Genomic DNA, 55,994 nt, shown 5'->3' on the forward strand with positions numbered 1-55,994 from the left:
CTGCAGCCAGGACGCTCTCAACAAGGCCGCCAGCAGCGCGCAGTTCAGTGACCCGTGCTTCCTGCAGGCCGGCAAGGACCTCGGCACCTTCATGGCCAAGAACCCGTTCGAGAAGGACGCGTTCAACACTGCCGCTCAGGGCAGCGCGGCCTCCACGGCCGGCCTCCTGGCGAACCACAAGGTCGCCGGTGAGCTGATGGGCGCCTGGGAGCCGGGTGTGGTCGGCGACCTGACTCCTGACAAGAAGCCGCTTGCGGACCTTGGCTACTTCCCGTTCCCGGCGACCGCCGACGGCAAGGGCGACCCCTCGGCGATGATGGAGGGTGCTGACGGCTACTCCTGCTCGGCCTGGGCTCCGAAGGAGTGCGGCGACTTCCTGAACTTCCTCGCCACCGCCGACCAGGAGACGAAGTACGCGACCGCGTTCAGCGCCATCCCGGCGAACAAGGCCGCGCAGGGCAGCGTCACCGACGCGGCCTCCAAGGCAGCGCTCGACGCGGCGAACAACGCGAAGTACTCGGTGCTGTTCCTGGACACGCTGTTCGGCTCGAACATCGGCAACGCGCTCAACACCGCGGTGGTCAACTCATGTCGGGTCAGTCCAGCGACCCGCAGAGCATCGTCGACGCCGTCAACAACGCGTCCTCGAAGGGGTAATAGCAACCCATGAGTGAAACTCCCCGGGCCACCTCGGCCTTGGAGAGCTCGCTCGACAGCACCACGGTTGGGGGCGGCGCGGACTCCGTGTCGCCCTCGACCGCGGTCGTCGCCGGGCGTCCTCCGCGTGCGCGCGCCAGCTGGCGCGAACGTCTCGAGATCACCCTGCTCTCGGGTCCAGCGATCGTCGTCTTCGTCGCATTCGTGATCCTGCCGGTGTTCGCGGCCGTCTACTACGGCTTCTACCGGTGGAAGGGTTACGGCCCGCCGACCGACTTCATCGGTCTGCACAACTACAAGGTGATCCTCGGCGATCCGGAGTTCCACCGGGCGGTGCTGCACACCTTCGAGATCGCGGGTCTGTCCCTGCTGATCCAGGGCCCGATCGCGATCCTGCTGGCGCTGCTGCTGAACCGCGAGATGCGCGGCCGCTCGATCATCCGCATCCTGGTCTTCGTGCCGTGGGTGGTCTCCGAGGTCATCGCCGGCACCGGCCTGAGCCTGATGCTGCCGGTCAACGGCGCGATCAATGCGCTGCTCACTAACATGCACGTCTTCGGTCACGTCCAGGTCCAGTGGCTCGGCCCGCACCTCGCCCTGTGGACGCTGATGGCGATCCTGACCTGGAAGTACCTCGGCTTCGCCGTGATCCTGCTGATGGCCGGTCTGCAGAACATCCCCGAGGAGCTCTACGAGGCCGCCTCGATCGATGGCGCCTCCTACTGGCAGATGCAGCGCAACATCACCCTGCCGCTGCTCGGTCCGACCATCCGGATCTGGGCGTTCCTCTCCATCATCGGTGCCCTGCAGCTGTTCGACCTGCCCTGGATCGTCTGGGGCGAGTTCAACCTCGACCGCGACGGCGTCTCGACCATGGCGACCTACATGGCGCACTACGGTCCGCGCACCGGTCTGTACGGCTACGGCAACGCGGTCGCCGTCGTCCTGTTCGTCATCTCGCTGATCGTCGCGCTCTTCTACCAGCGCTTCGTGCTCCGGCGTGACATCTCCGGCTCGGTCACTGATGGAGGAAAGCGCTGATGACCACCACAACCCTGGACTCGGCCCCCAAGCCGTCGCGATCACGGCGCGCCAGCGGGCGGCCGCCGAAGAAGCAGCTTCCGTGGGGCAGCCCCGCGGTGTACTTCGTCGCCCTCGTGGTGATCGCGTTGACGCTGGCACCGGTGGCCTACATCGTGCTCGGCGGCTTCCGCGACAACTCGCAGCTGACGGTGGACCCGGCCGGCCTGCCCAACCCGTGGCGGTTCTCGAACTACAGCAACGTCCTGACGTCCGCGACGTTCTGGCGCGAGTTCGTCAACTCGGTGATCGTCGGCGGTGCGACGACCCTGCTGGTCACCGCGCTCGGCGTCTCGGCCGCCTTCGTGGTCGCGCGCTACCGGTTCCGCGGCCGCGGTCTCATGTTCGGCCTCTTCGCGGCTGGTCTGATGTTCCCGATCACCGTCGCGATCACGCCGCTGTTCATCATCCTCAACAAGCTGCACCTGACCGACTCGCTGCTCGGCGTGATCCTGCCGCAGGTCGCGTTCGGCCTGCCGACGACGATCATCATCCTGGTGCCGTTCCTGCAGGCGATCCCGGACGAGATCGAGGAGGCTGCCTCGGTCGACGGCTGCAGCCGGCTCGGGTTCTTCTTCCGGATGGTGCTTCCGCTGTCGCTGCCCGGCGTGCTGACCACCGGCATCCTCACGTTCGTCGCGAGCTGGAACAGCTACCTGCTGCCGCTGTTCGTGCTCAGCAAGACCAGCAGCTTCACGCTTCCCCTGGGCATCCAGCAGTTCCACTCGCAGTACGCCTCGGACACGGCCGCGGTGCTGGCGTTCACGTCGCTGTCGATGATCCCGGCGCTCGTGTTCTTCACCGCGTTCGAGCGCCGCATCGTCGGCGGTCTCCAGGGTGCCGTCAAGGGCTGAGACCCAGCCCGCTTCCCCTTCACGCTCTCAACCTGAAAGAGCCATCTCGTGACCTCTCAGCTCGCGGCGACCCCGCGCGTCTCCGAACGCGTCGCCGAACTCCATGCCCGCATGACCCTCGAGGAGAAGCTGGCGCAGCTCGTCGGCTTCTGGATCGACCACGGCGGCGAGGTCGTCGCGCCGATGGCGAACGAGATGTCCAGCGGCGCGCCGGCCAAGCTCGCCGAGGTCACCCAGGACGGCATCGGCCACTTCACGCGTGTCTACGGCACTCGACCGGTCGAACCGGCCGAGCGGGCCGCCTGGCTCTGGGAGGAACAGCGCAGGCTGGTCCGCGAGACCCGGCTCGGCATCCCGGCTCTGGTGCACGAGGAGTGCCTCACCGGCCTGGCCGCATGGAAGGCGGCGACGTTCCCGACGCCGCTGGCGTGGGGAGCCTCGTTCGACCCGGAGCTGGTCGCCGAGATGGCGGCTCTGATCGGAGCCGACATGCGTGCCCTCGGCATCCACCAGGGCCTGGCCCCGGTGCTCGACGTCATCCGGGACCCCCGCTGGGGCCGCACCGAGGAGGCGATCAGCGAGGACCCGTACGTCGTGGGCACCATCGCCACCGCCTACGTCAAGGGCCTGCAGTCGGCGGGCGTGCACGCGACGCTCAAGCACTTCGTCGGCTACTCCGGCTCGCGCGCCGGTCGCAACCACGCCCCGGTCTCGGCCGGCCCGCGCGAGATGAACGATGTCTTCCTGCCACCGTTCGAGATGGCGGTGCTGGACGGCGGCGTGCGCTCGGTGATGGCCGCCTACAACGACGTCGACGGCGTGCCACTGCACGCCTCCCACGAGTACCTCACCGAACTGCTGCGTGAGCGCTGGGGCTTCGACGGCGTGGTCGTTGCCGACTACTTCGGGGTGGCGTTCCTGGCGGTCATGCACCAGGTCGCCGAGGATCGCGGCCGGGCGGCAGCGCTCGCGCTCGAGGCGGGTGTGGACGTGGAGCTGCCGACCGGTGACGCCTACCTCGCGCCACTGGCCGAGCTCGTCCGGACCGGAGAGGTGGATCGGGAGCTGGTGGATCGCGCCGTGCTCCGCGTGCTGCGGCAGAAGGAGCAGCTCGGCCTGCTCGACGACGACTTCTCCGGCGATCCGCCCGCCGCGATCGACATCGACAGCCCCGCGCACCGTGACGTCGCCCGCCGGCTCGCGGAGGAGTCGCTGGTGCTGCTCAGCAACGACGGCACCCTGCCGCTGGCCGCCGCGACGCGGACCGGCACCATCGCGGTGATCGGCCCCAACGCCGACCGCTCGGCGGCGATGATGGGCTGCTACTCCTTCGTCAACCACGTGCTGGCGCACCACCCCGACGTGCCGGCCGGGATCGCCGTCCCCGGCGTGCTCGAGGCGCTGCGCGCCGAGCTCCCCGACGCCACCGTCGGGGTCGTGGCCGGCTGCGATGTCGAGGGTCTCGACCGGTCCGGCATCCCCGCCGCCGTCGAGAGCGCACGGTCCGCGGACGTGGCGGTCGTCGTCGTCGGCGACCAGGCCGGCCTCTTCGGCCGCGGCACCGTCGGTGAGGGCAACGACACCGACACCCTGGACCTGCCGGGCGTGCAGCGCGACCTCGTCGAGGCGGTCGTCGCCACCGGTACGCCGGTCGTGCTGCTGGTCATCAGCGGCCGCCCGTACGCCATCGGCTGGGCGCTGGACGGGCCGCAGGCTCCTGCCGCCGTACTGCAGGCATTCTTCCCCGGCGAGGAGGGTGGCCATGCGATCGCCCGCGTCCTCTCCGGTACGGCGAGCCCTTCGGGCCGGCTGCCCGTCAGCCTCCCGCGTTCGGCCGGTGCCCAGCCGTACTCCTACCTGCGTCCCGTGCTCGGCGGCCCCTCCGAGGTGACCAGCGCGGACCCGACGCCGGCCCGCCCGTTCGGCTTCGGGTTGACCTACACGAGCTTCCTGGCCAGTGCGCTGACCGCCGAGGCGACGGTGCCGACCGACGGCGAGATCGCGGTGCAGGTGACTGTCACCAACACCGGTGAGCGTGCAGGCACCGACGTGGTGCAGCTCTACGGCCGCGACCTGATCGCCTCGGTCGCCCGTCCGGTCGCCCAGCTGCTTGCCTACCACCGGATCACGCTGGAGCCCGGCGAGTCGAGGCGGGTGAGCTTCCGCGTGCCGACCACACGACTTGCCTTCACCGACCGATCGCTGCGCCGGATCGTCGAGCCCGGTGAGATCGAGCTGTGGGTGGCCGAGGACGCCGGTGCCAAGAGCGATGCTGTGGTCGCCGAGGGGATCGCCTCCACGGCCGTCACCGACGGTGCCGCGGCGGCGGGACAGCACGTGGAGCGGGTCCGGCTGCGTCTGACCGGCGACGTACACCTCGTCGGGACGCAGGACGCGCGGATCGCCGTCGCGACCAGCGCGGCCGTCGCCGACGACGCTGTCAGGGGCGGCGCCGACGGCGCCGCTGCAGGCGCAGTCAACGGCGCTACCGCGGGGGAGGTCACACCGGAGGTGCTCGGCTCGATCCCGAGTTCCTCGGGTCGTTGACTCGCGTGAAAGACTCTGCCGCATGGCGATGACGGGACAGGTGAAGGCCGAGCTCTCGAGCACCCAGATCACGAAGACCTGCTGTCGCAAGGCTGAGGTAGCGACCACCCTTCGCTTCGCCGGTGGCCTGCACATCGTGAACAGCAAGATCGTGGTCGAGGCGGAGCTCGACACGGGGGCCGCCGCGCGCCGGTTGCGCAAGGACATCGCCGAGGTCTACGGGCACCATGCCGAGGTCGCGATCGTGCAGGGCAACGGCATCCGCAAGGGATCGCGCTACATCGTCCGGGTGGTCAAGGACGGCGAGGCGCTGGCGCGTCAGACCGGCCTGCTCGACCAGCGGGGTCGACCGGTGCGCGGCCTGCCGCCGGCGGTCGTGTCCGGTGCGGCCTGCGACGCGGTTGCCGCCTGGCGGGGCGCGTTCCTGGCCCACGGGTCGCTGACCGAGCCGGGCCGCTCCAGCTCGCTGGAGGTGACCTGCCCCGGTGCCGAGGCCGCACTGGCGCTGGTCGGCGTCGCGCGCCGGCTCGGGATCCAGGCCAAGGCACGCGAGGTCCGCGGCGTCGACCGGGTCGTGATCCGCGACGGTGACGCGATCGGCCAGCTGCTCACGCGGTTGGGCGCGCACGAGTCGCTGATGGCGTGGGAGGAGCGACGGATGCGCCGCGAGGTCCGAGCCACCGCCAACCGCCTGGCCAACTTCGACGATGCGAACCTGCGTCGCTCGGCGCGGGCAGCGGTCGCCGCCGGCGCCCGGGTGGACCGGGCGATGGAGATCCTCGGCGACGAGGTGCCCGACCACCTCAAGCTGGCCGGTGAGCTCCGCCTCGAGCACAAGCAGGCGTCGCTCGAGGAGCTGGGCCAGCTGCACGTACCGCCGCTGACCAAGGACGCCATCGCGGGTCGGATCCGTCGGCTGTTGGCGATGGCGGACAAGCGCGCCGAGGAGCTCGGCGTACCGGACACGGAGGCGTCGCTGACGCCGGACATGCTCGTCGAGGACTGAGCGGCGGGCTGCAGCCGTCGCCACACCCCGAACACAGATCGCCCGGCCGCGCACTGCGCGGCCGGGCGATCGTGTGCTCGGAGGCTACTTCCGCCGTGGGGGAGTGCTCACCACGACCGGCGCGTTCTGCGCGGCGGAGGGGATCGCCGGGTAGAGGCCGCCGTGGGCGCCACGGACGTAGGTGACGTAGGTCTGTGCCGATGCCGGGATCTGGATGCCGGTGGTCCTGCCCCGTGAGAGGAACATCGTGGTGAAGCCCGCGGCGTGGGCGTGCTTGAGCACCTTGAGGGCGTACTTCTGTCCGCCGGAGAGGTTGGAGAGCACCTTGATCTCGACGCGGCTGTGCCATGCGGAGCCGTAGTACTGCTTGGCGAGAGCGGCGAGGTTGGCGAACGCCGCGTCCAGCGTCGCGGCCTTGGTGAACGGACGGACGTCCTTGACCTCCCACTCGACCGAGAGGCCGTACTGGGCGTTCTGCCGCAGCGTGGCAGCGGCGTCCCGGAGCCCGGGGCGGTGCTGGATCGCGGACCAGGTCTTTGTCTCGAAGCGGCCCTTCTTCAGCCACTTGGGGTTGAACGGAGAGCCGTGCGCATTCACCCACACCAGCTCGGTGGCCTGTGAGATGCGGGCGGCGCCGGCGAGCTTCTGGTTGCGGGACTGGAAGACGAGCTGGCCGTCCTGGTCGATCCAGGTGTAGCCCTTGGCATGCGCAGCGCGGGTGCCGCGCGCCGCGTCGGCGTACACGCCGCCGGCCTTCTTGATCCGCTTGTCGTTGTGGTAGAACGCCCGGCCAGGAGCGGCGTAGGACACGGTGCCGACGATGACCTCGTAGGTCGGCTCCTTGCTGCCGCGGCTGTCGCTGACGTTGAGGTCGGCGTAGACCTGGTAGGAACCGGTCGCGTAGCCGGTGGGAGCGATCGGTCCGGTGCCCGCACCGGGACCGGTGAAGGTGAGCGTTCCGAGCGCGTTGGTCACGCCGAGCTGGTCGACGCGACCGGTGGTGCCGGCCGCCTGGCCGACGATGCGCAGCGGGGCGCCGACGACGGGAAGTCCGTACTGGTCGGTGACGGTCGCCGTGATGGTCACGTTGGCGGTGCCGGGGATGGCGGTGCGCACGGCCCGGATGTTCGTCACGACCTGCTGGTAGAGCGCCGCGTCGATCGTGGTCGACGAGGTCCCGTCACTGACCCGGATCGTCGCGGTGGGATCCGCGAGGCCGTTGTACGCCGTCAGGTCCACGGGCTCGGCGAAGCTTCCCACGGCTCCGACGGGGAAGACCCCGGCCGGAGTCGCGAGGGTGAGCGGGGCGACGATGGTCGTCGACGGCGTGCTGCCGGGCCGCGTCGTCGGCACCGCTGAAGCCGTCGGTGATGTGCTCGGGGTGGGCGTCGGGGTTGGCGTGGTGGTGCTGCTGTTCGCGTCGACAGCCGTGGGCTCGGTGGTGCCCGTGGTCGTGCCGAGGACGCCGGCGAAGGAGTGCCCGTCCTTGCGCTGGTAGAAGCCGAGCGGGTCACCGCTGCGTGCGGGACGGGTGAACGTGAAGCGACTCGCGGTGGTCAGAGTGATGCTGCCGTCGCCAGCACCCGAGTCACTGCCGTGCCGCGCGATCGCGGGGATCCCGGCCAGCAGGATCGCTGCGGCGGCAACGCCGACTATCCGTCGAGCGGGCTTGTTCCGTTGTCCGGTCGTGCGCACCGTCGTTCCTCCACCATCGTGACGCGTGTTGCGCGTGTTGCGCGTGTGAAAGAAGACAGTAGGCCAGTGCACGGCGTTTCGCCCAGTGTTCGGCCGAAAAACGTGCTAGGAGCGCTCGGCTGCTCAGGCGAGGGTGGAGCGGAGCCAGGCGACCTGGCGGGCGGTGTGGAACGCGCCGCCGCCCTCGTGATCGTTGAACTCGTAGACCTCGATCTCCTTCGGCCCCGCATACGCGTGGTAGGCCGTGAAGACGGTCGACGGCAGGCAGATGCTGTCCATCATGGCCACCGAGAACAGCGCTGGCGCGCTCGCCCGGCGCCCGAGCAGGGCTGCGTCGAAGTGGGCCAGCGTCGCGAACGCCTGCTCCGTGCGATCCCGGTGCGCGCCGAGGTAGCGGGCGACCTCGGCGTACGGATCGCCGAAGGTCAGGTCCACGGCTCGCCGAAAGTGCGCGAGGAACGGTACGTCGGGCATCGCCGCGGCGACGTTCGTCGACAGCGAGGCGACAGCGGTCGCGATGCCGCCGCCCTGGCTGTGCCCGGTGACGACCACTCGGGCGGTGTCCACCTCGGGATGCGCGCGCAGCACCTCGACGGCGCGGACGGCGTCGACGAAGACGCGCCGATAGAAGTGGTCCTCCGGACGCTCGAGGCCGCGGGTGAGGAATCCGCCCTGGGCAGGCCCGCTGGCACCCGGATCAGGGGTGTCGCCGGTGGTCCAGCCGCTGCCCTGGCCGCGGGTGTCCATCACCAGGTGGGCGAAGCCCGCCTGTGCCCAGAACGTGTGCTCGTGGGCCAGGCCGCGTCCTCCGTTGTAGCCCTGGAACTGCACCACGCCGGCAAGCGGTGAGGCGTCCCGCAGCGCGACGGCGGGCAGGTGCAGCCAGGCCCTGATCGGCGCGCCATCGAATCCTGCGTAGGTCACGTCGAAGGTGAGGACGCTCGGGAGGATCGAGCTCACGGGCTCGATCCGCACATCGAGCGGTACGCCGGCGGCCCCGGCCAGCGTGCGCTGCCAGAAGGAGTCGAGCCCGGGCGGCTCGGGCAGTTCCTCGCGGAACTCCCAGAGCTCGGCGAGCGGCAGGTCGTTGCGCGGCATCAGGCGTCGCCCTGCTCAGCCGTCGCCTGGTCGGTGCCGGCCTCGGTGCCGGAGCTGGGCGCGGAAACCCGCACCGCCGGGGCGGCGGTCGAGGCACGCGCGACCAGCCGGGTGTCGAGCCGGACGTGGACGCCGGAGGGCGGGGGAGTGCCCTCGTTCGCGTTCAGCCGCTCGACCAGCAGCATCGCGGCACGTCGGCCCATCTCGCGGATGGGCTGTTCGATGGTGGTCAGGCCGGGGTCGCTCATCGCGGCGTCGGGGACGTTGTCGAAGCCGATCACGGAGAGGTCGTCCGGCACGTGGAGGCCGAGCTCGTGCGCGACCGCGATGGTGGCCAGTGCGGTGGCGTCGTTGGCGGCGAAGACGGCTGTCGGCCGGGCGTCGGCGGGACGGTCGAGCAGCGCTCGCGCAGCCGCCGCCGCGACCTCGGGGTCGTAGCCGCCGGCCACGAACTCGACGGCGTCGCAGGCGGTCTGGGCGTCGCTCAAGGCGGCCCGGAAACCCTCCTCGCGAAGCTGGGCCGAGACCAGGTCGGCGCGGCCGGTGACCATCGCTATCCGGCGGTGGCCCAGCGCGAGGAGATGCTGACCGGCGAGATAGCCGCCGCGGGCGTTGTCAGCGTCCACGGTGGGGATGTCCGAGCGGCCGGCGTGGGGGTCGACCGCGACGATCGGCACGCTGGCCACGATGTCGGTCACCGTCGGGGTCACCAGCACGGCGCCGTCGATCAGGGTTCCGCTGAGCCGGTTGAGGTGACGCCGCTCCCACCCGATGTGCTCACCGACCCGGGCGGCTGCGGCGTAGGCGACCAGCTCGTACTCGGTGCCGCGGAGCACGTCGGCCACGCCCTTGAGCACCTCGGCGCTGTAGGGCTCGAGGTCGGCGACCAGGACGCCGATGACGTTGGTGCGCTGATTGCGCAGGCTGCGGGCCACCAGGCTGGACTCGTACCCGAGGTCTGCGATCACGGCGCGAACCCGTGCGGCGGTGGCCTCGGAGACGCCGTAGCGATCGTTGAGCACCTTGGAGACGGTGGCGACCGAGACGCCCGCGGCCCGGGCGACCTCGCGGATCGTTACTCGGGGCGGAACCATGGGCTTGACCCTACTGAGCGAAAACGTTATCGACAACGATTCCACGCGGCACGCCGCGGCGTACTTGCGGGTAGGGATGCGCCACGGGGGCACAGTCGAGCGTCGAGCGCCTTGACCGCGCGTCCAGCCATTGGAACGTGCCATTGGGCACCCGCCGCAGGACCCGGGCAGACTCGGTAGGGTCGACTGTGGGTCACCGAAGGCCCGATCGAACCGAGGGTCACTGAAGGCCCCCGAAACAGGAGAGAACCATGACCGTTCGTGTAGGTATCAACGGGTTCGGCCGCATCGGCCGCAACTTCTTCCGCGCCGTGCGCGCCTCCGGTCTCGACATCGAGATCGTCGGCGTCAACGACCTGTCCGACAACGCCGTCCTGGCCCACCTGCTGAAGTACGACACGATCCTCGGCGTCCTGGACGCCGACGTGACCGCTGCCGACGGCGAGATCAAGGTCGGCGACCAGGTCATCAAGGCCTTCGCCGAGCGGGACCCCGCCAACCTGAAGTGGGCGGACCTCGGGGTGGACGTCGTGGTCGAGTCCACGGGCTTCTTCACCGACGCCACCAAGGCGCGCGCGCACGTCGACAACGGCGGCGCCAAGAAGGTCATCATCTCGGCCCCGGCCTCGAACGAGGACGCCACCATCGTGATGGGCGTGAACGAGGGCATCTACGACGCCGCGAAGCACACCGTCGTCTCCAACGCGTCCTGCACCACCAACTGCCTGGCCCCGCTGGCCAAGGCGCTGCACGAGGGCATCGGCATCAACAAGGGCCTGATGACGACGGTGCACGCCTACACCGCGGACCAGAACCTGCAGGACAACATCCACAAGGACCTGCGTCGTGCCCGCGCCGCGGCCCTCAACATCGTGCCGACCTCGACCGGCGCCGCCAAGGCGATCGGTCTGGTGCTGCCCGAGCTGAAGGGCAAGCTCGACGGCTACGCCCTGCGCGTCCCGGTCCCGACCGGCTCGCTGACCGACCTGTCGTTCGAGGCATCTCGCGAGACCTCGGTCGAGGAGATCAACGAGATCGTGCGCAAGGCCGCCGACGGTCGTTACCTGGTCTACTCGACCGACCCGATCGTCTCCTCGGACATCGTGACGAACCCGGCCTCCTCGATCTTCGACGCGCCGCTGACCAAGGTCATCGGCAACCAGGTCAAGGTCGCCTCCTGGTACGACAACGAGTGGGGCTACTCCAACCGCCTCGCCGACCTGATCGACTACATGGGCAAGAGCCTCTGATCCATGGGCTCCTACACCGGTCTCGGCGAGATCGCCGGGAAGCGTGTCCTCGTCCGCTCCGACCTCAACGTCCCGCTCAAGGATGGTGCGGCCGGCGTTCGGGAGATCGGCGACGACGGCCGTATCCGTGCCTCCGTGCCGACGATCCGGGCGCTCGCCGAGGCCGGTGCCCGCGTCGTCGTGACGGCACACCTGGGCCGCCCCGACGGCGCTCCGGACGCGAAGTACAGCCTCGCTCCGGTCGCCCAGCGGCTCGGTGAGCTGCTGGGCCAGCCGGTGGCGTTCGCCACCGACACCGTCGGCCCCTCCGCGCAGGAGACGGTCGCCGGCCTGGCCGACGGTCAGATCGCGCTGCTGGAGAATGTCCGCTTCAACCCGGGCGAGACCGCGAAGGACGACGCCGTGCGCGCCGCCTTCGCGGCCGAGCTGGCGGCGCTTGCGGATGCCTTCGTGTCCGACGGCTTCGGCGTGGTGCATCGCAAGCAGGCCAGCGTCTACGACGTTGCCCAGCTCCTGCCCCACGCCATGGGTGGCCTCGTGCGGGCTGAGATCGACGTACTGCGTCGTCTGACCGACACCCCCGAGCGGCCGTACGCCGTGGTCCTCGGCGGTTCCAAGGTCTCCGACAAGCTCGGCGTCATCGACAACCTGCTCGGCAAGGCTGACACGCTGCTGATCGGCGGCGGCATGGTCTTCACGTTCCTCAAGGCCCAGGGCCACGAGGTCGGGAAGAGCCTGCTGGAGGAGGACCAGATCCCGACCGTGCTGGAATACCTGGCCCGGGCCAAGGCCAACGGGGTCGAGATCGTCCTGCCGACCGACATCGTGGTCGCCGACTCCTTCGGTGACGAGGCGTCGGCACGCGTGGTTGCCGCCACCGAGATCCCGGCGGACTCCGTGGGCCTGGACATCGGCCCCGAGTCGGGCGCGGCGTTCGGCAAGGTGGTCGAGGCGTCCCGGACCGTCTTCTGGAACGGTCCGATGGGAGTCTTCGAGCAGCCGGCCTTCGCCGAGGGCACGCGCGCCGTTGCGGCCGCGCTGACCAAGGTCGAGGGCCTCTCGGTCGTGGGCGGAGGCGACTCCGCCGCGGCTGTCCGCGCGCTCGGCTTCGCCGATGACCAGTTCGGGCACATCTCCACCGGTGGCGGTGCATCACTGGAATACCTGGAGGGCAAAGAGCTCCCCGGTATCACCGTGCTGGAGAGCTGAGCATGTCGACGAGGCGCACCCCGCTGATGGCGGGGAACTGGAAGATGAACCTCAACCACCAAGAAGCGGTGGTGCTGGTGCAGAAGCTGGCGTGGACGCTCGCCGACAAGCGACACGACTACGGCAAGGCCGAGGTCATCGTGCTGCCGCCGTTCACCGACATCCGGTCGGTGCAGACCCTGGTCGACGGCGACAAGCTCTCGATCGGGTACGGCGCCCAGGACGTCTCGGTGCATCAGAGCGGCGCCTACACCGGCGAGATCTCGGCCGCGATGCTGGCCAAGCTCGGCTGCGGCTACGTCGTCGTCGGCCACTCCGAGCGCCGCCAGTACCACGCCGAGACCGACGCGGTGGTGGCGCAGAAGGCCGCGGCTGCGCTGACGGCCGGCATCACGCCCATCGTCTGCGTCGGAGAGGGCCTCGAGGTGCGTCAGGACGGCGCGCACGTCCCGTTCTGTGCCGCGCAGGTGGTCGGCTCGCTCAACGGCCTCTCCGCCGAGCAGGTGGCCGGCCTCGTCATCGCCTACGAGCCCGTCTGGGCGATCGGCACCGGCGAGGTCGCGACCCCCGAGGACGCGCAGGAGGTCTGCTCCGCGATCAGGGCTCAGGTGAAGGAGACCTACGGCGCGGCGGCGGCCGACGGCGTACGCATCCTCTACGGCGGTTCGGTGAAGGCCAACAACATCGTGGGCATCATGGCGAAGCCGGATGTCGACGGTGCGTTGGTCGGTGGCGCGAGCCTGGTGGCGGAGGAGTTTGCCGCGATCTGTCGTTTCTATGACCTGCCTGCGTTGTGACGCGGCGGGTGTGACGTAGGATTCCCGATCGTGCTGGAACTTCTCTTCACCATCGTGCTGATGATCGCGAGCGCCCTGATGATTCTGCTGGTGCTTCTGCACAAGGGTCGAGGCGGTGGCCTGTCCGACATGTTCGGCGGCGGCGTCTCGAGTTCGCTCGGCGGATCGTCCGTCGCGGAGCGCAATCTCGACCGGCTGACCATCGGCATCGGCGTGATCTGGTTCGCGTGCGTGATCGCACTCGGCCTGATCCTCGCCTACTGACTTAAGAGAAGGACGACAACATGGCTGGTGGAGCGAACGCCATCCGGGGTAGCCGGGTAGGCGCTGGACCGATGGGCGAGGCGGAGCGCGGTGATGCCGCTCCTCGCAAGGCTGTCACCTACTTCTGTGCCAACGAGCACCGGTCGGTGATCACCTTCGCCGTGGAGGCCACGCCGCCGGACGCCTGGGACTGCCCCAAGTGCGGACTGCCGGGCGGCCTCGACGCCGAGAACGCCCCTGCGGCGCCGAAGATCGAGCCGTACAAGACGCATCTCGCCTACGTGAAGGAGCGCCGCTCCGACAAGGAGGCCGAGGACATCCTCGAGGAGGCCATCAGCCTCCTGCGGTCGCGTAGGAAGTCCGGCGAGATCATCTTCTGATGTTGATTCCGGGATTCTGTAGGTCCGAATCCGGAATGTGAAACGCAGCGGGCTCCACACCCATGGGTGTGGGGCCCGCTGCGTTTCTGCAGAACTACTGACGGGGCCTGCGAGATCCCGGAATCGACGGTTAGAGCTGCGAGGCTGCGGCGCGGTCCAGGAACCAGATGGTCTCGTCCTTGCCGTGTACGCCGGCCGCAGGCGTCTGGTGCACATCGGCGCCGCTGAGCGCGCTGGCCACGGCGCTGGCCTTGGCCTCTCCGCTGACCAGGAACCAGACCGCTCCGGCGCTGCGCAGCGCCCGGAAGGTCAGGCTGATCCGCAACGGCGGCGGCTTGGGGGAGCCGGTGACGCCGACCGCCAGGACATCGAAGGCGTCCAGCTGTGGGAAGCCGGGGAAGAGCGAGGCGATGTGGCCGTCGGGGCCGACGCCCAGCATCATCACGTCGAAATGACCGCTGCTCGCGAGCAGCTCCTGGGCGTAGGCCGCCGCGCCGGTCTCGACGTCGGGCACCTCGGCGGGGGAGGGCATGTGGTGGATGCGGTGGGCGGGCACACCGACCTCGTCGAGGAACGCGGCCTTCGCCTGCCTCACGTTGCGGTCCGGCGAGTCAGGGTCGACGAAGCGCTCGTCGCCGAACCAAAACTCGACGGCGCCCCAGTCGACGCCGGACTCCGGTGCGAGCCGGGCGACCTCGCGGTGGATCGACTCGGCGATCGTGCCGCCGGTCAGACAGATGTTCGGTACGCCGCCGGCGGCCTGAGCATCGGCGATCCGGTTCAGCAGCTCGCCCGCGACAGCGGTGGAGAGCTCCGCCGCGTCCTCGTGGACCTCGACGCGAGGCTGCGTGGGCGGCTCGGGTGTAGTGGTCACTTCTTGGATCCCTTTCTGATGGGACTGCGTCTGCTGCCGGGCCGGCTGGCGAGGCTGCGCGTGAGGTAGCGGGCGGTGGCGGCGTAGACGTTGTCCTCGTCGAGCCGGCGCAGCTCCTCGGCCAGCAGCTCGGGCACGTCACGGCGCTTGAGCGCTACCGGCCGGTCCGGGTTGCCCGGCGAGCTGAAGATCGCGTGCCGCCCGTCGTCGCGCTGGATCCGGATCGGCCCTTCGGCGGTCTCCAGCACCACCTCGGTCACGCCGGGGCCATCGGAGACCGACCGCACGATGTCGACCCGGAGTCTGCTCGCGAGCCAGGCGACCAGGAGGTCGGCACTGGGGTTGACGCGCTCGGCACTGACCGAGCCCGCACTCACCTTCAGGGGATGCTGGTCCAGGGAGACCGCCAGCAGAGCGCGCCACGGCGTCAGCCGGGTCCAGGCCAGGTCGGTATTTCCCGCCGAGTAGGCGGCGCACTGGACGTGCAGCGCACGGGTGCTGGGATTCGTCGACGTCTGGGTGTCGGTGATCCGGCGCTGGGCCAGTTGGCCGAGTGGGTCGCTCGCCGGGTCCACCGGTGCCGCACCCGGCCACCAGGCGACGACGGGGGAGTCCGGCAGGAGCAGGGGCAGCACCACCGACTCGGGGTGCCTGACGACCTCACCGGAGAGGCGGATCAGGGCCATCTCGCCACCCCAGCCCGCTCCTACCGTCACCTCGGCGTCGACGTCCGCAGAGCCCCGGGAAGAGCCGAGGACGACCGCCAGGACCCGCGCGGGATGCTCGTGCGAGGCGAGCCGAGCGGCCTCCAGGGCGGAGTCGACGGCATCCTCGTCGATGACCACGATGAGCGTCATCACCATCCCCATCGCGGGGCTGCCCGCATGGGTCCGGGCACGGACGAACTCGGCCGCGATCGCGGCACTGTTGGTGCCGGTGAGCCTGCGGGTCATGGCCGCCTCCAGACCCGGCCGTCGCGGGCCAGCATCGCGTCAGCGGAAGCAGGCCCCCACGTACCGGAGTCGTAAGCCTCGGGCCGCTTGCCCTTCTTGTCCTGCGCCACCCAGAAGTCGAGGATCGGATCGAGGATCTGCCAGGACAACTCGACCTCCTCGTGGCGGGGGAACAGCGGCGGGTCGCCCAGGAGCACGTCGAGGATCAATCGTTCGTAAGCCTCCGGCGACGCCTCGGTGAAGGTGCTGCCGTAGGCGAAGTCCATGGTGACGTCGCGGATCTCCATCGTCGTCCCCGGGACCTTGGAACCGAACCGCACGGTCATGCCCTCATCGGGCTGGATCCGGATGACCAACGCGTTCTGGGTCAGCTCCTCGGTCGCGGCCGGGTTGAAGAGCTGGTGCGGCGCTCGCTTGAAGGCGATCGCGACCTCGGTCACCCGGCGGCCGAGCCGTTTGCCGGTGCGCAGGTAGAACGGCACCCCGGCCCACCGGCGGTTGTCCACGTGCAGGGTCACCGCAGCGAACGTCTCGGTGCTGGACTTGGGCGAGATGCCCTGCTCCTGCAAGAACCCGGGGACCTTCTCCCCACCCGCCCAGCCGGCGGCGTACTGGCCTCGGGAGGTGGTCGCCGCCAGGTCATCGGGGAGACGGACCGAGGAGAGCACCTTCTGCTTCTCGATGCGCAGCGCGAGCGCGTCGAAGCCGGCCGGCTCCTCCATCGCCACCAGCGACATCAGTTGGAGCAGATGGTTCTGGATGACGTCGCGCGCCGCTCCGATGCCGTCGTAGTAGCCGGCACGGCCGCCGATGCCGACATCCTCGGCCATGGTGATCTGGACGTGGTCGACGTAGTTGGCGTTCCAGATCGGCTCGAACATCGTGTTGGCGAAGCGCAGCGCCAAGATGTTCTGCACGGTCTCCTTGCCGAGGTAGTGATCGATCCGGAAGATCGAGCCTTCGGGGAAGACCTCGTCGAGAACGCCGTTGAGCTTACGAGCGGACTGCAGGTCGTGCCCGAACGGCTTCTCCACCACCACCCGGCGCCATGCGTCATCGGCCTCGGTGAGGCCGTGCTTGCGCAGCTGGCCGACGACGTTGCCGAAGAAGGCGGGCGGGATGGCGAGGTAGAAGGCGTGGTTGCCGCCGGTGCCGCGGACCTGGTCGAGCTCCTGGATGGTGGTACGCAGCTTCTCGAAGGCGACGTCGTCGTCGAAGTCGCCCGGCACGAAGCGGAAGCCCTCTGCGAGCTGGTCCCAGACCTCCTCGCGGAACGGCGTACGGGCGTGTTCCTTGACCGAGTCGTGCACGACCTGGGCGAAGTCCTCGTCGGCCCAGTCGCGACGCGCGAACCCGGTCAGTGAGAAGCCCGGCGGCAGCAGTCCCCGGTTGGCGAGGTCGTAGATCGCGGGCATGACCTTCTTGCGTGACAGGTCCCCGGTGACACCGAAGAGCACCAGCCCGCACGGGCCGGCGATCCGCGGCAGCCGTCGGTCCTGCGGATCGCGCAGCGGGTTGCGCGGCGTGGTCGACCGCGCGGAGCGCGGGCTCACTTCCGGTTGCTTCGGTAGTAGTCGATCAGCGCCCTGGTCGAGGGGTCCTGAGCGGCAGCCGCCTGCTCGTCTCCCGAGACCGCCGGACTGATCTGGAGCGCGAGCTGCTTGCCCAGCTCGACGCCCCACTGGTCGAAGCTGTCGATGCCCCACACCACACCCTGGGTGAAGGTGATGTGCTCGTAGAGTGCGATCAGCTGGCCGAGCACGGCCGGGGTGAGGTCGGGCGCCATGATCGAGGTCGTCGGCCGGTTGCCCGGGAAGACGCGCGCCGCGACGATGTCCTCGCGCGCAGCGTTGGACCCCCCTTCTGCGCGCACCTCGTCCGCTGTCTTGCCGAAGGCGAGCGCGCGGGTCTGGGCGAAGAAGTTCGACAGGAACAGCTCGTGCACGTCGACACTGCGCCCGTCGTCGGTGGTGTCCTTGAGCGGGTAGGCCGGGTTGGCGAACGCGATGAAGTCCGCCGGTACGAGGTGGGTGCCCTGGTGGATGAGCTGGTAGAAGGCGTGCTGCCCGTTGGTGCCGGGCTCGCCCCAGAACACCTCGCCGGTGTGCGTGGTGACAGGGCTGCCGTCCCAGCGGACCGACTTGCCGTTCGATTCCATCGTCAGCTGCTGCAGGTAGGCCGGGAAGCGGTGAAGCAGCTGCGAGTAGGGGAGCACGGCATGGGTGCCGGCATCGAGGAAGTTGCCGTACCAGATGTTCAGCAGCCCCATCAGGGCCGGCACGTTGTGGGTGAGCTCGGTGTTGCGGAAGTGCTCGTCCATGGCGTGCATGCCGCCGAGGAACTCGGTGAACCGCTCCGGCCCGATCGCGATCGCGAGGGAGGTGCCGATGGTGGAGTCGACGGAGTAGCGACCGCCCACCCAGTCCCAGAAGCCGAATGCGTTGGCCGGGTCGATGCCGAACGCCGCCACCTTGTCGAGGGCGGTGGAGACAGCGACGAAGTGCTTGGCGACGGCCTCCTCGTCCTTGCCGTCGAAGACCCGCTGAGCGCGCAGGTTGTCCAGCAGCCAGGAGCGACACAGCCGCGCGTTGGTGAGCGTCTCGAGGGTGGAGAACGTCTTGCTCGAGACGATGAACAGCGTCGTCGTCGGGTCGAGGTCGGCCAGCTTGCGGGCCGCGTCGGTGGGATCGATGTTGCTGATGAAGCGGCACTCGATCTCGGGCGTGCGGTAGGCGGCGAGTGCCTCGTAGGCCATCACCGGACCGAGGTCGGAGCCGCCGATGCCGATGTTGACCACCGTCTTGATCCGACGGCCGGTCACACCCGTCCACGCACCCGAGCGGACCCGCTCGGCGAACGCGAACATGTGGCGCAGCGCCTCGTGCACCTCGGTGACGACGTTGACCCCGTCCACCATGAGGGTCGCATCCTCGGGCAGGCGCAGTGCGGTGTGCAGAACAGCGCGGTTCTCGGTGACGTTGATCCGTTCGCCACGGAACATGGCTTCCCGACGCTCTTCCAGGCCGACCTCGCGGGCCAACTCGATGAGCGCGTCCAGGATCTCCGGCGTGACCAGACCCTTGGACAGGTCGGTGTGCAGGTCTGCGGCGTCGTAGGTGAGCCGCTCGGCCCGCCCCGGATCGGCGGCGAACCAGCCGCGCAGATCCGGGGCGAAGCCGTCGGCGTACTGGGCCAGGCGGCCCCAGGCGGCCGTACCCGTGGGATCGACCGGCTTGGCGTTCACAGGTGCGGCTACCACGTTCAGGCTCCTGCCTTCTCCATCTGGCCCTTGACGGTGTCGAGCAGCTCGGTCCACGAGGCCTTGAACTTGTCCACGCCCTCGGTCTCGAGGGTGAGGAACACGTCGTCGACGTCGATGCCGGCCGCGACCAGCTGGTCGAAGACCTGCTGCGCCTCGGCGCCCTTGCCGGAGACCTGGTCGCCGTGGACCTCACCGTGGTCGGCGAAGGCCTGCAGCGTCTTCTCCGGCATGGTGTTGACGGTGTCGGCGACCACCAGGTCGGTGACGTAGAGCGTGTCCGAGTACGCCGGGTTCTTGACCCCGGTCGAGGCCCAGAGCGGACGTTGCGCGTTCGCCCCGGCTGCGGCCAGCGGCTGCCAACGCTCACTGGCGATGACCTCCTCGAAGGCGGCGTAGGCCAGACGGGCGTTGGCCACAGCGGCCTTGCCGCGCAGTGCGAGCGCCTCGTCGGAGCCGATCTTCTCCAGGCGCGCGTCGATCTCGGTGTCGACACGGCTGACGAAGAAGCTGGCCACCGACCGGATGGTGGACAGGTCGATACCTGCCTCCTTGGCCTGCTCGAGGCCGGTGAGGTAGGCGTCCATGACCGCGCGGTAACGCTCGACGGAGAAGATCAGCGTGACGTTGACACTGATGCCAGTCGCGATCGCCGCCGTGATCGCCGGCAGACCCTCAAGGGTCGCCGGGATCTTGATCAGGGCGTTCGGTCGGTCGACCGCGGCCCACAGCGCCTTGGCACTGGCGATGGTCGCGTCGGTGTCGTTGGCGAGGGTCGGCTCGACCTCGATCGAGACCCTGCCGTCGTCCTTGGTCGCCTCGGCGACCGGGGCGAGGATGTCGCAGGCGTTGCGAACGTCCTCGGTGGTGAGCTCGAAGATCACCTTGTCGACGTCGGCACCGCCGGCGACGAGCTGGGCGACCTGGTCGTCGTAGCGCTCGCCGTTGGCGATCGCGGCGGCGAAGATGGTCGGGTTCGTGGTCACGCCCACGACCGACGACTCCTTCACGAGATCGGCGAGGTTGCCGGTCTCGATGCGCTCGCGCGACAGGTCGTCGAGCCAGATGGACACGCCGGCGTCGGCCAGCGCCTTGAGACGGTCACTCATGATGGAACTCCCGTTCGTTTTGATCGATCCAATTCGACTCTATCGCGCGAGCGCATCGCCTCAGTGGCGGGTCGCCTCCAGGCTGTCCCGAGCGGCCTGGGCGACCGCCTCCGCGGTGAAGCCGAACTCCTTGAAGATGCGCGCCCCATCGGCGCTGGCGCCGTAGTGCTCGAGGCTGACCATGCGCCCGTTATCCCCGACGTACTCGCGCCAACCCTGGCGGATGCCGGCCTCGACGCTGACCCGCGCCTTGACGCCCGGCAGCAGGACCTGGTCGCGGTAGGCCTGGGTCTGCTCCTCGAACCACTCCACCGACGGCATCGAGACGACGCGGGCACGGATGCCCTCGGCAAGGAGCTGCTCGCGGGCGGCGACCGCCAGCTGCACCTCGGAGCCGGTGCCGATCAGGATGACGTCCGGCTCGCCGCCCTCGGCGTCGATCAGGACGTAGGCGCCCTTGCCCACGTGCTCGGTGCTGGCGAAGCCCTGCTCGCCACGCGGGAAGGTGGGAAGGTTCTGCCGGCTGAGGATCAGGCCGGCCGGCCGGTCGGTGTTCTTGAGGACCTGCAGCCATGCGGCGGCGGTCTCGTTGGCGTCGGCCGGACGGACGATGTCGAGCCCCGGGATCGCTCGCAGCGCCCAGAGGTGCTCGACCGGCTGGTGCGTCGGGCCGTCCTCGCCGAGGCCGACCGAGTCGTGCGTCCAGACCCAGATCGACGGCGCCTTCATCAGCGCACCGACGCGGACAGCCCCGCGCATGTAGTCCGAGAACTGCAGGAAGGTGCCGCCGAACGCGCGCGTGCCACCGTGAACGGCGATGCCGTTGATGATGGCGCCCATGCCGTGCTCACGGATACCGAAGTGCAGCACGCGGCCCTGGTAGGGATCGCCGTCCCAGTCGTGGGTGGAGCGGTTGGCCGGGATGAACGACTTCGCGCCCGAGATGGTGGTGTTGTTCGAGCCGGCGAGGTCGGCCGAGCCACCCCAGAGCTCGGGCATGATGTCGGCGATGGCGTTGATCACCTTGCCGGAGGCGGCGCGGGTGGCAACGCCCTTCGCGTCGGCCGGGAAGACCGGCAGGGCGGCCTCGAGGCCCTCGGGAAGCGAACGTGTCTTGAGCCGGTCGAGGATCGCGACCTGCTCCGGGTTGGCATCTGCCCAGGCGGCGTACTTCTCCGACCAGGCTGCCTCCAGCTCCTTGCCGCGGGCGTGCAGGGCTCGGGTGTGCTCCAGCACGTCGGCGGGCACGACGAAGCTCTCCTCGGGGTCGAAGCCGAGCACCTTCTTGGTGGCGGCGACCTCGTCGGCGCCGAGCGCGCTGCCGTGCGCGGCCTCCGTGTTCTGCGCGTGGGGCGCAGGCCAGGCGAGGATCGTGCGGAGCACGATCAGGCTCGGCTGGTCGGTGACGGCCTCGGCGGCCTGGATGGCCGCGTAGAGCCCGGGCACGTCCTCGTGGTACTTCGCCCCGTCGGCGTGGTCGCCGCCGTGCAGCCAGTCGACGATCTGGACGTGCCAGCCGTAGGCCTCGTAACGCTTGGCGACGTCCTCGGTGAACGCGACGTCGGTGTTGCCCTCGATCGAGATCTTGTTGGCGTCGTAGATCAGGGTGAGGTTGCCCAGCTCCTGGGTGCCGGCGAGGGACGAGGCTTCGCCGCTGACGCCCTCCTCCAGGTCGCCGTCGGAGGCGATGGCGTAGATGTGGTGGTCGAACAGCGACTCACCCGGAGCAGCCTTGGGGTCCAGCAGGCCGCGCTCACGACGGGCGGCCATCGCCATGCCGACGGCGTTGCCGACACCCTGGCCCAGCGGGCCCGTGGTGACCTCGACGCCGGCGGTGTGGCCGAACTCGGGGTGACCCGGGGTCTTGCTGCCCCAGGTCCGCAGGCTTTCGATGTCCTCGATCTCGAGGCCGAAGCCACCGAGGAAGAGCTGGAGGTAGAGCGTGATGGAGCTGTGCCCACAGGAAAGGACGAAGCGGTCGCGACCCAGCCAGGACGGATCGGCCGGGTTGTGCTTCATCACCTTCTGGAAGAGCAAGTACGCCGCGGGCGCCAAGCTCATGGCGGTTCCGGGATGGCCGTTACCCACCTTCTGCACGGCGTCCATCGCCAAGACCCGGATGGTGTCCACGGCCTTCTTGTCGAGGTCGGTCCACTCAAGTTCAGGTGTTGCAGTCACGGGAGTCCTCTCTGAGACGTACGGCGAATCCGAGCCTACTCATCCCGAGGGTTAGACTCACACCCGCTGTCTTGCGACGGCACCAGTCAGACGACTGATGTTCCACCAAGAGTTGAGGAAGTCCGTGACGTACGTCGGTGAGCGAACCCCGGGACTGAGCACTCAGGAGATCGACTCCCGGCGAGCGACCCTCAAGGATGTGGTGGCCGCCTACGTCGGCCTGACCAAGCCCCGCGTCATCGAGCTGCTCCTGCTGACGACGGTGCCGGTGATGTTCTTCGCCGCCCGTGGCGTGCCGGGCCTGGGCCTGGTGGTCGCCACCGTCATCGGCGGCACGCTCTCGGCGGGTTCGGCATCGGTGTTCAACTGCGTCTACGACCGCGACATCGACGAGCAGATGCGGCGCACCCGGCGCCGGGCGCTGCCACGCCACATCGTCTCCCCGGGCGCTGCGCTGGTCTTCGGTGTGGCGCTGGCGGTGCTCTCCACCGCGATCCTCGCGATCTGGGTCAACACGCTGTCGGCGGCGCTCTCGTTGGGAGCCAACGCGTTCTACGTGTTCGTCTACACGATGCTGCTCAAGCGGCGCACCACCCAGAACATCGTCTGGGGCGGCATCGCAGGCTGCTTCCCCGCGATGATCGGCTGGACGGCGGTGACGAATCAGCTGTCCTGGGCGCCGGTGATCCTCTTCCTGGTGGTCTTCTTCTGGACCCCACCGCACACCTGGGCGCTCGCGTTGCGCTACCGCGAGGACTACGCCAACGTCGACGTGCCGATGCTGCCGGTGGTCAAGCCCGCCCGCGAGGTAGGGCGACAGATCGTGCTCTACAGCTGGGTGATGGTGGCGGTGTCGCTGTCGCTGTGGCCGATCGCCTCGACGGGCTGGTTCTACCCTGTCGCCGCGGCGGTGCTGGGTGCGATCTTCCTGATCCAGGCGCACCGCATGCACGCTCGCACCCGCGGCACCGAGGATCTCTCCGTGATTCAGCCGATGCACCTGTTCCACAGCAGCAACCTCTACCTCTCGCTTTTGTTCGTCGCCGTCGCCGTGGACCCGCTGATCTCGCGTTGATTCGGGCCCGCGTCCCCGTTGATTGATGGTCCGGTCCGGTCCGGACGAGACGGGGATGCGTCACCACCGCCGGGGCGAGTACGACGCCGCGAGGGCATCCCTGAGCTCCCTGATCCAGCGGTCCCTGTTGGCGCCCGCGAAGTCACCGTTGCGGATCACGATCACGATCCAGCCGTTGGCCCGCAGCCAGGCGCGGCGCTCCGCGTCGTGACGACGCTGCTCGTCGGTCGTAGCGTGGAAGTCGATGCCGTCGTACTCGATGCAGATCCGCCGACGGCGGTACGCGAAGTCGAGGCGGTAGGTCGGCACCCCGTCGATCTCGATCCACACCTGTGGTTCGGGCATCGGGAGATGGGCGTCGTGGATCTCCAGCCACGTCCATGACTCGCGTGGCGACTCCATCCGCGCGTCCACCAGCTCGAGCAGCTCCCTGAGCTGCACCACGCCCCGACGGCGCCTGAAGCGCGGAAGCATCGCCCGTAGATCCTCTGCCGTGATGCCGTGGAGGCGAGCGAACCCGTTGAGCGCCGCCATGGCCTCGCGCCTGCGTAGGTTGCAGCCGAGATCCAGCGCGGTCCTGCCGGGCGTGGTCACCCGCAGGCCGTCGATCGTCATCACGTCCTCGTCGCGCAGATCGCGCGTCCGGCCACGTACGTCGTGGCGCTGTGTCGGGCAGTGCCCCCGCAACACGCAGGTCTCGGTCGGCGGGAGTTCTTCGAGCTCGACGAAGGTCAGTGTCTCGACGCCATGGATCGCGGCAGCAGTGCGATCCACCGCGACATGTCCGTCGGAGACCACCAGGGCCACAGCGGCGGCGCGCAGGGCCACGGTGTCCTCGACGTCGGCACGCACGAACGCCTCGCGCACGACGGCGCGGATGAGGCCGTCGCGCACGAGCGCGTAGAACTCTCGGCGTGTGACGCCCTGCGCGAGCACCTGGTCGCGGCGGAAAGGAGTGTCGGGCAGAGCGAGGGCGGAGGTCTCTGTCATGCCCGACAGCGTGCGTCGGGTGGCCGGCGGCGTACAGGCGGCTCGTCAGGCCTGTGGAAGAGGCTTCATCCAAGGCATCCTGTGGACGGATCCAGCGCTTGTTCGGCTCAGGCGGAACCGACGAACGGACCCATCACTCAACCGGGACGGACCCATCACTCAACCGGGACGGACCCATCAGTCGACGGGTGGGCGACGGCGAGCAGCACCCAGGTCACGGCAGCCGAGATCAGTGCAGCGCCGAACATGTGGAACATCACCAGCACGATGGGGAGATCGGTGAAGTACTGCACCCATCCGATCGCACCCTGTGCGAGCTCGATGGCGAACAGCACCCACACCGCCCGCCGTACGGCGTAGGGCGCCTTGAAGGCGTGCACAGCGAAGAGCAGGCCGATCGTGAGTCCGATCAGCAGGCAGACCAGGTCCGCGTGCAGCTGGGAGAACTGCAGCGCCGAGAGACCGTTGCGAGGAGCGTTCGGATCGCCGGCGTGGGGGCCGGCACCGGTCACGACCGTGCCGGCGTACAGGACCAGCCAGGCGACCGCGAAGGTCGCCCAGGCGAGCCAGGACGTCGGTCCGGAGACAGCAGCCGTCGCTCCCACGTAGATCCGCCACAGCAGCAGCACGGCGAGGCCGATGATCGCCATCGAGGAGACCAGGTGCACCGAGACCACCCAGGGGTTGAGGTCGGTGAGCACGGAGATGCCGCCGATCACCGCCTGGGCGGGGATGCCACCCAGGATCAGCAGGGCGATCCAGCGCAGGTCACGCCGGCGCGTCTGCCAGGCCGCGACCATCGTCGCGACCGCGACCACCACCAGCACGAAGGTCAGCATCCGGTTCGAGAACTCGATCGCCGAGTGGATGTTCAGCTCGTCGCGCGGCGTGAAGTCTCCGGGATGGCACTCCGGCCACGTCGAGCAGCCGAGGCCGGATCCGGTCAGCCGCACCGCTCCGCCGGTCACCACCAGCAGGATGTTGACCGCGAGGGTCGTCCAGGCGAGCCCGCGCATCCAGGGCGCGAGCGAGAGCCGCTCGCGCAGGCTCGGCGCAGCGGTCGGGGTGGCGGCAGGTGGCACGTCGGTCATTCCCACTTGAAGGTCCTTGCGGTCAGTACGGTGCCGACCACGGCCCACACCGCGAGTACTCCGAGATCGCGCCAGGCGATGTCGGCATCGAGGAAGGCGCTGCGCATGGCTTCGCCGAGGGCTCCCGAAGGCAGCCAGCGCGCGACGTCGCCGAACGAACCGTAGGCGCTGATCGGCAGCACCACCGCACCGCCCGCCATCAGCAACAGGTAGATCAGGTTCGCGGCGGCCAGGGTGGCCTCGGCACGCAGTGTGCCCGCCACGAGCAGCCCGAGGGCCGCGAAGGCCGCGGTCCCGAGCCCGACGGCCAGGAAGGCGCCGATCGCGCCGGCGCGCGGTGTCCAGCCGAGGGCCTGCCCGACGGCACCGATCACGATGATCTGCACCAGCTGCACGGCCAGCAGCGCCAGGATCTTGCCCAGCAGCAGTCCCGAGCGAGGCAGCGGGGAGGCACCGAGGCGCTTGATCACGCCGTAGCGGCGCTCGAATCCGGTAGCGATCGCCAGCGAGGTGAACGACGTCGACATCACGGCGAGTGCGATCACACCGGGGGTGAAGATGTCGACCAGCGGCCGGGGATCGGTGAGCTTGAGGTCGAGGTGCTCGCCGGCGGTGACGCCGCCCACCAGGATCAGCACCGGGATCACGACGGCAAGCAGCAGCTGCTCGCCGTTGCGCAGCATCAGCCGAGCCTCCATCGAGGCCTGGGCCAGCACCTGGCGGAAGAACGGCGCGCCGCCGGGGTGCGGGGTCAGGTCGAGCGCGGTGGCGTCGCGCAGGCTGGTGTCGAGCCGGGTCGAGGCGTCACTCATGGCCGATGCCCTTTCCGGTGAGCTCGAGGAAGACGTCCTCGAGGGTGCGGGAGCCGAAGCTCATCGAGCGAACGCCGACGCCGTACTCCTTGCTCCAATGGTCCACCGAGGTGCGCAGGGCCGCCTCGGCCTCGGCGGGCAGCTCCTGGTCGACCACCAGCCGCACGGTGGCCGATGAGCCACGTGTGAGCTCTTCGGGCGAGCCGGAGGTGATGAGCTGGCCGTGGTCGATGATGTGCACCTGGTCGGCCAGCTGCTCGGCCTCTTCGAGGTAGTGCGTGGTGAGTACGACGGTGACGCCAGACTCGCGCAGCTCGCCCAGCAGCTCCCAGGTGGTGCGCCGGGCAGCCGGGTCCATGCCGGCGGTCGGCTCGTCGACGAAGACGATCTCCGGCCGCCCGACGATCGCCATCGCCAGTCCGAGGCGCTGCTGCTGACCGCCGGAGAGTCGCCGGTACGGCGTTCGCCCGCACTCGTGCAGGCCCAGCCGCTCGGCGAGCGGCTCGACCGGGAGCGGGTCGGCATGGAGCCGCGCGATGTGCCGCAGCATCTCCATGGCGCGTGCGCCGCTCCAGGCGCCCTGGCCCTGCAGCATCACGCCGATGCGGGGGAGCAGCTCGCGCCGCTGGGCGACCGGGTCGAGGCCGAGGACGCGCACGGTGCCCGACTGCGGCTTGCGGTAGCCCTCGCAGGTCTCCAGCGTGGTGGTCTTGCCGGCACCGTTGGGGCCGAGCACAGCGGTGATGGAGCCTGCCTCGACGCTCAGCGAGAGTCCGTCGACGGCGGTCTTGGTGCCGTAGGTCATGCGCAGGTGGGAGACCTCGACAGCGGGTTGTGGCACCGCGCCAGTGTAAGGATCGGGGTGGTGAGGGACCGCTTTCGCGCGGCGCGCACATAGCCTGCGGTGTGGCGATCGTCTCATTGCATGACCCCCGCGAGGGCCGTCACGGCGAGGTTAGGGTCGCCTTCGTTGAAAGCACCCCCTCAATATCGTCACAATAGTGTTGTGAAATTCGACGAGGGTGCTGTGCGGGCCGATGCCGGCCGCGCCGAGGACCAGAACACGCGCCAGCGCGTGTCTCGGTCCATCCTCGTCGACGGGCCCTCCACCGCAGCCGCTCTCGCGGAGCGACTCGACCTGACGCCCGCCGCCGTACGCCGCCATCTCGACCAGCTGGTCGAGGACGGTGCCGTGGAGGCGCGGGAGCCGCGGTCGAGCGGCCACAAGGGCCGCGGCCGGCCGGCGAAGGTCTTCGCGCTCACCGAGCGCGGTCGTGAGGGTTTCGACCAGCAGTACGACGACCTGGCGGCCGAAGCGCTGCGCTTCCTGGCGGAGAGTGCGGGTGAGGAGGGGCTGCGAGCGTTCGCACGCAAGCGGGCCGACTTCATCCGTGAGGGCTTCGCTCGTTTGAGCACCACGCAGCCCGAGCTGAGTCCGGCGCAGGTGCTGGCCCAGGTCTTCACCGAGGCCGGCTACGTCGCAACGGTGCGTGGCCTGCCGGTCCAGGGTGGCCCGGTGGTGGGGGAGCAGCTGTGCCAGCAGCACTGCCCCGTCTCCCACGTCGCCCACGAGTTCCCGCAGCTGTGCGAGGCGGAGACCGCCGCGATCAGCGAGGTCCTCGGCACCCACGTCCAGCGCTTGGCGACGATCGCCCATGGCGACGGCGTCTGCACCACATGCATCCCGAGCACCAGCAACACCGGTAGTAACACTGAGAGGAAGCAGGTCACGGTATGACCTCGATCGAGGAGCTCAACCCCGAGCTGAAGGGCATCGGCAAGTACGAGTTCGGCTGGGCCGACCCGGACGTCGCCGGTTCCGGTGCGCAGCGCGGCCTCAACGACACCGTCGTGCGCGACATCAGTGCGAAGAAGAGCGAGCCGGAGTGGATGCTGGACCTGCGCCTGAAGGGCCTCAAGCTCTTCGGTCGCAAGCCGATGCCCACGTGGGGCTCGGACCTGTCGGGCATCGACTTCGACAACATCAAGTACTTCGTCCGATCCTCGGAGAAGCAGGCGGCGAGCTGGGACGACCTGCCCGAGGACATCAAGAACACCTACGACAAGCTCGGCATCCCGGAGGCGGAGAAGCAGCGCCTCGTCGCGGGCGTCGCGGCGCAGTACGAGTCCGAGGTCGTCTACCACTCGATCCGTGAGGACCTCGAGCAGCAGGGCGTCATCTTCGTCGACACCGACACCGCGCTCAAGCAGCACGAGGAGCTCTTCAAGGAGTACTTCGGCACGGTCATCCCGGTGGGCGACAACAAGTTCGCCGCGCTCAACACCTCGGTCTGGTCGGGCGGCTCGTTCATCTACGTTCCGAAGGGCGTGCGCGTCGACATCCCGCTGCAGGCCTACTTCCGGATCAACACCGAGAACATGGGCCAGTTCGAGCGGACGCTGATCATCGTCGACGAGGACGCCTACGTGCACTACGTCGAGGGTTGCACGGCGCCGATCTACTCCTCGGACTCGCTGCACTCGGCGGTCGTCGAGATCATCGTGAAGAAGGGCGGCCGCTGCCGCTACACGACCATCCAGAACTGGTCGAACAACGTCTACAACCTCGTCACCAAGCGGGCCGTCTGCGAGGCCGGCGCCACGATGGAGTGGGTCGACGGCAACATCGGCTCCAAGGTGACGATGAAGTACCCCGCCGTCTACCTCATGGGTGAGCACGCCAAGGGCGAGACGCTCTCGATCGCCTTCGCGGGCGAGGGCCAGCACCAGGACGCCGGCGCCAAGATGGTGCACGCGGCTCCGCACACCTCGAGCTCGATCCTGAGCAAGTCGGTGGCGCGCGGCGGTGGCCGTACGTCGTACCGCGGCCTGATCCAGGTCAACGAGGGCGCCTACGGCTCGAAGTCCAACGTCCTCTGCGACGCGCTGCTGGTCGACCAGATCAGCCGCTCGGACACCTACCCCTACGTCGACATCCGCGAGGACGACGTCTCCATGGGTCACGAGGCCAGCGTCTCGAAGGTCTCCGACGACCAGCTCTTCTACCTGATGAGCCGCGGCATGGGCCAGGACGAGGCGATGGCGATGATCGTGCGCGGCTTCGTCGAGCCGATCGCCAAGGAGCTCCCGATGGAGTACGCCCTCGAGCTCAACCGCCTTATCGAACTGCAGATGGAAGGAGCCGTCGGGTGACCTCCACCCTCGACTCGATCACCGATTCCCTGGAGCTGCGCCGAGCAGACGAGCGCGTCGACTCCCACCTCCACCCGGAGGGCAGCTTCAACCTCGAGGACCACCCGGTCCCGACTGGGCGCGAGGAGATCTGGCGGTTCACCCCGCTCAAGCGGCTCCGCGGTCTGTACGACGCTGCACCCTTCGGCGGCAAGCTCGACGTGGACGCACGGCTCCAGGACGGGGTGACCCTCACCGACGAGGTCGCCGACCTGATCGGGACCAGCGGCTTCGTGCCCACCGACCGGATCGCCGCCCGGGCGGCGGAGGCGACGCCGACCAGCACGCTGATCGAGATCGCCGCCGAGGCTGTCGTCGACGAGGCCGTGGTGATCGACGTGAGCGGCACCGGCATCGAGCCCGCCGTCGCCCAGCACGTGGTGGTCCGGGCGGGTGCCTTCTCCAAGGCGACGGTCGTCTTCCACTTCGAGGGCTCGGCCACGCTGGCCGACAACGTCGAGATCGTCGTCGGCGACGGCGCCCAGCTCACCGTCGTCAGCATCGACGACTGGGCCGACGACGCCGTGCGTGCCGGCCACCGGCACGTGCAGGTGGGCCGCGACGCCCAGTTCAAGCACGTCGACGTCACCTTCGGCGGCAACGTGGTCCGCAACGACACCGTCGCCGAGTACGCCGGCCCCGGCGGCACGGTGGAGATGCTCGGTCTCTACTTCGCCGACGCCGGCCAGCACATGGAGCACCGGCTCTTCGTCGACCACACCGCCCCCAAGACCAAGTCGCACGTCGTCTACAAGGGCGCGCTGCAGGGCGTGGGCGCGCACACCGTGTGGATCGGCAACGTCCTGATCCGCAAGGTCGCCGAGGGCATCGAGACCTACGAGGAGAACCGCAACCTGGTGCTCACCGATGGTGCCCAGGCCGACTCGGTCCCCAACCTGGAGATCGAGACGGGCGAGATCGAGGGCGCGGGCCACGCTTCCGCGACCGGCCGCTTCGACGACGAGCAGCTGTTCTACCTGCGCAGTCGCGGTGTCTCCGAGGCCGAGGCGCGCCGGTTGGTCGTGCACGGCTTCTTCAACGACCTCATCCGCCAGATCGGTGTGCCGGCGCTGGAGGAGAAGCTCACCGCCACCGTGGAGGCAGAGCTCGCCAAGAACGTACTGAACGAGAAGAAGGACACCATCTGATGAGCACCCTGGCGATCAAGGACCTGCAGGTCACGGTCGAGACCGAGGATGGCCCGAAGGAGATCCTCAAGGGCGTCACGCTCACCATCAACGACGGTGAGACGCACGCGATCATGGGTCCGAACGGCTCGGGCAAGTCGACCACCGCCTACTCCATCGCCGGCCACCCGAAGTACACCGTCACCGGTGGCTCGGTGACCCTCGACGGCAAGGACGTCCTGGCGATGTCGGTCGACGAGCGTGCCCAGGCGGGGCTCTTCCTGGCGATGCAGTACCCGGTCGAGGTCCCCGGCGTCTCGATGGCGAACTTCCTGCGTACGGCGAAGACCGCCCTCGACGGCGAGGCTCCCAAGCTGCGCACCTGGGTCAAGGACGTCAACGGCGCCCTGGACCGGATGAACCTGGACCCCGCCTTCTCGCAGCGCTCGGTCAACGAGGGCTTCTCCGGTGGCGAGAAGAAGCGCGCCGAGATCGCCCAGCTCGACCTGCTCGACCCGAAGGTCGCGATCCTCGACGAGATCGACTCCGGTCTGGACATCGACGCGCTGAAGGTCGTCTCGGACGGCATCAACAACTTCCGTGAGCGCCCGACCAAGGGTGTCCTGCTGATCACGCACTACACCCGCATCCTGCGCTACGTGCAGCCTGACTTCGTGCACGTCTTCGTCGACGGCCGGATCGCCGAGTCCGGTGGCCCGGAGCTCGCCGAGGAGCTCGAGGCCAACGGCTACGAGCGCTTCACCATGGCGGCGCGATAAGCGGCACTGCGCTGCGTTGTCGTCACTCGACGGCCCGCTTCGCTCAAAGGCCGCCTTCGCTCCTCCGCCTTGCTCAGCACCACTTCTCGCACCGCCAGAAAGGAAGTTCCCATGACCCAGTTGACCGGGCTTCTGCCTGAGCTGGAGATCGTCCGCAAGGACTTCCCGATCCTCGAGCGGACGTTCGACGGCGACCTGCCGCTGGTCTACCTCGATAGCGCCAACACCTCGCAGAAGCCGCAGATCGTGATCGACGCGATGGTCGACCACCTCGAGCGGCACAACGCCAACATCGCCCGGGCGATGCACCACCTGGGCGCCGAGGCGACCGAGGCGTTCGAGAACGGTCGCGACACGACGGCACGCTTCATCGGTGCGCCTGACCGTGACGAGGTGATCTTCACCAAGAACGCGTCGGAGGCGCTGAACCTGGTCGCCAACACGCTGGCGTGGGCGCGCCCCTCGACCGGCTCGGGGACCGATCTGAGCATCGGTGAGGGCGACGAGGTCGTCATCACCGAGCTCGAGCACCACTCCAACATCGTGCCGTGGCAGCTGCTCACCGAGCGCAAGGGCGCGAAGCTGCGCTGGTTCGGGCTGACCGACGACGGCCAGCTCGATCTGAGCAACATCGACGAGCTGATCAACGAGCGCACCAAGGTCGTGTCCTTGGCCTGGGTCTCCAACATGCTCGGGACGATCCTCCCGATCGCCGCGATCGCCCGCCGCGCGCACCAGGTGGGCGCGGTCGTGGTGGTGGACGCCTCGCAGGCGGCACCGCAGCTGCCGATCGACCTGGCAGCGATGCCGGTCGAGGAGCGGCCCGACTTCCTGGCCTTCACCGGCCACAAGACGGTCGGACCGACGGGTATCGGCGTGCTCTGGGGTCGCCGGGAGTTGCTCGAGCAGCTCCCGCCCTTCCTCGGTGGTGGGGAGATGATCGCCACCGTGCGGATGGAGGCCTCGACGTACGCGGGGATTCCCCACAAGTTCGAGGCCGGTACGCCGCCGATCGCCGAGGCGGTCGGACTCGGCGCCGCCCTGGAGTACCTCGCGCACATCGGCCTGGACGCGATCCACGCCCACGAGCAGGCGATCACCGGCTACGCGCTGCGCGGGCTGCAGACGGTCAAGGGGCTCAAGGTGCTCGGACCGCTCGACCCGGCGCTGCGCGGCGGCGCGATCTCCTTCGAGCTCGACGGCGTGCACCCGCACGATGTCGCGCAGGTGCTGGACTCGCGCGGCATCGCCGTGCGGGCCGGTCACCACTGCGCCAAGCCGGCGCACGCCAGGTTCGGTGTGCAGGCCTCGACCAGGATGTCGTCATACCTTTACACGACGCCGGGCGAGATCGACGCGCTGATCGAGGGCCTGGAATACACCCGCTCCTACTTCAAGTTGGACTGACCGTATGAGCCAAGACCTTGATGCGCTGTACCAGGAGATCATCCTGGACCACTACAAGAACCCCCACGGCAAGGGGCTGCGCGATGCCTTCGAAGCCGAGGTGCACCACGTCAACCCGACCTGTGGCGACGAGATCACGCTACGCGTGCACGTCGACGGCGGGACTGTCGCCGACGTGTCGTACGACGCGCTCGGCTGCTCGATCTCGCAGGCCTCGGCCTCGGTGCTCTACGACCTGGTCGTGGGCAAGCCCGTTGACGAGGCGATGGTCATCCAGGAGGAGTTCCTGCAGCTGATGCAGGGCAAGGGCACCGTCGAACCCGACGAGGAGGTGCTGGAGGACGGCATCGCCTTCGCCGGCGTCGCCAAGTTCCCTGCCCGCGTCAAGTGCGCACTGCTCTCGTGGATGGCCTGGAAGGACGCAACCGCCCGCGCCCTCAAGGAGGAGGACTGATGTCCGAGGAAACCCAGTTGGACCACATGACCAGCACCGTCGCCGAGGGTGCCACCCTGACGCTCGAAGACGTGTCCGAGGCGATGAAGGACGTCGTCGACCCCGAGCTCGGGATCAACGTCGTCGACCTGGGCCTGGTCTACGGCATCCACATCGAGGATCAGTCCCGCGTCGTGCTCGACATGACGCTGACCTCGGCCGCCTGCCCGTTGACCGACGTGATCACCGACCAGACGAACACCGCCCTCGAGGGCATGGTGAACGACGTCCACATCAACTGGGTGTGGATGCCGCCGTGGGGTCCGGACAAGATCACCGACGACGGTCGCGAGATGCTGCGGGCGCTCGGCTTCAACGTCTGAGGGACGCTGGCGTTCCGATCGTCGGTGACCCTGCGTCGCGAGGTCCCCGGTAAGACCGAATGACTATTCATTCGGTTTTGGGGTCACGGTGCTCGATGAGGAGCTCGCGCCGAAGGCGCCGATGAGCCGGTCGACGGCAGCCAACGCTGCAGCAACCGATACCGGGGCGACAGGCGCCGCCATTGCGGCGCGAAGTCCCTGCAGAGTCATCTGCAGGATGACCAGCTCCTCGGAGGTCGGTCGACGGCCGAGGCGCGCTCCGAGCGCGAGATGGAGATAGGTCTGCTCGCGCTGGTTGACCGCGGCGATCGTCCGGGCCGGTTCGAGCCGACCGGCGCAGGCCTCGCCGTGCGCGAGCTCCACGATGGCGTGCCAGCAGCGAGCTCCGTGGCGACGGCCGGGCGAGTCGGGGAGCCACGCAATCCGGGCGGGGTCGCGAGGAGGTACGGCGATGCGCCGCTCCTATCGGTCGACTTGCCGCCGATGGAGATGTCGAGGGGCAACAGAAAGTCATCATCCGGCCACAGATCGTCGTTCATACCTCCACACTGACGCAGATCCGCCGGCGACGACGCCCGCTATCCACAGGGCCTAGGCTGGCGCGGTGCCTGAGGTGCTCGTCGCGGTCTCGCGGATAGGTCGATGGATCGACAACTTCGCGACCCGTCACGGTGGGGCTTCCCTGGCCGTCGCGGACGGCGCGTTGACCGGATCTGCGCCGGACGGATCGACCTTCGTCGCGCGGTTGCCCTTCGATCGGGCGTACGCCGGAGCCGCCGACGCCGGCGCCTTCGCCGAGGCGGCCGTGCCGCCGGGGGACTGGGGCGTGCTGCTGGTGCGCAAGGGTGGCTTCGCGGTCGCGCGCCTCAACGGTGCGAGCGTGAGCGCGAGCAAGGTCGGCAAGCGCCATGTCCAGGGCCGGACGAAGGCGGGTGGCTGGAGCCAGCAGCGGTTCGCCCGCAGACGGGACAACCAGGCCCGGGTCGCGCTGGAGGCCGCCGACGAGCATGCGGCCCGGATCCTGGACGGCCTGGTCGGGCCCTTGGTCTACGGCGGCATCGACGAGGCCTGCCCCGAGGGCTCGATCCGGTTGCACGGCCACATCGCGGACCCGCGCCGCGACGTACTCGAGAAGGCGATCGCGGATGCTCAGGCGGCTCTCTTCACCGTCGAGAACGCGCCGAGCGACGCCTCCTGACGGTTGGCCGCTGCGGTCGTTGCCGCGTGGTGGCGCTTCCATCTGCGTGACATCGGTTAGCGTCCCGACCATGTGGCAGCCCGAGCCGGGGTGGCATCCGATGCCTGGCGGGATCAGCACGTCGACGGTAGGCGTCTGGCGCGCCTCCATCGGCGACCGCGCCGTGGTGATCAAGCGGCTCGCCTCGCCGGCCCACTACGATCCGCCCGAGCTCAGCGATCCGAGACACTTCGCCTACTGGCGGCGTGAGGCCGACGTGGCGAGCTATCGACTGCTGGACGGCGTGCCCGGCGTCGCTCTGACGCCGACCGAGGTGCACGAGGACGGCGAGGGCATCACCCTGATCTCGGACTGGGTGGAGGACGCGGCCAACGCCGGTCTGTTCGCCGTACATGCGCTCGGGCGGTTCGCCGGCGCGGACCTTGCCCATGTTCGCTGGCTCGCCCGCAACCAGCTCCGCGACCGGCTCGCGCGCGTCGACCGGCGGGGTGGCTGGCCGACGCTGGAGCGGACCACGGTGGCCGACGTGGCCCATGAGCTGTGGCGCCGCCGCGCGACCCACCTCGACGAGCTCGACGCACTGCCCCAGGTCGCTCAGCACGGCGACCCGACGCCGGCCAACCTGCCCGGGCGTGATGGCGATCTGCTGGTCGCGCTGGACTGGGCCTGTCTCGGATACGGCGCTGCGGGGGCCGACCTCGGCCTGTACCTCCTGCCCGCCCGGGAGGAGTTCGAGCCGCTGCTCGACGCGTACCTACTCGGTCTTCCCGAGGGGGTAGCTACTCGGGCGCAGGTCACGCGTGCCGCTCAGATCACGGCCGTGTACACCGCGCTGACCCGGGCCGAGTGGGCCTTGGCGAGGGTGGCGGGCGGCGAGGGCGCGCTGCTGGCGAAGTTCCGCCATCCGGCCGTGGCACCGCACCTGCGGGCGCTGCAGCGGCAGTTCTCCGCGATCGAGGCGCTGCTGGAAGGTTGAGAGGTCACCTTCGGCGCACCGAGTGTCCGCGTCGTCGGACACTCAACCCGCAGGACGTGACCTCTCAGTCCAGGCTGCGGGCGGAGAACGTGTCGCAGGCGGAGATGTCGTCGTTCGCCTGCATGCCGGTGGCGAACCAGTGCTGTCGCTCGGCCGAGGAGCCATGGGTCCACTGGTCCGGGTTGACAGCGCCGCCGGAGCGCTGCTGGATGTAGTCGTCGCCGACCTCCTTGGCGGCGGTGATGCCCTGCGCGATGTCGTCGGCGGTGACGTCCTCGATCAAGGCGTTCCCCTCGGCATCGGGCGTGGTCTCGGCATCGTGTGCCCACATCCCGGCGTAGCAGTCGGCCTGCAGCTCCAGCCGCACCGAGTCGCTCTTCTTGCCCTGCTGGGTCTTGACCTTGCTCATCGTGCCGAGCAGGTCCTGGATGTGGTGGCCGTACTCGTGCGCGATCACGTAGGCGCGCACGAACGGGGTGGCGGTCCCGCCCAGCTGCTTGAAGATCGTGTCGTAGAAGGCGGTGTCCAGGTAGATGGTCTGGTCAGCCGAGCAGTAGAACGGTCCGACGTCGGTGGTGGCGTTGCCGCAGCCGCCCGTAGAGACCGAGCCGTGGAAGACGCGGATCGCGCGCTCGGGCTGGAACACGTCGGCGACCTGCGCCTGGTTCTTCCAGTAGTCGGTCAGGGAGTTCTCGACGGCCACCAGCGCACACTCGTCGGAGTTGTTCGCGTCCTCACCGGTCTTGCAGGTGGCGTAGTCGAAGGCCTGACCCGACAGCCCGACCGAGCTGTCGGCGAACGCGGAGTCGGAGAGGGCGCCGCCGGCGTCACCGCCGCCCAGATTGCTCACCACGAGGTAGATGATCACCGCGACGATCAGGCCGCCGATCCCACCGCCCGCCTTGCCGATCGGGATCGGGAAGCCGCCCCCGCCCGTACCGCCTCCGCTCCCGCCGACATCCTGGGTACGGCTCGCATCGAGACGTGCCTTGGCGTTGAAGCGCATCTGTCCCCCCATGAGACTCGCCGAATACGAGGGCAGGTGCCCAGCGCCTTAGACTAGTGAACCTCATGATCACCGCCCAGAACCTCGAGGTACGCGTGGGCGCGCGCCTCCTCATGGAGAACGTCAGCTTCCGCGTCGGGCCGGGTGACAAGGTCGGTCTGGTCGGCCGCAACGGCGCCGGCAAGACCACCTTGACCAAGGTGCTGGCCGGCGATGTGCTGCCCGCCGGCGGCGAGGTCGTCAACTCCGGCGAGCTGGGCTACCTGCCCCAGGACCCGCGCGTGGGTGACCCCGAAATGCTGGTCAAGGACCGCATCCTGTCCGCCCGCGGGCTGGACGTCGCCGTACGCCGGATGCGGGAGGCGGAGATCGAGATGGGCTCCGAGGACCCCAACCGCCGCGAGAAGGCGATGCGCAAGTACCAGCGGGCGCATGACCTGCTTGACGCCGGTGGCGGCTATGCCGCCGAGTCCGAGGCGCTGCAGATGGCGCAGTCACTGGGCATCCCCGACCGCCTGATCAACCAACCGCTCGGCACCCTGTCCGGCGGTCAGCGCCGCCGAGTCGAGCTGGCCCGGATCCTGTTCTCCAGCGCCGAGGTGCTGATCCTCGACGAGCCGACCAACCACCTCGATGCCGACTCGATCGTGTGGCTGCGCGACTGGATGAAGTCCTACAGGGGCGGGTTCATCGTGATCAGCCACGACAACGACCTGCTCGAGCAGACGGTCAACCGCGTCCTCCACCTCGACGCGAACCGCGCCGTGATCGACGTCTACAACATGGGCTGGAAGAACTACCTGACCCAGCGCGAGACAGACGAGGCCCGGCGCAAGCGGGAGCTGCTCAACGCCACCAACAAGGCCAAGACGCTCACCGACCAGGCCAACAAGATGCGCGCGAAGGCATCCAAGGCCACGGCCGCGCAGTCGATGCTCAAGCGTGCCGAGCGGCTGCTGGAGGGCGTCGAGGGCGAGCGCCAGGCCGACAAGGTGGCGGCGATCAAGTTCCCGACCCCGGCGCCCTGCGGCAAGACCCCGCTCACGGCAGAGGGTCTGTCCAAGTCCTACGGCGCTCTCGAGGTCTTCACCGCCGTCGACCTGGCCATCGACAAGGGCTCCCGGGTGGTCATCCTGGGCCTCAACGGTGCCGGCAAGACCACGCTGCTGCGCATCCTCGGCGGGGTGGACAAGCCCGACACCGGCATGGTGGTTCCGGGGCACGGGCTCAAGCTCGGCTACTACGCCCAGGAGCACGAGACCCTCGACGTGAGCCGATCGGTGCTGGAGAACATGCAGTACGCCGCGCCGCAGCTCACCGACACCGAGGCGCGCTCCGTGCTCGGCTCGTTCCTCTTCACCGGCGAGGACGCGCACAAGCCGGCGGGCGTGCTCTCCGGTGGCGAGAAGACCCGGCTGGCTCTGGCGTCGCTGGTGGTCAGCCAGGCGAACGTGCTGCTGCTCGACGAGCCGACCAACAACCTCGACCCGGCCTCCCGCGAGGAGGTGCTGAACGCGATCCGGCGCTACGAGGGCGCGATCATCCTGGTCACCCACGACGAGGGCGCCGTGCACGCGCTCGAGCCGGACCGCGTACTGCTGCTGCCCGACGGCGTCGAGGATCTCTGGAACGTCGACTACGCGGACCTCGTCTCGCTCGCCTGAGGTCGGTCGCGATGGCGGGGAACCTGGGGATGGGCGGTGCCTACCGCAACCTGCGCTCGGACCGGGAGGTGCTCGGGCAGCGCCTGGAGCGCGGCACCGTACGCCGCGTGCTGGAGTTCGCCGGCCCGCACCGCAAGTTGATCTCGGTCTTCCTGGCGCTGATGGTCGTGGACGCCGGGCTGGTCGTGATCACGCCGCTGCTGACCAAGCGGGTGGTCGATGACGGCATCCTGCACGGCGACGTGTCCCTCGTCTGGTGGCTGGCCGCCGCGATGGCGGTGGTGGCGATCGTCGATGCGGCGCTCGGCATCGGCAGCGGCTACCTCTCCTCCCGGATCGGCGAGGGGCTGATCTTCGATCTGCGTACCAAGGTCTTCGCCCATGTACAGCGGCAGTCGCTGGCGTTCTTCACCCGCACCCAGACCGGCGCGCTGGTCAGTCGGCTGAACAACGACGTGATCGGTGCGCAGCGGGCCTTCACCTCGACGCTGTCGAACACCGTGGCCAACCTGATCTCGGTGCTGGTCGTCGGCGCCACCATGTTCACCCTGAGCTGGCAGGTCACGTTGCTGTGCCTGCTGCTCTTCCCGATCCTGCTCGTCACCTCGCGCTGGGTCGGCGCGCAGCTCGCCGGGTTGACCCGCGAGCAGATGAACGGCAACGCCGATCTCGGCAACGCCATGACGGAGCGGTTCAACGTCGGTGGCGCGATGCTGCTCAAGCTCTTCGGACGACGCGACGAGGAGGACGTGCACTTCGCGTCGAAGGCCGGGGTCGTGCGTGACGTCGGCGTACGGATCGCGTTGCTGACCCGCGTCTTCACGGTGGCGATGCAGCTGGTCCCGGCGCTCGCCACCGCGCTCGTGTACGGCGTGGGTGGGTGGCTGGTGATCCGCGGCCACTTCTCGCTGGGCACGTTGACCGCTCTCGGCCTGCTGCTGGTCCGGCTGCTCGGCCCGCTGCAGAGCCTGTCCAACGCCCGGATCGACGTGATGACCGCGCTGGTCAGCTTCGAGCGGGTCTTCGAGGTGCTCGACCTGCCCTCGTTGATCCAGGAGACGCCGGACGCGGTGGTGCTGCCGCGCAACGCGGCCAGCCTCGAGTTCGACCACGTCGCCTTCACCTATCCGCGGGCGGACGAGATCTCGCTGGCCTCTCTGGAGAGCGTGGCCCGTGCCGAGCCGCGCTCGACCGCCGAGGTGCTGCACAACATCACGTTCAGCGCCCGGCCCGGGCAGATGATCGCGCTGGTCGGTCCTTCGGGCGCCGGCAAGACGACGGTCACCCACCTGGTCGCGCGGCTCTACGACGTCACCGGCGGTGCCGTGCGGGTCGGCGGCCACGACGTCCGCGACGTATCGCTGCAGTCGCTGGAGGACGCCGTCGGCTACGTCACCCAGGACGCCCACATGTTCCACGACACCGTGCGCGCCAACCTGCTCTACGCCCGTCCACAGGCCAGCGAGCGAGACATCTGGGAAGCGCTGGCCGCCGCCCAGATCGACACCCTGGTCGCGAGCCTGCCCGACGGTCTGGACACGGTCGTCGGCGACCCGCGATACCCCCGCTCCGGCGGAAAGCGCCAGCGATCGTGGTCCTTGACGAAGCGACGGCGCACTTGGACAGCGAGTCCGAGGCGGCCGTGCAGCGGGCGCTCGACGCCGCCCTGGCCGAGCGCACCTCGCTGGTCATCGCGCACCGCCTCTCCACCGTCCGCGACGCCGACACCATCTTGGTCGTCGAGGACGGCCGGATCGTGCAGTCAGGCACGCACGAGCAGCTGCTCGCCTCGGGTGGGCTGTATGCGGACCTCTACCGCACGCAGTTCGCCGATCAGTTGTCGCGGGACTGAGCGCCCCGACTCGAGCGTTCCACGCTCTGCCCGAACGCCTTGGTCCGGTTCTCCTCGTCGCGTGCCCGGGCCGCGGCGTAGGCGGCGGCGAGGGCCTGCCGGCGGGCGTTCTTGTCGTCACGGCGGGCCTTGCGCTCCCGCCCGACCGAGGAGCGCGCGGCGACGGGGACGGGGCGAGCGCGGGTGCCCGCGACCGCGCCGGCCGGCGCAGCGTCGGTCGCACCGTCGGTCGCACCGTCGGTCGCACCGTCGGCCTCGGCTGCCTCGTCCTCCGGGCGGCGCAGGTAGAGCCGGCGCTCGTCGTACATGAGGTAGAAGAACCCGACGACCGCGAGGATGCCGAAGAACCACCACTGCAGCGCATAGAAGAAGTGCGGCCCGTTGCTGAGGTCGGGCTCGTCGTTGGGCGAGAGCGCTGTCGCCGGCTTCGGCGACTCCGACTGCACGATGACGAAACCATCGTCCAGGGTGCGCCCGATCGCCGGTCCGATGGTGGCGCTGGAGATCGCACGGGTGCCGAGCGCGCTGACGCGGGTCGAGTCCCCGGTCGCGTCGGCCCGCACCCAGCCGACCACCGTCACCTGGCCACTCGGCGGCGCCGGGATCGGGACCGGGTGGTTGTCCTGGTCGGTGGAGGCGAGCCAGCCGCGGTCGACCAGGACGCCGGTGCCGTCCGCGGTGATCAGCGGTACGACGACGTCGATCCCGGACTCGCTGTGGTCGTTGGTGCGATAGCGCCACGTGATGGTGTGCGCCACGTCGTAGGTGCCGGTGGCGGTGACCCGCTTCCACTCCGTGTTGCTGCTGACCTGCTTGCCCGGGGCCAGCACCTCGGCGACCGGCTCGGGGGCCTGCTTCAGGTTGGCGCTGATGATCGCGTTGCCGTGGTGCTTGTCCTGCAGCCGGCCCCACTGCCACTCACCCAGCCACCAGGTGCCGTAGGCAAGGATTGCGACCGCGAGGGTGAACAGCGCCCAACGGCGGCTCAGCAGGAAGCGGAACGATCGCACCCCCCGAGGCTAACCGGCGGCCGGGGCGGGACCACGATCGGGATGCACCCGGCCTAGACTGGTGTGGTGCAGACGACACCTCTGGTGGACCGGTTCGGGCGGGTGGCGACCGATCTGCGCGTCTCCTTGACCGATCGGTGCAACCTCCGCTGCAGCTACTGCATGCCCGCAGAGGGCCTGGCCTGGCTGCCCGACGAGCGGGTTCTCAGCGACGACGAGGTGGTTCGCCTGATCGGCATCGGGGTGAGCCGGTTGGGGATCCGCGAGGTGCGGTTCACCGGCGGTGAGCCGCTCGTACGCCGAGGGCTGTCCGGCATCGTCGCCCGCACGCGCGCCCTGGACCCCGGCCTGGAGCTGTCGTTGACCACCAACGGGCTCGGCTTGGTCCGACTGGCGGGTCCGCTCGCCGAAGCCGGGCTCGACCGCGTCAACGTCTCGCTGGACTCGATCCGGCCGGAGACGTTCCACCGGATCACCCGGCGCGACCGGCTGCACGACGTACTCGAGGGGCTGCAGGCTGCCGCCGACGCTGGCCTCGGCCCGATCAAGGTCAACGCGGTCCTGCTGCGCGACGTCAACGACGACCAGGCGGCCGAGCTGTTGGCCTGGGCCGTCGAGCGCGGTTATGAGCTGCGCTTCATCGAGCAGATGCCGCTCGACGCCCAGCACGGCTGGACCCGCGAGTCGATGGTGACGGCGGAGGAGACGCTGGAGCGGCTGGAGAAGGAGTTCGTCCTGGCCCCGGCCGCAGAGCCGCGGGGGAGCGCGCCGGCCGAGCTCTTCACCGTCGATGGCGGCCCGGCGACGGTCGGCGTGATCGCCTCGGTGACGCGACCGTTCTGCGGCGACTGCGACCGCGTGCGGCTCACCGCGGACGGGCAGGTGCGCAACTGCCTCTTCGCCCGGGAGGAGTCCGACCTGCGCGCTGCGCTGCGCTCCGGTGTCCCCGATGCCGAGATCGCACGGCGGTGGGTTTCGGCGATGGCCGGAAAGCGAGCCGGCCACGGCATCGACGATCCGACGTTCCTCCAGCCCGACCGACCGATGTCGGCGATCGGCGGCTGACGACGTCCGCGTCAGCGGGGCTGCAGCGTCCCGTCGTGCGGTGCGGTCTCCTGCAGGAAACCCCGCGCGCTGAGGAACGATCCGAGCGAGTCCTTGTGCTCGTCGCACGCCAGCCAGATCTTGCGCCGGTCCGGGGTGTGGATCTTGGGGTTGTTCCAGGCGAGCGCCCGGGTCGCAGCTGCGCGGCAGCCCTTCGCCGAGCAGACGTCGGGCTCCATCAGGCGCGGTCCTCGTGGTGGGAATCGGGGTGGGAATCGGGATCGTCGTGGCGCAGCTCGTTCGCGTGGTAGGGCGTGTCGAGCAGGTCCATCGCCGTGGTGCCCTTGGTGTTGGCCGCATTGGCCATCACGACCGCGACGTAGGGCAGGAAGATCGCGGCCAGGATCAGCACCGGCCACAGCCACACGATGTGGTTGACGCCGGCGATGACGGCTCCGATGAAGCACGCCGTGCGGATCCCCATCGCCATCAGGTAGCGCTTCTGCCGGTGCGCGATGTCCACCTGTCGGCTCTCTGCCGCGGTGGTGATCCGGATCGGCTGCTCGTGCGCCCTGGCCATGCGTCGATCCTACGCCGGGCTCTCCGCCGCTCCCGACCCGGCTAGAGTCAGTGCATGACCAACCGCACCTACCGCGTGACCGAGATCGTCGGCTCCTCTCCCGAGGGCATCGACGCCGCCATCCGCAACGCCGTCGAGCGGGCCTCGAAGACGCTGCGCCACATCGACTGGTTCGAGGTGACCCAGGTCCGCGGCCAGGTGAAGGACGGCACCGTGGAGCACTTCCAGGTCGGGATCAAGCTCGGCTTCCGGCTCGAGGACGAGGCGTAGCCCACCCGTGGCACCGGTGCGGCCGGTAGGCGTACCCCGAAGTAATCGCTACGGTCGCGTAGCGTGACTGATTCCCCGCTGACCACCGTCCCGCGCTCGGTCCTCGTCACTGGAGGCAACCGCGGCATCGGCCGCGCCATCGCCGAGGCGTTCCTCGCCCAAGGCGACAAGGTCGCGGTGACGACCCGCAACGGCGGTGCCCCCGAGGGCGCCCTCGACGTACGCTGCGACATCACCGACCCGGAGCAGGTCGACGCGGCGTTCGCCCAGATCGAGGAGGCCCACGGTCCGGTCGAGGTGCTCGTCGCCAATGCCGGCATCACCCACGACACCCTCATCCTGCGGATGAGCGAGGACGACTGGACCTCGGTGGTCGACACCAACCTGACCGGCTCCTACCGGCTCGCCAAGCGTGCCGCGAAGGGCATGCTGCGGCTCAAGCGCGGCCGGCTGATCTTCATCTCCTCCGTCGTCGGCCTGCTCGGCAGCGCCGGCCAGGCCAACTACGCCGCCTCCAAGGCAGGCCTGGTCGGGTTGGCCCGCTCGCTCGCCCGCGAGCTGGGCTCGCGCAGCATCACCGCGAACGTCGTCGCCCCCGGGTTCGTCACCACCGACATGACCGACGTCCTCACCGACGACCAGAAGACCGCGATCAAGCAGCAGGTGCCGCTGGGTCGCTACGCCGCTGCGGACGAGATCGCCAGCGCCGTGACCTGGCTCGCCGGCGACGGCGCCGCCTACGTCACCGGCGCCGTGATCCCGGTCGACGGCGGCCTCGGCATGGGCCACTGAGCCACCACCACGTACAGACAGGAACTCTGATGGGACTTCTCGAAGGCAAGCGGATCCTGGTCGCCGGGGTCACGATGGACAGCTCGATCGGCTTCGCGGTCGCCAAGGTCGCGCAGGAGCAGGGCGCAGAGGTGCTCATCTCCAACTTCGGCCGCGCACTGTCGATCACCAAGCGGATCGCCAAGCGACTCCCGGTCGAGCCGCCGGTGCTCGACCTCGACGTGACCAACCAGGAGCATCTCGACGGCCTCGCCGACGCGGTGCGCGAGCACTTCGGCGCCGACGCCACCCTGGACGGTGTCGTGCACTCGATCGCGTTCGGCAACCCGGAGACGCTGCTCGGCGGCAAGTTCCTCGACGGGCCTTGGGAGGACGTCGCCCAGGCGGTGCAGGTCTCGGCGTACTCGCTCAAGAGCCTGGCCATGGCGACCAAGCCGATCCTCGCGCCCGGTGCCGGCATCGTCGGCCTCACCTTCGACGCCACGGTCGCGTGGCCCGCGTACGACTGGATGGGCGTGGCGAAGGCCGCCCTCGAGTCGACCAACCGCTACCTCGCGCGCTACCTGGGCCCCGAGGGGATCCGGGTCAACCTCGTCTCGGCAGGACCGCTGCGCACCATCGCGGCGAAGGCGATCCCGGGCTTCGAGCAGCTCGACGCGATGTGGTCCGACCGCTCGCCGCTGGGCTGGGACAACACCGACCAGGAGCCGACCGCCAAGGCGGTGTGCGCGCTGTTGAGTGACTTCTTCCCGGCGACGACGGGCGAGATCGTGCACGTCGACGGCGGCTACCACGCGATGGGCGCCTGAGCGGTCTCACGCGAGCGGGACGCGACGCGCGGTCGGGTGCTTCCGCCGTCTAGGCTCAGCCCCATGCGGACCCTGGTCATCATGCGGCACGCCAAGGCGGAGGCCTCGGCGCCCAGCGACATCGAGCGGCGACTCACCGAGCGTGGCCACGCCGACGCCGAGGAGGCCGGCGCCTGGCTGGCGCAGCAGCGGATCAGTCCCGAGGACGCGCTGGTCTCGGGAGCCGCCCGAACCACGCAGACCTGGGAGGACGTGGCGTCCGGCGCGGGCTGGGAGCTGGAGGTCGCGCAGTACGTCGACGCGCTCTACACGGCCGGCACCGATGCGACCCTCGATCTGATCCGCGAGACCGACGACGGTGTCACCACCTTGGTGGTGATCGGGCACAACCCGACGATCGGGCTGCTGGCCCAGGCGCTCGATGACGGCGACGGCGACGACGACGTCGCCAATGCGATGGTGGCCGGCTTCCCGACCTCGGCCGTCGCGGTGTACTCCTACGACGGCGACTGGGCTGACGTCGAGGAGGCCAGCGCGACGCTGACCGGCTTCCACGTGGGACGCGGCTGAGGGGTTTGACCCCCAGGGGTCAAAACCGCAGCCTGGGGGGCAAAGCATTGCCCAACAACGTGCGGTTCTGACCCCCAGGGGTCAAAACCGCACACGCGACACTCAGAGCAGCGGCGGCGCCGGCGTCACGATCCCGGCCTCGGCATCGGCCGCCTCGATCTCCTCGCGGGTGAACCCGAGCAGGTACATGATCGTGTCGAGGTAGGGCACGTTGACCGCGGTGTGCGCGGCCGAGCGGACGGCCGGCTTGGCGTTGTAGGCCACGCCGAGGCCAGCGGCCGCGAGCATGTCGAGGTCGTTCGCGCCGTCGCCGATCGCGACCGTCGAGGCCTCGGTGAGACCGAGCTCGGCGGCGAACTCGCGCAGCGCACGGGCCTTGCCCGCACGGTCGACCACCTCGCCGACCACGTTGCCGGTGAGCACGCCGTCGACGATCTCGAGCTCGTTGGCGCGGGCGTAGTGGATGCCCAGGTCCTGTGCGAGTCGGTCGGTGATCTGGGAGAAGCCGCCGGAGACGATCGCGAAGCGGTAGCCGAGCCGGCGCAGGGTGCGCACCATCGTGCGGGCACCCGGGTTGAGGTGCAGCGACTCATAGACCTCGTCCAGAGCGGAGGCCGGCACACCGGCGAGCAGCTTCACCCGCGCTCGCAGCGACTCCTCGAAGTCCAGCTCGCCGCGCATCGCGGCCTCGGTGACCCGAGCCACCTCCTCCTCGCAACCGGCATGGGCGGCGATCATCTCGATCACCTCGCCGTCGATGAGGGTGGAGTCGACGTCCATCACGACCAGCTTCATGCCGCGACGCAGCAGGTTCTCGGGCTGGACAGCGATGTCGATGCCCTGGGCGGCGGCCTCGATCGCCAGCTCGGTGCGCAGCACGTCGGGCGAGGCGCCGGAGACGTGCAGGTCGAAGGCGGTGACGGGATAGCGCGCCAACCGGATGATCCGGTCGATGTTCGCGCCTGCGGAGGCGATCCGCCGGGTGACGGCGGCCATCGCGGCTGCCTTGAGCGGCGTGCCGAGCACGGTGACGTGGGCGCGCTCGCGGGAGCGGTGCGGCCGGTCGCCCGAGCCGGGCTCGATCTCGACCGACATCTCCAGGGCCCGGGCGGTCTCCTCGATCGCCGTCCGCAGCGCGTCAGGGTCAGCAGGAGCGGTGACCAGCAGGCCGAGCACGAGTCGGCCGCGCAGCACGATCTGCTCCAGGTCGACGACGGCGACGCCCGCGAGCGCCAGGGTCGCCAAGGTCGAGGACGTCACGCCGGGCCGGTCACGACCGGTCAGCGTGATCAGCAGGGTCTCGGGTGCATCAGCCATCGCAGGGCGAACGCTATCGCCTCCGACGCTCCGACCGCTCAGTGCGGCCACACCTCGGGCGAGCCCGCGGCGGTCATCGCCCGGCGTGCCGCCCGGTCCAGGGGCACCAGCGCGTCGCGGCGAGCGCTCATCTCGTACGCCGACACCGCGCCACCGTCGTCCTCGAGCGCGAGCGCGACGATCTCCGCGGCCTGCTGTCCCCGCGCGGCCAGCTCGACGCAGCGCACGGGTACGCCGGGGGCGGCCTGCAGCGGATCACGGTGGCGCAGGTTCATCAGCCGGTCGGCCACCTCGGGGCGCCAGCGCGCCACGTCGAGGTCGGCGAGCGCCTGGGCCGACTCCACGAGCGCCGCCCGCAGCGCGCGGTCGGCTTCCCCGACGTCGGGCAGCTGGCGGCGCTGGGCGGCGTACGCCTGCCAGGTGATGACCGCGCCGACGCGGGTGGGGACGAGGCCGACGCCGGCGTCGGAGACCACCGCCTCACCGGCTTCAAGCGCGGCGTGGTTGAACGGCGGTGGCCCGCCGAGGCCGACCGCGTCTCCCTCGGCCGGGAACGAGCAGCCGAGGCCCGTCGCTCCTTCGGCACGCAGCCGGCCCAGTCCGACGACCAGTGTCTCGGCGGCGTCGCTGCCGCCCAGGCCCAGCTCACCGAGTCCGGCAACGGTGTGGGTGGCGTCATCGCCGATGACCGCGTCGAGCATCAGGTCGGTCACGACCGCGCCTCGCAGCCATGCTGTGCCCCACCATGCGAGCCGGAGGGCGGGGGAGGGGGAGGTGGCCGCTGACATGGCGCAGAACGTTAGTCGATATCTTTGCGGCCATGGCCGCCGTCCTTGATCTCGTCGATGTCACCGTTCGCCGCGGCCAGAGCCTGCTGCTCGACCAGGTGACCTGGCGGGTCGAGGAGGACGAGCGCTGGGTGATCCTCGGCCCCAACGGCGCCGGCAAGACCACACTGATGCAGCTGGCGGCCGCGCAGCTGCATCCGACCAGCGGCACGGTCGACGTCCTGGAGGCCCGGCTGGGCAAGGTCGACCTGAGCGAGATCCGCCCGCGCATCGGCGTCACCAGCGCCGCGCTCGCCGACCGGATCCCGCGGGCCGAGTCGGTGCGCGACGTGATCGTCACGGCCTCCTACGGCATCTACGGCCGGTGGAAGGAGGAGTACGACGTGGTCGACCACGATCGTGCCGAGTCCCTCCTGACAGAGGTCGGCATGGCCCACCTGGCCGACCGGACCTTCGGCACCCTGTCCGAGGGCGAGCGCAAGCGGGTCCAGATCGCCCGGGCGCTGATGGTCGACCCGGAGCTGCTGCTGCTCGACGAGCCGGCGGCCGGCCTCGACCTCGGTGGCCGGGAGGACCTGGTCTCCACGCTGTCGACACTCGCCTACGACCCCGACTCGCCGGCCACGGTGCTGGTCAGCCACCACGTCGAGGAGATCCCGCAAGGCTTCACCCACGTGCTGATGCTGCGCCGCGGCAGCGTCGTCGCCGCGGGGCTGATCGACCAGGCTCTCACCGAGGCGAACCTCTCCAAGACCTTCGGGATGCCGCTCGCACTCGACGCGGTGGAGGGCCGCTACGCGGCGCGGCGCCGTACGCGACGAGCGCAGTGACACGCCCGCACGGACGTGTGTGCCGAAACGAGGTTTGAACGCCTTGCCGCGTGACTAGGCTGCAAGTGTGGACTGGTTGATCTGGCTCTGTGTCGCCGCGGGCCTTGCGATCCTCGAGCTGCTGAGCCTGGATCTGGTCCTGCTCATGCTCGCCGGGGGTGCGCTGGCGGCGACCTTCGTCGCGATCCCCAGTGACAACCTGGTCATCGAGGCCCTCGTCGCCATCGTGGTCAGCGCCGGCATGCTCAGCCTGGTGCGCCCCTCCCTCGTCGAGCGGTTGCACCGTGGCAGCCCGCACGTACGGATCGGTCCCGAGCGGCTGCTGGGCGAGCGCTTCGAGGTGACCACCTCGATCAGTGCCGGGCACCCCGCCCAGGTGCTCATCGCAGGTGAGCAGTGGACCGCTCAGCCCTATGACGAGACGCTCGTGATCGACCCCGGCTCGACGGTCGAGGTTCTCCAGATCAAGGGCGCCACAGCCTATGTCCACCCCCTTCCCAAGGAGATCTGATGGCCCTGGCAGTCCTGATCGTCGTCGCCGTCCTGGCATTGTTCGTGATCATCACGCTTGCCAAGTCGGTGCGGATCATTCCGCAGGCCCGCACCGGCATCGTGGAGCGGTTCGGCAAGTACAAGGGCTCGCTGGCGCCGGGGCTGAACGTCATCACGCCGTTCGTCGACAAGGTCCGCTACATCATCGACATGCGCGAGCAGGTCGTCTCCTTCCCGCCGCAGGGGATGATCACGCAGGACAACCTGACCGTCTCGATCGACACGGTGCTCTACTTCCAGGTGACCGACCCGATCGCTGCGACGTACGAGATCGCCAACTACATCACCGCCGTCGAGCAGCTCACCATGACCACGCTGCGCAACATCGTCGGCGGGATGGACCTGGAGAAGACGCTCACCAGCCGCGAGTCGATCAACAGCCAGCTCTCCGCGGTCCTCGACGGCGACACCGGTCGCTGGGGCCTCAAGGTCAAGCGCGTGGAGATCAAGTCCATCGAGCCGCCGCCGTCGATCAAGGACGCGATGGAGAAGCAGATGCGCGCCGACCGCGACAAGCGCGCCGCGATCCTGCAGGCCGAGGGCGAGCGGCAGTCCGCCATCCTCTCCGCCGAGGGCAAGAAGCAGTCCGCCATCCTCAACGCGGAGGGCCAGCGCGAGTCGCAGATCCTCTCGGCGCAGGGTGAGCGGGAGGCCGCGATCCTGCGCGCCCAGGGCGAGGGCCGGGCGATCCAGACGGTCTTCCAGGCGATCCACGACGGCCAGCCCGACCAGTCGCTGCTGGCCTACCAGTACCTCCAGCTCCTGCCGCAGATCGCCCAGGGCGATGCCAACAAGCTCTGGATCCTGCCCAGCGAGTTCACCAAGACGATCGAGGGTCTCGGCTCCTCGCTGACCTCGGCCCTCGGCATCCCCGCCAAGGCGGCGGGCGACTTCGAGCGCGTCGACATGGGCCCGGACGAGACCCTGCTCGCCACGTCGCGCACGGCGGAGGCCGACCACGCGGTGCAGCAGGCCATCGCCGAGGCCGCGTCCGCCGCCAACCCGGGGCTCCCGGCGCCGTCCGACCCGACAGGTCCGACCGACCAGGCCGGTCCGTCAGCCGCCGACGAGGAGCCCGGCGCCTGATGGAGCTGAGCGATGTGATGCGGACGACCGCGGCGATCCGCGAGTTCACCGCTGATCCGCTGCCCGACGCGGTGCTGGCTCGGATCCTCGAGCTCGCTCGGTTCGCGCCGAGCGGCGGCAACCGCCAGGGCGTGCGGATCGTCGCCGTCCGCGATCACGAGACCCGCGAGCGCATGGTCGAGCTCACCAAGCCGGGCGTACGGCGCTACGTGGCCCAGATCAAGGCCGGTGAGGGCCCGTGGAACCCGCTCACGCCACCGGGCCCCACTGCCGAGGAGATCGCGGCGACCAAGGTGCCGGACTCGTTCATCGAGCCGCTGCGGCACGCGCCGGTCGTGCTCGTCGTGCTGGTCGACCAAGCGGCACTGGCCAGCACCGATCAGGACCTCGACCGCGTCGGCCTGGTCGGCGGCGCATCGGTCTTCCCGTTGGTGTGGAACATCCTGCTCGCGGCCAGGGCCGAGGGGTACGGCGGTGTCATCACCACCATGGCCGCCTCACAGGAGCCGGCCGTGCTGGAGCTGCTCGGTGCGCCTGCCAGCCACGCCGTGGCCTGCGTCGTACCGCTCGGGCGACCGGTGCACCAGCCCACCCGGCTGCGGCGACGCGAGGTCGCTGAGTTCGTCACCCGGGAGCGGTTCGACGGCGAGCCGCTCGAGGTCACCTCGCCGTAACACGGGCCCGGCACAGTAGCGGCCATGCGATACGCGCAGGCGCTGCACGGCCGGACCTACACCTTCGACGGGATCGTCGAGGTGCTGGCGAAGGCGTCGCCACACCGCTCCGGTGACGTGCTCGCCGGGTGCGCCGCGTCCTGCGACGCGGAGCGCGCCGCCGCGCGCTATGTGTTGGCCGACCTGCCGCTGCGCACCTTCTTGGAGGAGGATGTCGTCCCTGCGGAGCAGGACGACGTCACCCGGCTCATCCTGGAGTGCCACGATGCCGAGGCCTTCGCGCCGGTTGCCGGGCTGACCGTCGGAGAGCTCCGGGACTGGTTGCTCGCTGTGGCAGCGCGCGGGGAGACCTCGACGCTGGCAGGCGTGGCGCCGGGTCTGATTCCCGAGATGGTCGCCGCCGTCTCGAAGCTGATGCGCAACCAGGACCTGATCGCCGTCGCGGCGGCCACGCAGGTCCTCACCCGGTTCCGCACCACCGTCGGCCTGCGCGGGCGCCTGTCCACCCGCCTACAGCCCAACCACCCGACCGACGACGCGGCCGGCATCACCGCGACGATTCTCGACGGCCTCCTGCTGGGCAGCGGCGACGCGACGATCGGCATCAACCCGGCGTCGGACGATCCGGCGACGGTGGGGCGGCTGCTCCTCCTCGTGGACGAGATCCGCGAACGCTACGCCGTACCGACCCAGTCGTGCGTGCTGACCCACATCACCACGACCCTGGACCTGATCGAGCAGGGCCTCCCGGTGGACCTGGTCTTCCAGTCCATCGGCGGCACCCAGGGTGCCAACGCAGGCTTCGGGGTCACGCTGGCGATGCTCGCCGAGGCCCGGGAGGCGACGTTGGCCCTCGGGCGAGGCACGATCGGCTCCCAGGCGATGTACTTCGAGACCGGGCAGGGCTCGGCGCTCTCGGCCGATGCGCACCTCGGCACCGGCGGAAGACCCGTCGACCAGCAGACGCTCGAGGCCCGCGCGTACGGCGTGGCGCGCGCCTTCGATCCGTTCCTGGTCAACACCGTCGTCGGTTTCATCGGACCGGAATACCTCTACGACGGCAAGCAGATCATCCGCGCCGGGCTGGAGGACCACTTCTGCGGCAAGGTGCTCGGCCTGCCGATGGGCGTCGACATCTGCTACACCAACCACGCCGAGGCCGACCAGGACGACATGGACACGCTGCTCACCGTCCTCGGGGTCGCGGGCTGCAGCTACATCATGGGCATCCCCGGCACCGACGACGTGATGCTGGGCTACCAGTCCACGTCGTTCCACGACGCGCTCTACGCCCGCCGGGTGCTCGGCAAGCGGCCGGCGCCGGAGTTCGAGGCGTGGCTCGACGGGTTGGGCATGCTCGACGGGCCGACCGGCGTGCGCGCGCTCGAGCCGGCGCTGAGTCCGTTCGGCGAGGGCTTCGCGGCCCTGAGCGCGGGGTCGGCAGGCCGATGAGCGTAGATCTTTGGGCAGCGCTGCGAGCGAGGACGCCGGCCCGGATCGGTCTGGGCCGGTCCGGCGACGCTCTACCGACCTCGGCGGTGCTCGCCCTCGGTGCCTCCCACGCAGCCGCGCGCGATGCGGTTCACCATCCGCTCGACGTGGCGGCAGTTTGTGCCGATCTCGCGGAGCTGGGCATCGGCGAGCCCGTCGTGGTCCCGTCCGCCGCGCCGGACCGGGCCACCTACCTGACGCGACCCGACCTGGGTCGGCTGCCCGGCTCGGACCTCCCGGCGGCGCCCGCCACCCCGACCACGGACCTGGCGGTGGTGCTCGCCGACGGGCTCTCGGCGACGGCGCTTGAGCAGCACGGAGTCCCGGTGCTTCGCGCGCTGCTGCCACTGCTCGATGCGGCGACGGGCGTCGCGCCGCCGGTGGTCGCGGTCCAGGCCCGGGTGGCGCTGGGCGACCATATCGGCCAGGCGCTCGGTGCCCGGGCCGTCCTCGTCCTCATCGGTGAGCGGCCGGGGCTTTCGGCCAGCGACTCGCTCGGTGCCTACCTGACCTGGGCGCCGGCCCCGGGCATCCTCGACAGCGCGCGCAACTGCGTCTCGAACATCCGCCCGCCCCACGGCCTGGACCACGGGACCGCCGCGCGGCTGATCGCGAGTCTGCTCAGCGGAGCCCGCCGCCTCGGCGCCAGCGGCGTACGGCTCAAGCCGGAGGCCGGGTTCTTCATCGAACGGTAACAACACGTGCCGTCAACGTGCCGAAACGATTCCTACGGTCGGGGCACCGTCACAACGAAATCGGAAGGTGCGCCATGCCGGAGGGACACGAAATCGTAGAGCTGAGCCAGGACGAGGCCCATCTGGCCCGCCTCGGCTACAAGCAGGAGCTCTCCCGGAGCTGGTCGGGATTCTCCAACTTCGCCATCTCGTTCTCGATCATCTCGATCCTCGCCGGCTGCCTGACGACCTTCTACGTCGGGTGGAACAACGGCGGCCCGGCCGGGATCGCGTGGGGCTGGCCTGTGATGGCCGTGCTGATCCTGGTGATCGGGTACTGCATGGCCGAGCTGGTCTCGACATACCCGACCTCCGGCGGTATCTACTGGTGGGCCAGCAAGCTCGGCGGCCCTGCGGCAGGCTTCTTCACCGGCTGGCTCAACATCATCGGCCTGCTCGGCATCTTCGCCTCGGTGGCCTATGGCTGCGCAGGCTTCTTCGACAGCTTCGTCGGCGGGCTCTCGTCCTCGTGGGCCGCGCACTACTCGCTGACGCGGGTCTTCATCGAGTTCGTCGTGATCCTGGTGCTCGCCGCCGCGGTGAACATCTTCTCCAGCCACCTGCTGGCGATCATGAACAACATCTCGGTGTGGTGGCACGTCATCGGCGCCGCGGTGATCGTGGCCATGCTGTGGTTCTTCACCGCCGACGGCACGCACCACAACTCGGTCGGCGAGGTCTTCTCCACCACCGTCAACAACACCGGCTTCTTCAACGGAAGCACGCACGGGCTCGGCTTCATCATCATGATCCTGCCGCTCGGCGCGGTGCTGACCCAGTACACGATCACCGGGTACGACGCGTCGGTGCACCTGTCGGAGGAGACCAAGGGCGCCGCCAACGCTGCCGCCCGGGGCATCACCAGCTCGATCCTCTACTCCGCACTCGGTGGCTGGGTGCTTCTGCTCAGCCTGCTTTTCGCCGTGCAGGACAAGAACGGTCTCACCAAGGGCGGCGGCGGCATCTTCGTGCTGCTCGGTCAAGCGTTCACGCCGCACGCTGCTGCCGTGATCGTCTTCATCTCGACCTGCGCGCAGTTCTTCTGCACCTGCGCCTGCCTGACCTCGTGCAGCCGGGTCATCTTCGCCTTCTCCCGCGACGGAGCGGTGCCGTTCTCGCACCTGTGGTCGAAGGTCAACAGCCAGAAGACCCCCGTCAACGGCGTCCTCATCTCGGCCGTGATCGCCCTCATCATCACGCTGCCGGCCCTGATCAAGGTCTCCATCGGCGGGGCGCCGAGCCCGATCGCGTTCTACGCCGTCGTGTCCATCGGCGTCCTCGGCCTCTACGGTGCCTTCGGGATCCCGATCTTCCTGCGCTGGCGCAAGGGCGACGCGTTCGAGGCCGGTGCGTTCAACAACGGCCGCAAGTACCGCTGGATGAACCCCATCGCCGTCATCGAGATCGCCATCATGTCGGTCGTCGGCATCCTGCCGACCTCGAGCGTGGGCGTGCCGTGGATGGACGGCTTCTCGATGAAGTACGTCAACTACGCGATCCTGGTCGTGCCCGGCGCGCTGATCCTGCTGGCGATCTACTGGCGGGTCTCGGTGCGCACCTGGTTCACCGGCCCCAAGAGCACGATCAGCGCCGATGCCGTCGAGGTCGCCGACCTCGGCGAGGGTCCGGTCGCCGAGCCGGCCTGATCCGTCGCCGCTGGCTCAGTGCTCGACGTAGGCGCTGAGCCAGCGGTCGAGCTCGGCGTAGGCGCGGGCCCTGGCCTCGGGGCGTGAGAGCACCACGTCGTGCTTCGCGCCTGTGACGGCGATGTAGGTGACGTGTGGCCCGACGGCGGTCGACCAGCGCCGGATCTGGGCGACGTCGAGGACGATGTCGGTGCCGTGCACCAGGTCGTCGACGTCGCCGTCCGCGGCCGGGTGACCCGACGCGCCCGACGAGAGCACCAGCACCGGTGCGCGGACATCGAGGCCGGCGTGGAGCTGCGCGTGGCCGTGCCGGATCGCCCGCAGCCAGCCGGCGTAGACGGTGAACGACTCGACCGGCTTCCAGACCAAGTTGAAGTCCCACTCCCCCCCGTGATCGCGATGCAGCGAGCGGGTGTAGAAGCCGGAGACGGAGCGCGGGATGATCCGCATCGGCTGCAGCCGGCCGAGCTGTCGCACCACGGGGGTCAGCACGATCCGTGCCAGCGCGGGGCCCTGCAGGTCGAACCACGGCGAGTTCAGGAACATCCCGGCCAGGCCGTCGGGCTGGCGCGAGTCGGCCCACAGCGGCGTGGTCAGGCCGCCGGTGGAGTGGCCGGTGACGACGACGCTGTCGTGCTCGGCACGGATCCGGCGCCACACCTCGTCGAGGACGGGGAAGTAGTCGGCGAGGTCGGTGGTGTAGTTGGGCGTCTGGTGCGCCAGCATCGACCGGCCGTACTTGGGCAGGTCGACGGCGTAGAAGTCATAGCCCCGCGCGGTCCACCACTCGGCGTACTCGGTCTGGAAGAAGTAGTCGGCAAAGCCGTGCACGTGCAGCACCGCTCGCCGCGTCGGCTCACCGGCCCCGAGCCGGACCAGCGTCGCAACGACCTCGCCCTCGTGGTCGTCGGGGAGCGGGATCGTCTCGGCGGTGTAGGGAGCGCCCAGTACGTCGGTGGTCACAACGGCATCCTGTCAGGCCCCACCGACAGGCGGGGTGCTGGGCGGCCGAACTGCCAGTGCACCAGCGGGATGGTTCGTGGTCACCATCCAGGCGCGGCCCGGTCGCAGCCACCACCGCAGCAGCCGCGAGTCGTCGACGGTCCACACCAGCAGGTCGAGACGGTGTCGGCGCGCCAGGCGGCGGAGCGTGACAGCGGCGAGCACGTGGTGCGCGCACAGTACGTCGGCGCGTGCCGCGGCGTACCTCCTCCAGGGGAAGAGCTGATGGCGCAGCGAGGCGGCCGCCGTCCACAGGGGGAGCCCGCTCAGCGACGTGCCCGTGGAGAGGCCGACCCTAAGACCGTGACCGTGCTGGTCGGCCCAGTCGCGCAGGCTCCGGGCGCCGGGGACCGAGCCCGTGGTGATGACGATCTGCTCGGCGCGAAGATGGCGCAGCGCCGTCGACGCGGCCTCGATCTCATAACCGTCGGCCTTGAGGTCGATGTGCGCGCCGGCGCGGCCGGCCAGCCGCTCGAGCAGGGAGTCGTAGGGGAGCAGCTCGATGCCGGG

The 55,994-nt window shown here is 69.5% G+C and carries 55 protein-coding genes and 1 pseudogene (2 of these 56 only partly in view); 34 read left to right on the forward strand and 22 right to left on the reverse strand.

The features are described 5' to 3' along the window. The 5 genes in view from H036_RS22805 to whiA are tightly spaced (at most 48 nt apart) and all read left to right on the forward strand, a layout consistent with a single transcriptional unit that may run on beyond the window. On the forward strand, positions 1-670 hold the 3' end of the coding sequence (locus H036_RS22805; RefSeq protein WP_198289973.1) for an ABC transporter substrate-binding protein. The gene continues 671 nt to the left of window position 1, outside the view; only the last 670 of its 1,341 coding nucleotides appear in the window; its start codon lies beyond the left edge, outside the window; the stop codon is at positions 668-670. Then, positions 667-1,698, forward strand: coding sequence for a carbohydrate ABC transporter permease (locus tag H036_RS0113070; protein ID WP_026146022.1), 1,032 nt, complete (start codon positions 667-669; stop codon positions 1,696-1,698). Before H036_RS22805 ends, H036_RS0113070 begins: the two co-directional genes overlap by 4 nt. Then, a complete protein-coding gene (locus H036_RS0113075) occupies positions 1,698-2,591 on the forward strand; it encodes a carbohydrate ABC transporter permease (RefSeq protein ID WP_017935240.1) in 894 nt (297 codons plus the stop codon). The genes H036_RS0113070 and H036_RS0113075 overlap by 1 nt, the downstream gene beginning before the upstream one ends. 48 nt (positions 2,592-2,639) lie before the next feature. After that, positions 2,640-5,138, forward strand: coding sequence for a glycoside hydrolase family 3 N-terminal domain-containing protein (locus tag H036_RS0113080; RefSeq protein ID WP_017935241.1), 2,499 nt, complete (start codon positions 2,640-2,642; stop codon positions 5,136-5,138). A 22-nt stretch (positions 5,139-5,160) separates the two neighbouring features. After that, the gene (gene whiA, locus H036_RS0113085; RefSeq protein ID WP_017935242.1) at positions 5,161-6,144 is read left to right on the forward strand and encodes a DNA-binding protein WhiA; all 984 of its coding nucleotides are present in this window, start codon (positions 5,161-5,163) and stop codon (positions 6,142-6,144) included. Positions 6,145-6,228: 84 nt separating this feature from the next. On the opposite strand, the gene H036_RS22810 is transcribed toward whiA, so the two are convergent. The 3 genes from H036_RS22810 to H036_RS0113100 form a co-directional block, all read right to left on the reverse strand. Next, positions 6,229-7,839, reverse strand: coding sequence for a hypothetical protein (locus H036_RS22810; RefSeq protein ID WP_026146023.1), 1,611 nt, complete (start codon positions 7,837-7,839; stop codon positions 6,229-6,231). 123 nt (positions 7,840-7,962) lie between these two features. Further along, positions 7,963-8,937 carry an acetylxylan esterase gene (locus H036_RS0113095; RefSeq protein WP_017935243.1) on the reverse strand — a complete coding sequence of 325 codons (975 nt, stop codon included), beginning with the start codon at positions 8,935-8,937 and terminating at the stop codon, positions 7,963-7,965. Next, entirely contained in the window at positions 8,937-10,031 is a 1,095-nt protein-coding gene (locus tag H036_RS0113100) for a LacI family DNA-binding transcriptional regulator (protein ID WP_017935244.1), read from the reverse strand. Before H036_RS0113100 ends, H036_RS0113095 begins: the two co-directional genes overlap by 1 nt. 251 nt (positions 10,032-10,282) lie before the next feature. On the opposite strand from H036_RS0113100, the gene gap reads away from it, so the two are divergent. The 5 genes from gap to H036_RS0113125 are packed head-to-tail and all read left to right on the forward strand — an operon-like array spanning position 10,283 to position 13,931. Beyond that, positions 10,283-11,281, forward strand: coding sequence for a type I glyceraldehyde-3-phosphate dehydrogenase (gene gap, locus H036_RS0113105; protein ID WP_017935245.1), 999 nt, complete (start codon positions 10,283-10,285; stop codon positions 11,279-11,281). 3 nt (positions 11,282-11,284) lie between these two features. Next, positions 11,285-12,490 carry a phosphoglycerate kinase gene (locus H036_RS0113110; protein WP_017935246.1) on the forward strand — a complete coding sequence of 402 codons (1,206 nt, stop codon included), beginning with the start codon at positions 11,285-11,287 and terminating at the stop codon, positions 12,488-12,490. 2 nt (positions 12,491-12,492) lie between these two features. Next, positions 12,493-13,287: a triose-phosphate isomerase gene (gene tpiA / locus H036_RS0113115; RefSeq protein WP_026146024.1), complete on the forward strand. Its 795-nt coding sequence runs from the start codon at positions 12,493-12,495 to the stop codon at positions 13,285-13,287. Between the two features lie 33 nt (positions 13,288-13,320). Then, positions 13,321-13,551 (forward strand): preprotein translocase subunit SecG, encoded by a 231-nt coding sequence (secG, locus tag H036_RS0113120; protein ID WP_026146025.1) that lies wholly within the window; start codon positions 13,321-13,323, stop codon positions 13,549-13,551. 20 nt (positions 13,552-13,571) lie between these two features. Then, entirely contained in the window at positions 13,572-13,931 is a 360-nt protein-coding gene (locus H036_RS0113125) for an RNA polymerase-binding protein RbpA (protein WP_026146026.1), read from the forward strand. 130 nt (positions 13,932-14,061) lie between these two features. On the opposite strand, the gene pgl is transcribed toward H036_RS0113125, so the two are convergent. Genes pgl through tkt form a run of 6 tightly spaced genes read right to left on the reverse strand, consistent with a single transcriptional unit; the run spans position 14,062 to position 22,304 of the window. Then, positions 14,062-14,805 (reverse strand): 6-phosphogluconolactonase, encoded by a 744-nt coding sequence (pgl, locus tag H036_RS0113130; RefSeq protein ID WP_017935250.1) that lies wholly within the window; start codon positions 14,803-14,805, stop codon positions 14,062-14,064. After that, positions 14,802-15,758: a glucose-6-phosphate dehydrogenase assembly protein OpcA gene (locus H036_RS0113135; protein WP_017935251.1), complete on the reverse strand. Its 957-nt coding sequence runs from the start codon at positions 15,756-15,758 to the stop codon at positions 14,802-14,804. The genes pgl and H036_RS0113135 overlap by 4 nt, the downstream gene beginning before the upstream one ends. Continuing rightward, the gene (zwf, locus tag H036_RS0113140; protein WP_017935252.1) at positions 15,755-17,311 is read right to left on the reverse strand and encodes a glucose-6-phosphate dehydrogenase; all 1,557 of its coding nucleotides are present in this window, start codon (positions 17,309-17,311) and stop codon (positions 15,755-15,757) included. Before zwf ends, H036_RS0113135 begins: the two co-directional genes overlap by 4 nt. Beyond that, positions 17,308-19,002: a glucose-6-phosphate isomerase gene (gene pgi / locus H036_RS0113145; protein ID WP_017935253.1), complete on the reverse strand. Its 1,695-nt coding sequence runs from the start codon at positions 19,000-19,002 to the stop codon at positions 17,308-17,310. The genes zwf and pgi overlap by 4 nt, the downstream gene beginning before the upstream one ends. 17 nt (positions 19,003-19,019) lie before the next feature. Beyond that, positions 19,020-20,126, reverse strand: coding sequence for a transaldolase (tal, locus tag H036_RS0113150; protein ID WP_017935254.1), 1,107 nt, complete (start codon positions 20,124-20,126; stop codon positions 19,020-19,022). Between the two features lie 60 nt (positions 20,127-20,186). Continuing rightward, entirely contained in the window at positions 20,187-22,304 is a 2,118-nt protein-coding gene (gene tkt / locus H036_RS0113155; RefSeq protein ID WP_026146028.1) for a transketolase, read from the reverse strand. A gap of 124 nt (positions 22,305-22,428) precedes the next feature. On the opposite strand from tkt, the gene H036_RS0113160 reads away from it, so the two are divergent. Continuing rightward, positions 22,429-23,379 carry a heme o synthase gene (locus H036_RS0113160; protein WP_017935256.1) on the forward strand — a complete coding sequence of 317 codons (951 nt, stop codon included), beginning with the start codon at positions 22,429-22,431 and terminating at the stop codon, positions 23,377-23,379. A gap of 60 nt (positions 23,380-23,439) precedes the next feature. Here the strand turns inward: H036_RS0113160 and H036_RS0113165 are convergent, their stop codons facing one another. From H036_RS0113165 to H036_RS0113180, 4 genes are all read right to left on the reverse strand, one after another. After that, on the reverse strand, positions 23,440-24,369 hold the full coding sequence (locus H036_RS0113165; RefSeq protein WP_017935257.1) for a DUF559 domain-containing protein: 930 nt from the start codon (positions 24,367-24,369) through the stop codon (positions 23,440-23,442). A gap of 155 nt (positions 24,370-24,524) precedes the next feature. Then, on the reverse strand, positions 24,525-25,460 hold the full coding sequence (locus H036_RS0113170; protein WP_017935258.1) for a COX15/CtaA family protein: 936 nt from the start codon (positions 25,458-25,460) through the stop codon (positions 24,525-24,527). Next, positions 25,457-26,272, reverse strand: coding sequence for an ABC transporter permease (locus tag H036_RS0113175; RefSeq protein ID WP_017935259.1), 816 nt, complete (start codon positions 26,270-26,272; stop codon positions 25,457-25,459). The genes H036_RS0113170 and H036_RS0113175 overlap by 4 nt, the downstream gene beginning before the upstream one ends. Beyond that, positions 26,265-27,113, reverse strand: a complete 849-nt coding sequence (locus tag H036_RS0113180) for an ABC transporter ATP-binding protein (RefSeq protein ID WP_026146030.1) — start codon at positions 27,111-27,113, stop codon at positions 26,265-26,267. Before H036_RS0113180 ends, H036_RS0113175 begins: the two co-directional genes overlap by 8 nt. 165 nt (positions 27,114-27,278) lie before the next feature. Between H036_RS0113180 and H036_RS0113185 the strand changes: the two genes are divergently transcribed. The 7 genes from H036_RS0113185 to H036_RS0113215 all read left to right on the forward strand — a co-directional run bounded on the left by H036_RS0113185 (position 27,279) and on the right by H036_RS0113215 (position 33,593). Next, a complete protein-coding gene (locus tag H036_RS0113185; RefSeq protein WP_026146031.1) occupies positions 27,279-28,010 on the forward strand; it encodes a helix-turn-helix transcriptional regulator in 732 nt (243 codons plus the stop codon). Continuing rightward, a complete protein-coding gene (sufB, locus tag H036_RS0113190) occupies positions 28,007-29,425 on the forward strand; it encodes a Fe-S cluster assembly protein SufB (RefSeq protein ID WP_017935262.1) in 1,419 nt (472 codons plus the stop codon). Before H036_RS0113185 ends, sufB begins: the two co-directional genes overlap by 4 nt. Then, positions 29,422-30,612: a Fe-S cluster assembly protein SufD gene (gene sufD / locus H036_RS0113195; protein ID WP_017935263.1), complete on the forward strand. Its 1,191-nt coding sequence runs from the start codon at positions 29,422-29,424 to the stop codon at positions 30,610-30,612. Before sufB ends, sufD begins: the two co-directional genes overlap by 4 nt. After that, complete coding sequence (gene sufC / locus H036_RS0113200) at positions 30,612-31,370, forward strand: Fe-S cluster assembly ATPase SufC (RefSeq protein ID WP_017935264.1); 759 nt, start codon at positions 30,612-30,614, stop codon at positions 31,368-31,370. Before sufD ends, sufC begins: the two co-directional genes overlap by 1 nt. Before the next feature lie 111 nt (positions 31,371-31,481). Beyond that, positions 31,482-32,777 (forward strand): cysteine desulfurase, encoded by a 1,296-nt coding sequence (locus tag H036_RS0113205; RefSeq protein ID WP_017935265.1) that lies wholly within the window; start codon positions 31,482-31,484, stop codon positions 32,775-32,777. A 4-nt stretch (positions 32,778-32,781) separates the two neighbouring features. Then, complete coding sequence (gene sufU, locus H036_RS0113210) at positions 32,782-33,231, forward strand: Fe-S cluster assembly sulfur transfer protein SufU (RefSeq protein WP_017935266.1); 450 nt, start codon at positions 32,782-32,784, stop codon at positions 33,229-33,231. Continuing rightward, positions 33,231-33,593: a metal-sulfur cluster assembly factor gene (locus H036_RS0113215; protein ID WP_017935267.1), complete on the forward strand. Its 363-nt coding sequence runs from the start codon at positions 33,231-33,233 to the stop codon at positions 33,591-33,593. The genes sufU and H036_RS0113215 overlap by 1 nt, the downstream gene beginning before the upstream one ends. A 63-nt stretch (positions 33,594-33,656) precedes the next feature. Here the strand turns inward: H036_RS0113215 and H036_RS0113220 are convergent, their stop codons facing one another. Further along, the gene (locus H036_RS0113220) at positions 33,657-33,956 is read right to left on the reverse strand and encodes a hypothetical protein (RefSeq protein ID WP_017935268.1); all 300 of its coding nucleotides are present in this window, start codon (positions 33,954-33,956) and stop codon (positions 33,657-33,659) included. A 241-nt stretch (positions 33,957-34,197) separates the two neighbouring features. Here H036_RS0113220 and H036_RS0113225 point away from each other — a divergent pair, with 241 nt between their 5' ends. Together H036_RS0113225 and H036_RS0113230 are read left to right on the forward strand one after the other, a co-directional pair. Beyond that, a complete protein-coding gene (locus H036_RS0113225; RefSeq protein ID WP_017935269.1) occupies positions 34,198-34,791 on the forward strand; it encodes an acVLRF1 family peptidyl-tRNA hydrolase in 594 nt (197 codons plus the stop codon). 70 nt (positions 34,792-34,861) lie between these two features. Beyond that, complete coding sequence (locus H036_RS0113230) at positions 34,862-35,767, forward strand: hypothetical protein (protein WP_017935270.1); 906 nt, start codon at positions 34,862-34,864, stop codon at positions 35,765-35,767. Between the two features lie 64 nt (positions 35,768-35,831). Here H036_RS0113230 and ypfJ read toward each other — a convergent pair whose 3' ends face one another. Further along, complete coding sequence (ypfJ, locus tag H036_RS0113235) at positions 35,832-36,785, reverse strand: KPN_02809 family neutral zinc metallopeptidase (protein WP_232421863.1); 954 nt, start codon at positions 36,783-36,785, stop codon at positions 35,832-35,834. Positions 36,786-36,838: 53 nt separating this feature from the next. Between ypfJ and H036_RS0113240 the strand changes: the two genes are divergently transcribed. After that, entirely contained in the window at positions 36,839-38,437 is a 1,599-nt protein-coding gene (locus H036_RS0113240; protein ID WP_026146032.1) for an ABC-F family ATP-binding cassette domain-containing protein, read from the forward strand. Between the two features lie 161 nt (positions 38,438-38,598). After that, a pseudogene (locus H036_RS0113245) lies at positions 38,599-39,966 on the forward strand (ABC transporter ATP-binding protein); the annotation flags it as partial. 304 nt (positions 39,967-40,270) lie between these two features. Here the strand turns inward: H036_RS0113245 and H036_RS0113250 are convergent. Beyond that, positions 40,271-41,299, reverse strand: a complete 1,029-nt coding sequence (locus tag H036_RS0113250) for an SURF1 family cytochrome oxidase biogenesis protein (RefSeq protein WP_017935277.1) — start codon at positions 41,297-41,299, stop codon at positions 40,271-40,273. Positions 41,300-41,362: 63 nt separating this feature from the next. Here H036_RS0113250 and moaA point away from each other — a divergent pair, with 63 nt between their 5' ends. After that, positions 41,363-42,364: a GTP 3',8-cyclase MoaA gene (gene moaA, locus H036_RS0113255; protein ID WP_017935278.1), complete on the forward strand. Its 1,002-nt coding sequence runs from the start codon at positions 41,363-41,365 to the stop codon at positions 42,362-42,364. An 11-nt stretch (positions 42,365-42,375) separates the two neighbouring features. On the opposite strand, the gene H036_RS0113260 is transcribed toward moaA, so the two are convergent. After that, positions 42,376-42,582, reverse strand: a complete 207-nt coding sequence (locus H036_RS0113260) for a hypothetical protein (protein ID WP_017935279.1) — start codon at positions 42,580-42,582, stop codon at positions 42,376-42,378. Further along, positions 42,582-42,923 (reverse strand): DUF3099 domain-containing protein, encoded by a 342-nt coding sequence (locus H036_RS22820; RefSeq protein WP_017935280.1) that lies wholly within the window; start codon positions 42,921-42,923, stop codon positions 42,582-42,584. The genes H036_RS0113260 and H036_RS22820 overlap by 1 nt, the downstream gene beginning before the upstream one ends. A 54-nt stretch (positions 42,924-42,977) precedes the next feature. Here H036_RS22820 and H036_RS0113270 point away from each other — a divergent pair, with 54 nt between their 5' ends. From H036_RS0113270 to H036_RS0113285, 4 genes are all read left to right on the forward strand, one after another. After that, complete coding sequence (locus H036_RS0113270; RefSeq protein ID WP_017935281.1) at positions 42,978-43,193, forward strand: dodecin; 216 nt, start codon at positions 42,978-42,980, stop codon at positions 43,191-43,193. Positions 43,194-43,256: 63 nt separating this feature from the next. Then, positions 43,257-43,985, forward strand: a complete 729-nt coding sequence (fabG, locus tag H036_RS0113275) for a 3-oxoacyl-ACP reductase FabG (RefSeq protein ID WP_017935282.1) — start codon at positions 43,257-43,259, stop codon at positions 43,983-43,985. 29 nt (positions 43,986-44,014) lie between these two features. Next, on the forward strand, positions 44,015-44,794 hold the full coding sequence (gene fabI / locus H036_RS0113280; RefSeq protein WP_017935283.1) for an enoyl-ACP reductase FabI: 780 nt from the start codon (positions 44,015-44,017) through the stop codon (positions 44,792-44,794). Positions 44,795-44,857: 63 nt separating this feature from the next. Then, complete coding sequence (locus H036_RS0113285; RefSeq protein ID WP_017935284.1) at positions 44,858-45,364, forward strand: SixA phosphatase family protein; 507 nt, start codon at positions 44,858-44,860, stop codon at positions 45,362-45,364. A 102-nt stretch (positions 45,365-45,466) separates the two neighbouring features. Here H036_RS0113285 and serB read toward each other — a convergent pair whose 3' ends face one another. Further along, entirely contained in the window at positions 45,467-46,681 is a 1,215-nt protein-coding gene (serB, locus tag H036_RS0113290) for a phosphoserine phosphatase SerB (protein ID WP_017935285.1), read from the reverse strand. 38 nt (positions 46,682-46,719) lie between these two features. Beyond that, a complete protein-coding gene (locus H036_RS0113295) occupies positions 46,720-47,394 on the reverse strand; it encodes a hypothetical protein (RefSeq protein WP_232421864.1) in 675 nt (224 codons plus the stop codon). A gap of 107 nt (positions 47,395-47,501) precedes the next feature. On the opposite strand from H036_RS0113295, the gene H036_RS0113300 reads away from it, so the two are divergent. The 7 genes from H036_RS0113300 to H036_RS0113330 all read left to right on the forward strand — a co-directional run bounded on the left by H036_RS0113300 (position 47,502) and on the right by H036_RS0113330 (position 54,482). Next, positions 47,502-48,299, forward strand: a complete 798-nt coding sequence (locus H036_RS0113300; RefSeq protein ID WP_017935287.1) for an ABC transporter ATP-binding protein — start codon at positions 47,502-47,504, stop codon at positions 48,297-48,299. A 67-nt stretch (positions 48,300-48,366) separates the two neighbouring features. Continuing rightward, positions 48,367-48,810, forward strand: a complete 444-nt coding sequence (locus H036_RS0113305) for an NfeD family protein (protein WP_017935288.1) — start codon at positions 48,367-48,369, stop codon at positions 48,808-48,810. After that, on the forward strand, positions 48,810-49,937 hold the full coding sequence (locus H036_RS0113310; protein ID WP_017935289.1) for an SPFH domain-containing protein: 1,128 nt from the start codon (positions 48,810-48,812) through the stop codon (positions 49,935-49,937). Before H036_RS0113305 ends, H036_RS0113310 begins: the two co-directional genes overlap by 1 nt. Then, positions 49,937-50,611: a nitroreductase family protein gene (locus H036_RS0113315; protein WP_017935290.1), complete on the forward strand. Its 675-nt coding sequence runs from the start codon at positions 49,937-49,939 to the stop codon at positions 50,609-50,611. Before H036_RS0113310 ends, H036_RS0113315 begins: the two co-directional genes overlap by 1 nt. A gap of 24 nt (positions 50,612-50,635) precedes the next feature. Beyond that, positions 50,636-52,063 carry an ethanolamine ammonia-lyase subunit EutB gene (locus H036_RS0113320; protein WP_017935291.1) on the forward strand — a complete coding sequence of 476 codons (1,428 nt, stop codon included), beginning with the start codon at positions 50,636-50,638 and terminating at the stop codon, positions 52,061-52,063. Next, on the forward strand, positions 52,060-52,797 hold the full coding sequence (gene eutC / locus H036_RS0113325) for an ethanolamine ammonia-lyase subunit EutC (protein ID WP_026146035.1): 738 nt from the start codon (positions 52,060-52,062) through the stop codon (positions 52,795-52,797). Before H036_RS0113320 ends, eutC begins: the two co-directional genes overlap by 4 nt. Positions 52,798-52,871: 74 nt before the next feature. After that, positions 52,872-54,482 (forward strand): amino acid permease, encoded by a 1,611-nt coding sequence (locus H036_RS0113330; RefSeq protein ID WP_017935293.1) that lies wholly within the window; start codon positions 52,872-52,874, stop codon positions 54,480-54,482. Positions 54,483-54,497: 15 nt separating this feature from the next. Here H036_RS0113330 and H036_RS0113335 read toward each other — a convergent pair whose 3' ends face one another. Then, positions 54,498-55,445 (reverse strand): alpha/beta hydrolase, encoded by a 948-nt coding sequence (locus tag H036_RS0113335; RefSeq protein WP_017935294.1) that lies wholly within the window; start codon positions 55,443-55,445, stop codon positions 54,498-54,500. 12 nt (positions 55,446-55,457) lie between these two features. Next, positions 55,458-55,994 carry the 3' portion of a glycerophosphodiester phosphodiesterase gene (locus H036_RS0113340; RefSeq protein ID WP_017935295.1) on the reverse strand. Its footprint extends 183 nt past the window's final position, so the window shows 537 of its 720 coding nt (coding positions 184-720); its start codon lies off the right edge, out of view; its stop codon occupies positions 55,458-55,460.

It is taken from the genome of Nocardioides sp. Iso805N (assembly GCF_000364605.1).
Lineage (GTDB): Bacteria > Actinomycetota > Actinomycetes > Propionibacteriales > Nocardioidaceae > Nocardioides.

Excerpts from the sequence above, each read along its gene's own strand:
- H036_RS0113075 (WP_017935240.1), top strand. The coding sequence starts at position 1,698 with ATGACCACCACAACCCTGGACTCGGCCCCCAAGCCGTCGCGATCACGG.
- H036_RS0113215 (WP_017935267.1), top strand. The coding sequence starts at position 33,231 with ATGTCCGAGGAAACCCAGTTGGACCACATGACCAGCACCGTCGCCGAG.
- sufB (WP_017935262.1), top strand. The coding sequence starts at position 28,007 with ATGACCTCGATCGAGGAGCTCAACCCCGAGCTGAAGGGCATCGGCAAG.
- H036_RS0113320 (WP_017935291.1), top strand. The coding sequence starts at position 50,636 with ATGCGATACGCGCAGGCGCTGCACGGCCGGACCTACACCTTCGACGGG.
- serB (WP_017935285.1), bottom strand. The coding sequence starts at position 46,681 with ATGGCTGATGCACCCGAGACCCTGCTGATCACGCTGACCGGTCGTGAC.
- H036_RS0113175 (WP_017935259.1), bottom strand. The coding sequence starts at position 26,272 with ATGAGTGACGCCTCGACCCGGCTCGACACCAGCCTGCGCGACGCCACC.
- fabI (WP_017935283.1), top strand. The coding sequence starts at position 44,015 with ATGGGACTTCTCGAAGGCAAGCGGATCCTGGTCGCCGGGGTCACGATG.
- H036_RS0113310 (WP_017935289.1), top strand. The coding sequence starts at position 48,810 with ATGGCCCTGGCAGTCCTGATCGTCGTCGCCGTCCTGGCATTGTTCGTG.
- tal (WP_017935254.1), bottom strand. The coding sequence starts at position 20,126 with ATGAGTGACCGTCTCAAGGCGCTGGCCGACGCCGGCGTGTCCATCTGG.
- eutC (WP_026146035.1), top strand. The coding sequence starts at position 52,060 with ATGAGCGTAGATCTTTGGGCAGCGCTGCGAGCGAGGACGCCGGCCCGG.
- H036_RS0113270 (WP_017935281.1), top strand. The coding sequence starts at position 42,978 with ATGACCAACCGCACCTACCGCGTGACCGAGATCGTCGGCTCCTCTCCC.
- ypfJ (WP_232421863.1), bottom strand. The coding sequence starts at position 36,785 with ATGGGGGGACAGATGCGCTTCAACGCCAAGGCACGTCTCGATGCGAGC.
- H036_RS0113170 (WP_017935258.1), bottom strand. The coding sequence starts at position 25,460 with ATGACCGACGTGCCACCTGCCGCCACCCCGACCGCTGCGCCGAGCCTG.
- H036_RS0113205 (WP_017935265.1), top strand. The coding sequence starts at position 31,482 with ATGACCCAGTTGACCGGGCTTCTGCCTGAGCTGGAGATCGTCCGCAAG.
- H036_RS0113315 (WP_017935290.1), top strand. The coding sequence starts at position 49,937 with ATGGAGCTGAGCGATGTGATGCGGACGACCGCGGCGATCCGCGAGTTC.
- H036_RS0113330 (WP_017935293.1), top strand. The coding sequence starts at position 52,872 with ATGCCGGAGGGACACGAAATCGTAGAGCTGAGCCAGGACGAGGCCCAT.
- sufC (WP_017935264.1), top strand. The coding sequence starts at position 30,612 with ATGAGCACCCTGGCGATCAAGGACCTGCAGGTCACGGTCGAGACCGAG.
- H036_RS0113260 (WP_017935279.1), bottom strand. The coding sequence starts at position 42,582 with ATGGAGCCCGACGTCTGCTCGGCGAAGGGCTGCCGCGCAGCTGCGACC.
- sufU (WP_017935266.1), top strand. The coding sequence starts at position 32,782 with ATGAGCCAAGACCTTGATGCGCTGTACCAGGAGATCATCCTGGACCAC.
- H036_RS0113135 (WP_017935251.1), bottom strand. The coding sequence starts at position 15,758 with ATGACCCGCAGGCTCACCGGCACCAACAGTGCCGCGATCGCGGCCGAG.
- H036_RS0113125 (WP_026146026.1), top strand. The coding sequence starts at position 13,572 with ATGGCTGGTGGAGCGAACGCCATCCGGGGTAGCCGGGTAGGCGCTGGA.
- H036_RS0113230 (WP_017935270.1), top strand. The coding sequence starts at position 34,862 with ATGTGGCAGCCCGAGCCGGGGTGGCATCCGATGCCTGGCGGGATCAGC.
- whiA (WP_017935242.1), top strand. The coding sequence starts at position 5,161 with ATGGCGATGACGGGACAGGTGAAGGCCGAGCTCTCGAGCACCCAGATC.
- H036_RS0113300 (WP_017935287.1), top strand. The coding sequence starts at position 47,502 with ATGGCCGCCGTCCTTGATCTCGTCGATGTCACCGTTCGCCGCGGCCAG.
- gap (WP_017935245.1), top strand. The coding sequence starts at position 10,283 with ATGACCGTTCGTGTAGGTATCAACGGGTTCGGCCGCATCGGCCGCAAC.
- H036_RS0113165 (WP_017935257.1), bottom strand. The coding sequence starts at position 24,369 with ATGACAGAGACCTCCGCCCTCGCTCTGCCCGACACTCCTTTCCGCCGC.
- H036_RS0113110 (WP_017935246.1), top strand. The coding sequence starts at position 11,285 with ATGGGCTCCTACACCGGTCTCGGCGAGATCGCCGGGAAGCGTGTCCTC.
- tpiA (WP_026146024.1), top strand. The coding sequence starts at position 12,493 with ATGTCGACGAGGCGCACCCCGCTGATGGCGGGGAACTGGAAGATGAAC.
- H036_RS0113095 (WP_017935243.1), bottom strand. The coding sequence starts at position 8,937 with ATGCCGCGCAACGACCTGCCGCTCGCCGAGCTCTGGGAGTTCCGCGAG.
- H036_RS22820 (WP_017935280.1), bottom strand. The coding sequence starts at position 42,923 with ATGGCCAGGGCGCACGAGCAGCCGATCCGGATCACCACCGCGGCAGAG.
- H036_RS0113070 (WP_026146022.1), top strand. The coding sequence starts at position 667 with ATGAGTGAAACTCCCCGGGCCACCTCGGCCTTGGAGAGCTCGCTCGAC.
- H036_RS0113285 (WP_017935284.1), top strand. The coding sequence starts at position 44,858 with ATGCGGACCCTGGTCATCATGCGGCACGCCAAGGCGGAGGCCTCGGCG.
- H036_RS0113240 (WP_026146032.1), top strand. The coding sequence starts at position 36,839 with ATGATCACCGCCCAGAACCTCGAGGTACGCGTGGGCGCGCGCCTCCTC.
- H036_RS0113100 (WP_017935244.1), bottom strand. The coding sequence starts at position 10,031 with ATGGTTCCGCCCCGAGTAACGATCCGCGAGGTCGCCCGGGCCGCGGGC.